Genomic DNA, 57671 nt, shown 5'->3' with positions numbered 1-57671 from the left:
CAGCGTACATTAAAAGTAAGAGAAGCAAAGCAAAAGCCTGAAGGTGAGATGGATCACTCACCCGCTTAATTAATCTTTATTTAAATTAATTATAGAGATTACTTCTTTACTATCCATTACTGGTGCCGTTGCATAGAAACACACTTCCGATGCACTCGGCACCTTTTCTCCTACTACTATTTGACTTCCCAACAATGACACTGCACGGTTGGCTATTGCTTTGCCTGAATCAACCAGCTCAACATGCTTCTGTAAGCAATTCTTGATATCGTGAGCTATCAAAGGAAAATGTGTACACCCCAACACTAGCCTATCAACAGTGGCTGGAATGTTAAGCCGAGCTATTTCCACGCACAGTGCCTCTTTATCCAACTCATTATGCCAATAAAAGTGCTCAGCGATCCTTACAAGCTCCGTTGAATGCAAAGTTTCAACTTTACAACCTGAGGTAAAATCCATGATGAGCTTATGCGTATATGCATTATTTGACGTTGCCGGTGTTGCTAATAGTGCGATGTGCTTGGTCTTTGAACTAGATGCAGCAGGCTTAACAGCAGGAACCACACCTATAATTGGTATCTGGGTATGTTTTCTGGCTTCTTCTAATGCGTATGTTGAAGCGGTATTACATGCAATAACGATAAGATCAACATTGTCCAAGTATTGCTGTTGCCAACGAATAAGTCCCTTGATACGTGATTTGATTAGCTCTTGAGGCTGAAGGCCATATGGGAGAAAAGCATTGTCCATAACATAACTAAATGAAACCCCCTGCAAACATGCCTTTAAGTGCGACAGCACACTGGTGCCACCGATCCCCGAATCGAAAACCAAAATATGCGACAAACTTCATACCTCAAATCAATGAAGTATGAAGTTTGCCATGAGTCCTCGCGAAAATAAACTGGCTTAGCTTGTTTGTTTTTGCTCTACTTGCTCTTTATTTAGTTCATTCAGTTTACTAAAAAAGCTACTAGCATAATCCAAAAACTCATTTAGTCTCGACTGACCTTCATTCATCCAAGCAAGCAGGTTTGGCAACTCCTTATCGGCATTGAGTCCCTTAGCCTGCTCTTGCATATCTGCTAACTGCTTATTGAGTGGCATAAATGCCTTCTCTAACTCTTTCATTGGATTGCCTTGCTGATATTGAGCAATCGCAGCTGACGTTTTACTTTGTCTTAGATCCATCGTGAAGTTAGTGATCTGATCGGAATTTAAACTAAGCGACTTTGCCAAATCGAAAGCTTCATCGTATTCACCACCGAAAAACGAGTCACTGACATTACGGATATCTTCCATCATATCGTTAATTGCTTGCTGCTCCTCTTCGTTCAACTCACCATTAACCTTAATTGAGAAACTGACTTCGTGAGAGGACTTAGTGCCATATGCCATGCCATAATCATTACCTTTTTGCGCGACACTCGCAGCGGCCCCCTGAGCATACGCATCGGAGAATGAAATAACGACTTCATCCCCTTCAGCTGTAGTAAATGCATATTCAGCCTGATTAGAAAGGCTCGCAAACTGTGCGGCACTGATCGCTAATGCCTTTGGTGACTTTTCTTCAAACAATTCTTTTTCAAAATCATCTAAACCTTTAAAAATCCCTTCTCGTGATTTTTCAATACCATCTTCGATGTCGGAATTGAAAGCGCCCATGCCTTTTAACTCTTCGCTGGCTTCATCAATACCCTGTAGCACGCCCTTACGTGCCCCATCTAGCATAGATTTCAATTCGTCATCATTTTTGCCGTCGACTTTGGCTTTCTTCACTGCACCCTGAACAAAATCGAGTACATTTTTGACAATAGATTCAAAATCAAATAGTGGCTTGTCTTTTTTATCTTGTGTCGGCTTCTCAATCCCCAACGCTTCTGCAAGCTTATCATCAAGAATTTTAGCTGCTAGCTTAGATTTATTCCCCGCATAGCTGTCTGAATTAATTTGGATATTTGGTCCTATCCCTTTGCTCTTTCCAGGCTTATGCTGCATCGCTGGATTGAGCAACTGATTTAATTGCCCGATTTTCATGGTATGCCCTCCAATATATTAGTTAGATTATCGGCATATTTGCGCAAAGCTAAAGTATAATGATTAAAAAAACAGCAAACCAGACGCATCAGTGATGCTAGACTGGACAAATTAGCAACGCTCCCTAAAATAGCGCCTCTTAATTCAACATAGATGGTTTTAGCATGGCAGTAATAAAAATTGATGATTCAGCATACGAGCAACAGTTAGCAGATAAAGCTGAGCGTATCACAACACAATTTGCACAGTTTGATGCGCCTGCACTTGAAGTGTATGAATCTGCAACTCGCCATTACCGCCAGCGCTGTGAATTTAGAGTATGGCATGAGGGTGAAGATCTGTTTCACATCATGTTTGACCAGCAAACAAAAGAAAAGATCCGTGTTGATAGCTTTGATCCTGGTGCGCCGCTTGTCAATGAAATGATGCAGGTGATGATACATCAGCTGAAAGGCAACGAGATATTGCGTCGTAAACTGTTTCAGATCGACTATCTCACGACGCTGAGCGGTGAAGTACTGATCAGCTTACTTTATCACAAGCAGTTAGATGAAGCGTGGCAAACTGCCATGCAGACATTAAGAGCCGAATTGCAACAAACCTATAAAGTTGATTTTATCGGTCGTGCTAGAAAACAAAAGGTTGTGTTTGGCAACGACTATGTAACTGAAAAACTAAGCGTTAACGGTAAAGGATATATTTATCAGCAGGTTGAGAACAGCTTTACGCAACCGAATGCGGAAGTGAATCAGAAAATGCTAGCTTGGGCGCAGTCCATTAGTGAACCGCTAAGCAACGACCTACTAGAGCTTTATTGTGGTAACGGCAACTTTTCAATCGCATTGGCAGGCTCATTCAATAAAGTGCTGGCTACTGAGATCTCTAAATCATCAGTAAAGTCTGCACAATTTAATATTGCAGCAAATAAAGTCGATAACTTAGATATTATTCGCATGTCGAGTGAAGAGTTTACACAAGCCATGAAAGGGCAGAAGTTTTCTCGATTAGATGGTATTGATTTACAGTCCTATGATTGCCAAACGATCCTTGTCGACCCGCCTCGTGCTGGCATGGATGAATTGACTTGTCGCTTAGTCAGCAACTACGACAACATTATTTATATCTCATGTAATCCAGACACGTTAGAGCGTGACTTAGCCTTGTTATGTGAAACACATAAAATCGCACGTATGGCGATTTTCGATCAGTTCCCTTATACCCATCATATTGAATCTGGCGTTTACTTAGTGAGAAAGTGATCTCTAACGATTAACGACTGGCTGCCATCGCTGTGATAAGTGCTGGCAGTTGAGTTTCGCTAAATACTTGAATACCGGATTGCTGTAATAAAGACGCCGTCAGCCCCTGCCCTACTATTTTTTTACCTGTATGACTACCATCGTAAATCAGATTGCTGCCGCAAGACGGACTGGACTCTTTTAACAAGGCAAACTTTATATCGTGCTGAAGGCAAGCCGCTAGCGCTTTTTTAGCACCGAGTTCAAACGCGGAGGTAAAATCATCCCCTTGTTTACTCAAAACTTTACCATCTGTTATTTCAGCCGATGGGCGAGGTGTTGGTAAACCACCAGATACTTCGGGGCATAGCGGTAAGACCCAATTTTTTTGCCGCCAATACTGTAATGTATTGTCTTGAAGGCTTTGTGAAGAGGCGTCATACCTCACCGGATAACCTAATAAACAGCTAGAAACTAAAATTTTAAACATAAAAAAGCCCCGCAATAATTGCAGGGCTAGTCTAATACAAATTAGATTTTATTTCTTTGCTAAATAATTCACCAAAGCAGCAATTTGCTCAGGCTTAGTCGTACCAGACTCACGAAGTAATAGCTTGTATTTACCGTTCACCACGAACATTGGTACCCCTGTTAGCGCGCCTTTATCAGAAAGAGTCTTCTGCATACGTTGCATTTTTGAAGCTTTAGTACGAACAGAGAAACTGGCATAAAGTTTATCAAACTTCTCTTCTTCAACACCTTGCGCAATAAAGATATCTTTTACATCAGCAAGTTCATTGATTTTTGCACGCTTGCCATGGATATGATTAAACATGGCTGCAACTATCTTGTCTTTTTGTGGCAGCACTTCAGCAGTTGCAAGTGCTTGTGCTAACACCTGTTGGATCTCAGGCTCTCTTGGACCGACAAAATCTATATGGCTCTTTTTAAACTTAACGCCCTCGTCCAGCTTTGGTTTAACGTCAACGATTAAATTTTCCATTGCGTTACAGGCTGGACAATAAAAAGAAAAATACTCCATTACCTCAGGCTTTTTCGTGCCACGCTCGGCAATAACTTCATAATGCACACCCTCTTCAAATGGCGCAGCCTGAGCAAGAAGAGGAAGCATTAGTGCAACCGCTAAGCCTTTTAATACTTTCAACATACTAACTTTCTCCAGTCCTTATTTTTTTAATAGATATGCAATCAATTCATCAAGCTGCTCTTGACTCTTGATACCTTTCATTTCGATTCTGTATTTGTCGTTTACGATAAAAGTTGGAACGCCTGTAAGCGCCCCCGCTTCAGAAAACTTTTCTTGTGCTTTAAGCATGTTATTTTCCGCACTCACGACTGGCATGCTCGTTACAGCCTGATCAAACTTTTCAGCAGAAATCCCATTTAACTCCATTAGCGTTTTCAAATCTTTAATGTCTAACAGTTTGTTTCTTTCAACATGAATAGTATTGAAAATCTTCTCAGCAATCACATCCGCTTTGCCTTCTTGCTCGGCAATAATATAGGCATAGCTAAGATTACTCTGCGTCTCTGTAGGAATACCTTGTAGGAAGTTTACATGGCTTTTTTCAAAGCGAGCTTCCTTTGGTAAGTTTTTTTCAATCGCTTTTGCAATTGGTTCAAAGCGGAAACAGTGAGGACAGTAAAAAGAGAAAAACTCGGTAACTTTCTCTGATTTACTCTTTTCGGTTGTTAAGGTTGTGTAGTGCTCACCTTCGGTAAAGTCTGAAGCCATCGCAGCAATGGGCAAAAGTAATGCAATAAGTGCGATTTTTAATTTTTTTAGCATGTTACTCTCTCTAATTTTAAGGAAATAGGCTCAAACTTGGTTCATCTAATGCGGCAAATTGCTCTTTTAACGCTAGGATCTGTTGTTCCCAGTATTTGTCTGTCGCAAACCAAGAAAAGTTCCGTTCGAATGCAGGATCCTGCCAGCGCTGTGCCAACCAAGCCATATAATTCACCATTCTCATGGCACGTAGCGGCTCAATTAACGCAAGCTCTTTTGAATCAAACGGCATAAATTCTTCGTAACCCATAAGTAGGGTGTCTAACTGTACCAATTGCTCGTTGCGGTCGCCATTTAACATCATCCACAAGTCTTGTATTGCAGGGCCTTGCTGACAATCGTCAAGATCCACCAACATCAATTGATCTCTAGACCACAATAAATTTCCAGCATGGCAATCCCCATGAAGCCGAAGTGTTTTGGCAACTTGATACTTTGAGGTTGCTTTGTTAATAACTTGCTCAAGAATAGTAACAAATGGAGTATGTAGATGACTAGGCACTAACTGGCTTTTTAGCAGTGTTTGTTGCGCATCAATTAAAAAACGCTGGGTATTGAGCTGTGGTCTATGCTCGAATGCTCGCTCAGCCGACAGACAATGCAAGCGCCCTAGGTAGCGACCTAAAATTTCTAAGTGATCTAGATTATCGAGCTCAAACTGACGTCCACCAACGCTTGGAAACAACGTATAGCGATAACCTTCATAAAAATGCAGACTACGCCCAGTAATAAGTAAAGGCGCTACAACAGGCACTTCAGCTTCTTTCGCTGCCAGTGCGAATTCATGCTCTTCTAGAATTTGTTCATCCGTCCAACGCGCTGGGCGGTAAAACTTCACCACATAACGTTTGCCGTCCTCAGCACCAAATTGATAAACACGGTTTTCATAGCTGTTTAAGGCCAATAATCCCGTTGTCGGATATATCTCAAGTGCCTCAATCGCATCTAAAATAAGATCCGGTGTCAACGCGTTAAAACTAAAATCGTTCATAATGTTTATAAAAAAGCGAGGTTTTATACCTCGCTTTTACCTTGTTATCTTCCTTTGAAGAAATTGGTCGGCTGCGCCAGCCGTTCTTCAGGATCGTCTTGGTTAATAAGCACAAACTCAAATTCAGTGACTGGCTTTTTCAAATCATATGGATCAATCACAACAGAGAGTGGCACATCTAATGTCGTGCCTGCTGCTAAGTGCACCTCTTGCTTACCGATCACCTGATAATTACTTAGACCTGTTATTGCAATAGAAAATTTCTGCTCAACTTGCGCTTTGTTTATCACTTTCAAGGTATAGGTATTTTCTACCAATCCCTCAATATTGACACGATAAAGCTGATTTCTATCCCGAATGATATCAAGATCCATCGGCTTACGCATCGCAATGTTCGCAACTAATGCACCAGTGATAACAACCAGAATCAATAAATAACCGATTAATTTACCACGTACTGGTTTGGTCTTTTCGCTAGATGATTCTAAATTGCGCTCTGTAGTGTAAGCAATCAATCCACGCGGGTAGTTCATCTTATCCATAACACCATCGCAGGCATCAATACACGCACCACAGTTGATGCATTCATATTGCAAGCCATTACGAATATCGATACCGGTAGGACACACCTGAACGCACAGGTTGCAATCGATACAATCTCCAAGCCCAAGCTCTTTTGGATCTTGTTTGCGTCCTCGAGGACCTCGACTTTCACCTCGTTCGCTATCATAGGCGACGGTAAATGTATCTTTATCAAACATGGCTGATTGGAAACGAGAGTAAGGACAGATGTGTAAACACATGATTTCCCTCATCCAGCCGGCATTACCATAAGTACAAATGGTAAACACGATAATGCTAATGACGGAATAAAAGCCTGCAGAGAAAGTAAGTAAATCAGGGATCAACGAGCGGATTGGGGTAAAGTAACCAACAAAAGTGATTGCGGTATACAGTGAAAAGAGTATCCAGCTACCATGTTTTGCCGTTTTTCGCCAAAACTTGTCAAAATCCATCGCTCTCTGATCTAGTTTTTTCCGTTGGTTTGCCGTTCCTTCAAACTTTTCTTCAAACCAAATAAAGATAAACGTCCAAACGGTTTGCGGGCAGGTGTAGCCGCACCATACCCGGCCATAGAAGGTGGTCACCAAGAACAGAGCAAATGCCGCTATCATCAGAATAAAAGCAAAGATAGTCAGATCTTGTGGCCATAATGTCATGCCAAAAATATTAAACTTCTGCTCAAAAATATCGAACAACACCGCTTGATGACCGTGAAAGTTTAACCAAGGTAAAGCCATAAATGCCAACATACCAATAAAGCCGATACGCCTTCTTAGCAGTTGATGTAGGCCTGACACCGCCCGGACATATATGCGATTGCGAGGATTAAAACGATCGGGCGTAGAGCTATTGAGCGATTTCCCTTCAGTGCCACCTATTGGCTTTTGAATTTTTACTTCAGACGGTATGTTTTTAACCTTGATTCTTTCGTTCTCCATGGAAGCTCCTTAGTGCTTTGGAACGAGATGCACTTGCTACAGTGACCTTAAAAAATACAGGCTAAACTATTGCAATGTGCCCCATGACATAGTTTAGCGCTTACTATTATACGCTTTGAAACTCTATGATTAATAGTAAGTTGAGCTAAAACCCACCATAAATGATGAGAGACTTGTTGCGACCTGACAGACAAGTTTATTACACTAGGAACAAGATTTTTGTTAGCTAGATCAAATCAGCGTCAGATTATGAAAAAATTCTTAGTATTAGCCATTATAGTCGTTGCTCTGTTTACTGTGGATCATCCATTGATTAAAGAGCCAAGAGATAGATTACTCGGTCAAGGCGTTGAAGTACTCAGCGAGTCCAGCAAAGTACAACGCAGTACGGCTGCAAGGATCGCCAGAGCCAATGTCGTAAAAACAATTACCATGACAGATGACGAAAAGCGCTATATTGACGAAGCCCTTGCAACAGATGAAAAAGTAAGGCTTTTCCACCTCAAGTATTGTAAAGAAAACGACTATAACTTGTATTTTTACGGCCCCGATCTCGTCAAAATCTGTGAAATTGCAGAGCAAGCCATTCATGAAGCGAAGGGATTATAATGGACTTTAGTCAATTAAATAAAAAGTCGGCAAAATCCTTTAATGATCAAAAAGCACTCATCAAAAAGCTTAGTCAGGGACGTGTTGTCAATTGCCCCAGCTGTCAGCAACCCATTGCACTCAGTTTAAGCCAATCGACATCAAATCGAGCTGTGGCACAATGCCAACAGGGTTGCACATTTATCGAGTTAGATCTCGCGTAAAGCATTTTTGATTAATCAAATAGTCCGCTATTCACTGCGGCAACTTCGACTAACTCAGCATAAGAAGCGGCAAACTCGTCAGCCAATTGCGCTTGAGTTAGTTGAAACTCGGTCAGTGACTGTCCTACTTTGTCACAGTAAATCGTTAACTGTTGCTCACCAAGTGCAAAAAGCCCCAGTTGTTCTGTGCTCACTTGCAAAGCTTGTTTAATATCGTCGGCGAGCGGACTGGACATCAATTGCTCATAAAAGGGCGTCGCCGCCATTAAAAACCCTTCGGCCCAATTAATTTTTTGCTCAAGTGGTGTTTCACCACTCCAAGGCAATTGAAATTCAGTTTCGTATACCTGCTCAGAAATTTCATGATGTAAAGCCATCAATGCAAATGCAATACTCTCATCTAGTTCGGGATCTGCGTTGGTTAAAGTCTTAAGCCACTTATCTACCTCGATACCGTTTGGGTCTATACAGGTAGCAAATAAATATCCTTGTAAAAAAGCAATATCAATAGAAAGTTTGCGCGCAGAAAAGTAGTTTTCTAAATTCAGCTGATCAGCTGCAGTAAAAGAGAAGTCGTGCATAGTGTTGCCTTGAACTTAGGCGCCGTATCAGCGCCTACAAAAATGCTTTTATATTAATAACTAACCTGAGATTAGATTAATACCAATTAGTCTTAATACTTGCTCAATTTGAAGGAGCAAATCTGACGCTAACTGCGTTAAAAATTTCTCATTTAGAACAACTAAATAGCAAAATTTTCGCCTTGCCTACATGGATGTAGGTACCTTGGCGATAGCAGGACGCGTAAGCGGTGTTATCGACAAGATTTTCTCGCCTCAAAATAGGTCACTTAATTAAGCAAATTGGTATAACTAAAGTCTGATATGACAGAAGTATATTATAAATTTACTGGGTAGCGACCTTCGCCATCCGGTCTCCCCAAAAACTTAACCGCATCGTGTACTTCTTTTGGTAGACTTGCATCTGGCTTGATATTACCAGACACGCGAAACTGGAAATTGGCAGCTAGTGTCGCATCAGCCTGTAAGCCCAGACGATTTTCAGGGTCTACAACCACGGCAATATCTCCTGATTTACAATCGAGCTGACCACTAAGGTCTCCGATACTAAACCAGCCATTCATGCCTTTAACATCAATATTTGGACTACTTATCTCACCATTTAGTCCTTCGCAATACGGTGCACCACTTTGATACTCCTTCACATTGACGATAACGCGCCCTTTGGCATCAACCGGCAATGGCAGAGTTACTTGATCCATAGCCTGCTCAACACTGAAACGAAGTGAGGCATTATTTACCATCACGGATTTACTTACTAAATTCGATGAGAAATTAGCTTTTCCTGAGATCTCATTTTTATCTCTCGCATTACCAAACTGTACATTGCCTGCCAACTCACCGAGTAGTAATGACGACGGTTCAAGCTCCCACTTAACCTGATTCAATTGAATGTTATTGAATCTCACACCGCTCACTTGACCATGCCAAACAGAACCATTTACTGCGCCTAGCTGCAAATTAGCTGGCAATTGGCCTTTAAAAACTTGCAGCAACACCGCAGCTGGCATAGTAAAAGCACTAAAAATAATAAATGCGAGTAAAAATATAATGAGTAGAGATAGTGTTTTTTTCATAATTATTTCTCTAAAACCAAGCGACTAACACGCACAAAGCCAGGTAAATTCCCTTGTGTAAGGTCTAGGTTTTCTACTTTTACTCCATGCTTATTTGTCAGTTCATCTATCCAAGCAACAAGTTTATTAAATTCCACATCATCGATGGTTAAACGCAAGCTTTCGCCACTAGGTTGCATTTTGCTGATATCAATTTGAAAACGGCCACGGGTGTTATTGACTATCTGGCTGATATTACCGCCGCTGATCACCTGTGCGGGACTGCTAGATTTCAGCTTACTCACGCTTTGACCAACCCAATTTACGAGTTCGTGATTACGTTTTAGCTTAGCTTCGGCATCGCTGACAGCCTGATTCAAAGGTTTGAATATACCCATTATTAGAACAAAAACGATAAAAATAACGCTAGCAACAATCAACAGTTTTTGTTCTTGCTCTTTTAAACCACGCCAATAGTTCACTACTTGCTGCTTCATGCTGCACCTCGAATGCGAATTTCACCCACCACAAAGTCACCATCATTGTTCAGGGCGCCCTGTTCAACACTTACACCGCGTTGCTCTAAAATTGCTTTGACCTGACCAAATACCTGAAACTCTTTTGCGCGTGCTCGAATTCTAAGCTCATTCCTACGTTTATCATAACGCAGCGTTTCAGGAGCGAAAGCATCGATCTCTTCATAAATGGCCACAAAGTGATTAGTTAATTCGAGCAAACCACCTTGTTCCGTGCCAGATAACGCATCAAGCTCATTTTGGATCTGTTTTTTCAATAAGTGCGGACGCACTACTTTATTTGGAAATGCCTGTTGATACATAGCGACCGCTTGGGTTTCTAGCTGATTAGCTTGATGACTTATCACATACAGTTGAGTGCCTTTAATTGCGATAAAGCTCACTACTGCCACGCTCGCCGCTATTAGGCCACTGCGCCAGTCACGCCACCATTGCGGCTGCTTTTTCTTCGCAGCAAATCGACCTTGACGCAAATTAAAATCAATATTTGATAGTGATTTCGCGAAGATGGCTAAAGGTAAATCGTAATCTTGTTGTTGCGCAGTAAGCGTTATCGTTTCTGAGAAATCGCTTGCCGGGCTAAAATGCGCCAGCTGCTTAACACCCGCAATGGTGAGGTACTCGTTAACCCAGCTAAGTTCAGCAGTGCCAACTTGCCAAGCATTGTGTTTGAATAGCCATTGCTGACCTAACTGCACGGCACTAGTCATCTCTTCATGAAGCGGCAAACATAAGGCGTCCGGTAGCGCTTTACTTACACTGATCCCAGCATCATCGAAGGCACTAAACCAGCTTTGTAGCCAACTGCTATCACAAATCGCAACATCGATAGTATGTGTGTCGGCTTTCATGCCCGGTTTACCAATTGCGATAAATAGCGCATCGATGTCGGTTGCAACATGTTCCTCAAGCATAAACGGTAAGGCTTGCTCTAGTTTCCTATTCCATTTTGCTGGTAATTCTAGCGTGCGTAACTGCACCGCAGTCGCTGGTAGTAACAAAACAACCGGTCTCGTTTGCGCTTTTTCGGCAAGGCTACCAAGCTGTTCACTCCCTTCTAGTTCACCACTGGCAATAATTTGTTGTTGTTCTGTTGACCACACTAACCAGTGTATTGTCGCCTGGTGTGACTGATCCACACGGATCAATAATTGTTCTGTCACTCTACGCCTCCAAATTTACGAGCAAGCACGTACGCTTTACCATCTTTTGTTTCTATAATTGATGTGAGAGAAAAGCGTCGCTCATCAAACACAGCTGTTGCTCGCAACTGAAAATAATTGCTGTTAATCGTAAAAGTTTTGGAAGTCTTGTTAGGGTCTTTGACCCCTTGATTCGCGACTTCCGTGTAAAATTCATTAATATCGGTAAAACCTTTTTTTGGTCTTGCAGAAATAATAGCTTCAGCACCTGACTTCGATAAACCAGGTATAAGCGCACTGAGTAGAAGCGCTTGTTCTGGCAATATCGTATTGACGTTTACCGCAAGCTCCTCACTTCCGGGGATCACGCAAACATAAGGCTTAATCTTTTCCATCACCAGCGGATTAAAGCCCTTAATCACGCGTAGCTCACTGACAGACGCCATCAAATTATTAGCCGTTAAATAAGGCGTCTGATTAGACATATACTCGTCTTCTTCTGCCCCTGAGCGGTAAGTAATGCTATCTTCATCAAGCCAATCGTAGACACTATCAGCAAGGGCTTCCTCGCTTTCGTTACTCGGCAAATCCTCAATATTCTTCAAAAGTTCCAATAGCGCAGCATGGGCTAGGTTTGTATTCTTTCCACCAATCTGCTGACCACCTTGGTCATTTCCATTTGTTTGTGACTTTGCTCTCAAGGCATTCAGGTTTAGGCATGCCTGTAAGTCTGTAACTTTACCACTCAACGTACCATGGTCAACGGGGTAAGGCACTTCTTCACGAGCCCAAGGCTGGTCTAGATTAACGGTATCAGGATCATCTTTTTTCGCTTGTATCAACGCTCTTTTGACTAATTCCTCAGCACCATAGCTATACCACTTGGCTTGTTGCTGAGTTTGAATATTCGAAGCCTTTTGTACCTGCACCATTAAACTACTCGCCATTTCAGCGGCAATTGTCGCTGCCAATGCAACGATGAAAAGTACGATAACAAGCGCCGCACCTTGCTGCTTCATGGCTGTTGCCCCTTATCATCTGCGACACCACTGCCTGGCGTCAAAAATAAACGGCTTATTGGATCCGAGTCTTTTCTTTGCAACGTCACTTTAATCGCTTTAGGTAACGATTTCGACTTCCAATCAGCTTGCCATTTTAGTTTGTCGTCCAAAAACTCAAACTTTAATTCTTCGACATCTTCCAAGATGACCTGCGCGCGGGGTTCTGTTCCATCAAGCTGGTCAACATATACTCGATAAATACGCTCCAGTTTGTCATCGATAACACGATAACCGACAGCCTGCAGTTCAGAACGTGGCAATAAACTAATAGGGTTAGTCCAACCATCACGAACAAAAGCGATACCATCATATTGGCTCTCGAGTTCATAACGGCCATGGATGATATAAGTTGGGCTAAAATCCCCTGCTTCATTTCTGACTTCTCGCTTAGTGATCTGATTAAAATCCTGATCCATCAAGCGGAAAGTCGTTTGTAGACCTTCAATTTCGGCAATTTTTTCCGCTGAAGCCGCTTGGGCCTTCAACGTTGAATCTAAAATTTGATGAGTCGCCGTCACCACCACCGCTAAAATAGCCAGTGCCAACAATACTTCTATTAGCGTGAAACCACGCTGAGGTGTATGCACTGTCACTACTTACTCCGGTACATAAAAGTGGTGATGTCATACACTGAGTTTTTGAGTTCAGGTTCGCGGAAAACGTGCACGGTGAGCTTTACAAAGCTAGGATCTGCGGTTTGTTGGATATGCTGTTGCCAATACCAAGTGACCCCAGCCATTTCCTCTTCGCCTTTGTTACCATTCTTCCCATGCCAGTCATCGCCTTGCGCACGCAAAAATACCAAACGATTTTCTGCCACCCACGACGCATAGGTCTGCTCTTCAAGCGAGCTGATATGATTTATATGTTCGCTTGTCGCTTGCATTGCAGCAATACCAGCGACAGCACAAATACTTAGCGCAACCATGACTTCAAGTAAGGTAAAGCCTAAGCCTTTTCTAGCGTTCATTCTTCAGGTTCCCGCTTCAGCCCTACCGGCGCCATAAATTCGCCTTCGACAAAATATATTGGCTCTTGCAGTTCTTTATTTTCCACACTTAATCTAAATGCGCTGACTTCACCGGAAGATAAAATAAGTACTTCCGGGATCTTGAGCTTTTTAAGTTCAAGTAAATTGTCGTCGTCGCCGCCACTCATCAACTCTCGCCAATTTGCTTGCTCAAGTAAGTTATCTTGAGACCACGGCAGATCTTCTAAGATCAATTCCACTTTGTACTGCTCAGGCAGCTCAATAGGTTTGTAGATATCGTCGGCTTCGAAAGTTCGCCACTTCTCACCGTCAAAAACCAAAAACTCAATCACACCTTTATCTAAGTGAAAACCAAGTTCAACCTGATTTAGTACTGCAAATTCTGACGCAAGATTAATCGTCCCCTGCACACGCATAGCCATGGTTTCGAGCTCTTCCTCATCACTATCACTGACGGTATAAGTAATGAGGTTTACTGAAAAAGCAATGATCACCAAGACAATAAGGACTTCAAGTAAACTGAAGCCCTTTACCTTAGCTAATGCCGGTTTGTGCAGAGGTGCTAACATAGATTAACGTTCGTCTTCCGTATCCCAGTTACCGATATCATCATCAGTGCCAACTTCGCCATCCGGACCCATTGAAAAGATATCGATTTGGCTCATTTCGCCAGGACTTACTAATTGGTAAGGATTACCCCATGGATCTTCTGGAAGCTTAGAAATAAAGCCACCTTCAGGGAAACGTTTTGGTACCGGGTCAATATTGGTTTGCGTCACCAAAGCTTCCAAACCTTGCTCTGTGGTTGGATAGCGTTTGTTTTTTAGTTTGTACATCTTCATTGCGTCTTCAATCTGACGAATATCTAGACGTGCCTTTTCTTTTGCTGCTTCTTCTTGTTGACCCATCACGTTAGGCGCAACGATAGATAAGATCATACCGATGATAACAAGTACCACCATCACTTCTAGTAGTGAGAAACCTGATTGTTTTTTCACAATGTTTACCTCAATGCTGTTATTGATGACCATGCAAAAACATGCGATGGCCTTTCCTTTTTGACTACAATCCTACGGCTTTGTTCATCGCCATAATAGGCTGAAGAATCGCCATAACTATAAACAGTACAATAATTGCCATCGTCGCTATCATCGCAGGTTCTAGCAACTTCAGCGAGACATTTACCATACTTTCAAATTCTCTTTCTTGGTTATTCGCTGCACGTTCAAGCATCTGTTCTAATTCACCCGACTTTTCACCGCTGGCAATCATGTGCAGCATCATAGGTGGGAACATTTTAGTCTGCTGCAACGACGCTCTAAGGCTTGCACCTTCACTCACCCGAGTCGCGGCTTCTGCAACGGAGGCTTTGATTTTTTCGTTCTCAAGTACTTGACCTGAGATTTTCATGCCCTCAAGTAGCGGAACCGAACTCGATGAGAGAATACTTAAGGTACGCGCAAATCGTGCAGTATTGACGCTGCGAGTTACCTTTCCAAGACCCGGTAAACTCAGCAGCTTGCTATCATACCAAAAACGGATCTTAGGTTTTTGTAATGCTTTTTTAATCGCGTAGGTGCCAATGACAACCACTGCCAACGTGATCATCCAGTAGTTTTGTACAAAATTACTGGCAGCCATAACCCACTCGGTTGTCCAAGGCAGTGCTTGCTTAGACTTCTCAAAGGTCTTCAAGATCTTTGGTACTACCGTTCCCAATAGAATGGAAACAATCGCGATAGCAAAGATAACCAAAATAATGGGATACACCATCGCTTGCGTAATTTGGCTACGCATATGTTGGCGCTGTTCAGTGTAATCGGCCAAGCGATTTAGTACTTCATCTAAGTGCCCTGACTTTTCTCCAGCGGCAACCATTGAGCGGTACAAGTGATCAAATACGTGAGGAAACTCCGACATACCATCTGCAAGTGTATAACCTTCAACGACTTTTGATCTTACCGCCATCAGCATACGCTTTAATCTTGGCTTTTCACATTGCTCAGCCACAGCCATCACCGCAGCCTCAACAGGTAAAGAAGATTGGATCAAGGTCGCCAACTGGCGCGTGATCAAGGCAAGGTCTGATACCGAGGGACGGTAGCCTTTAAAAAGCGTAAAACCACCACTACTTTGGTTTTTATCTTTCTCAGCAGCAGGCAAAACTTCAAGTGGCATCATGGCTTTTTCTCTCAGCATTTGCCTAACTTGCTTCGCCGTATCCGCCTCTAAAATTCCTTTCTTCTCTTTGCCTTTACCATCTAAGGCGCGGTATTCAAACGCTGCCATTAGCCTTCCTCACGCGTTACACGCATTACTTCTTCTAAGGTTGTTTGGCCAGCAAGTACTCGCGAACAGCCATCTTGTCGGATGCTTGGCGTACGCTTACGAATATACTTTTCTACCGCTTGCTCACCTTTACCGTTATGAATAAGTTCACGGATAGGCTCATCAACGATGAGAAGCTCATGAATACCTGTACGGCCTTTGTAACCATTGAAGTTACACTCTTCACAGCCGACTGCACGGAATATTTGCGTGCCACTGTCTTTAGCCACACCCAATAGTTCACATTCTCGTTCATCCGCCAAATGCGCTTCTTTACAGTTAGGGCAAAGCGTTCTTACCAATCGCTGTGACAACACGCCTAGCAGTGATGAACTCAAAAGAAACGGCTCAACCCCCATGTCTTCCATACGCGTGATAGCACCGGCGGCCGTATTCGTGTGTAGTGTGGATAATACCAAGTGGCCGGTCAAAGATGCTTGAACACCAATTTGCGCGGTTTCTAAATCTCGGATCTCACCAACCATCACTACATCGGGATCTTGACGTAGGATCGCACGTAAACCTCGAGCGAATGTCATATCCACTTTTGGATTTACTTGTGTTTGGCCAATGCCTGGGATCTCATATTCAATCGGATCTTCAACCGTTAAAATATTACGATCCCTAGAATTGATTTGTGTCATGCCGGCGTACAAGGTCGTACTCTTACCTGAGCCCGTTGGACCGGTAACCAGTATGATGCCGTGAGGCTTGGCAATGATCTCTGCAAACGCATCGCGGTTTGCTTGGGTCATGCCCAAATCTTCAAGATCTAATCGCGCATTATTTTTGTCTAGTAGACGCAGTACCACGCGCTCACCAAAGCTTGATGGCATCGTTGATACACGTACATCTACAGCACGTCCCGCGATCCGCAAACTGATACGGCCATCTTGCGGTACACGTTTTTCTGCGATGTCGAGCTTAGCCATTACTTTGATACGAGACACTAACAATGAAGACAGTTTCCGGTTTGGCTTCAATACTTCTTTCAGTACACCATCAACCCTAAAGCGAATAACCAGTTCTTGCTCGAAGGTTTCGATATGGATATCTGATGCGCCTTCTTTTATCGCTTCACTCAACATGGCGTTAATGAGCTTGATGATAGGCGCATCATCATCCGCAGCAAGCAGATCTTCTGTTTGTGGCAATTCTTCAGCAAGCGAGAACAAATCCATCTCATTGCCGATGTCTTCCATCATCTGTTGTGTTTCAGAGCTGTCTCTTTGATAAGACGCTTCAAGCATATGCTCAAAGCGGTCTTCATCTAATGCTTCAAGATGTAATGTTTTACCTGCAACGCGGCGTACTTCCATCAGCGTTTCAAGATCAAGCGTGCCTTTGTGAAAAAGCTTAGCCTGATCGCCATCTGGGCTGAGTAACACCCCCTTTCGACGTGCAAACGAAAACGGTAAACGCAATGAAATCGTTGGTACGACAGGCATGTCAGCCACTTCACCTACTATTGGCTCAGCGCTTTGCAGCTGCGCAGCCATCTCTTCAGCCTCAGCTCCTAGATCTGGCGTGACTTTCTCATCAATCATTTTCACGCTCTTTTCTATTTTGCTCTTTCAAGAACTCTTCATACGTCGGAGGTAGAGTCAGTTTGTCATCCCACTTAGGTAGGATTGGCGTATCTTCAAATGGCATCAACTCGATACCGTCTTCTCTTTGTTTATGCTGCTCACCACGGATAAAGTTATATTTTGAATGGCTAATCTCGTTCATACTGCGGCTATCACGTACAATAGTCGGACGGATAAAGACGAGTAAGTTACGCTTTTCCTTCTTAGTTCCTGTTGATCTAAATAGGTGACCTAACACTGGAATATCACCTAATAGTGGTACTTTAGAAACACTTTCTTGAACGGTTTCGTCAATCAGACCACCTAAGATAACCATGCCGCCATCATCAGCGATAACCGTGGTATTGATAGCACGTTTAGCCACTCGAATATCCACCGACGTCGCACCTTTCACGCTTGATACTTCTTGTTCTATCGTCAGTTGAACTGCTGTACCATCGTTAATCTGAGGGGTTACTTTTAATTTAATACCTACTTCTTGGCGGTCTACCGTTTGGAATGGGTTTGAGTTATTGTCGTTTGCAGTAGAACCAGTCACGATCGGAACTTCTTCACCGACGATCATGGACGCTTCTTCGTTATCCATAGTGGTAACAGACGGTGTAGCTAGAATATTTGAGTTGGTATCCGTGGTTACCGCTTGAATGATTGCACCCCAATCATTCTTCACAATACCAGCCGCCAGACCATTGATATTTTTCAGTAAGCCTGCCAAACCGCTATAATCTCCGCGCTCGGTAGTGGTGGTATTAGATACATCATTATCGTCTGTTCCAACGATAGTTCCTTTAATCTCTCTATCACGTGCTTGTTCAGCAGCAACAGCTAGTGAACCGATCGGAACAGTGTTGCCATCATTAAACTGCAGCATCCCGCCTTTTTCAGAGATCCATTGTAAGCCAAGGTTAATACCATCGGCTTCAGAAACCTCAACAACGATCGCTTCAACCAGTACTTGAGCTCGACGAATATCTAACTTTTTAATCACCTGAGTTAATGAGCGCATTGTATCTGGCTGTGCGGTAATCACCAGCGAGTTTGAGTCTTCGTGCGCCTCAATACTGGTTTCATTTTTGCTACTACTGCGAGTTCTTGCTTGCTGACCTGCAGCTTGTTCTTCTTCAATCGATTTACTCACGCCTTGAAGAACCTTAACCAGATCTTCCGCTTTTGCGTAATTCAGGTAGAAAACCTGAGTATTGCCTTGAGATTGTAATTCATCATCTAAACGCTTGATGAGTTCGGCCGCGCGGCTACGTGCCTGTGATTCGCCACTAACAATGACGCTGTTGGTACGGGTATCTGATACAATTTTCGGGATAAGGAAGTCTGGCACACCGCCTTTCCCTGAGTCTTGGAAAATCTTTTCAACGACTTTAACAACGTCTTCAGCAGTGGCATGCTTTAGCTTAACGATATCAACACGCTTATCGCCCGCTTGGTCAACCGTTTTGATAATATCAACAAGGCGATTCACTGAGGACGCATGACCGGTTAACATCATCACGTTTGCCGAATTTAGATTGGTTACGTGACCACCATCTTTTTGGTCACTGAATTGACGAATAAGTGGACCAAGCTCTTGCACGCTGACATTCTTCACGCGAACAACGCGTGTTACCATTACGTCACCGTTACCTAGCTCTTCACCAGATACCAAAGGCACGTTCGACTTTTTACCATCAGAACTACGAACTACCTTAAGCACACCGCTATCCATTTCAATAACTGAATAACCATATACTTCAAGCACGTTTAAAAAGAACTGATAATAAAGTTTTTCATCCATCAGCTCATAACTGCGAACATTGATATTACCGCGCACGTTAGGGTCTATGATGATAGTCTTATTCAGCTTATCACTAACGATATTAATGAATTCATTAATATCAGTACCTTTGAAGTTCGCGGCATATTCAACCGCAGAAACAGAAAGTGAAATACCAGCAGCAATCAAGAGCGTTGCATACTTAGCTAACCCTTTTTTGGTTTTTGTGAGGTGTAGCTTTTTACCCATTTTTCTAAAACTCCAAAATTAGTAACTTTACAGGCTAAACTGCACATCTATCACCTGACCGTCTCGTTCGATGGTGATGTTTGCGTCTGTGCTGTTTCTTAGTTCATTCATTGCTGACATAGCCTGTTTCATATCCGTGAGTTGAAACCCATTAATCGCAATTGCTAGATCATTTGCTTGTAAACCGACTTGATTAAATAGCTCAGGATCTTTACCAGGTGTGAGGCGATAACCAATTAGCTCTCCATTGCGGCGCTCTGGTGAAATTTTAATATAATCAAATAACTTACCTGGCTCATTAATCAGCTCTTTGCGACGATTCGCCAACTCAGAGTGATTTGCGTTTAAAGAAGGTGAAGTACTGTCTTTTACGATTTGTTTGGACTGTGTTGGCATCGCTACAGTGCGGCTAAACTCTATGCCATCTAACATAAGCGTTTCAAAACGCCCACTAACATCTAAAATCACACGATCAGGTAATACCCGAGCAAGCTTTGCGCGAGTACCTGAAATTGGCGCGTCAACTGAATAGGTTTCTTGACGCCCCTGAGATTCAATAATAGCAAGGCCTGCACCATCATCTTGGCTTACCGCCACGATACCAGTTAGCCTAACGTTAAGCGTTGTTTCTGGTGCATCAGAAACCACTGGCTGTGGTTTGGTATCAGGCTTAGCATTTGCCTCACCAAACAAATTTTGAGCGACAATTCCTCGGCTTGTGATACCGCTACTTGATTGACTATACAGTTGTGATGCTGGGAGCAAAGGTTGTGTTTGTGGCACAGGCCATAACAACCAAAATAATTGCGAAAAGAGAAACGCAACGTAAACAACCGACAGGACAACAATGATACGACTCAATTTTGCATGAGGCAAACCAAGCCAAAACTTCTGAAGCTGTTGTAACTGTAATTCCATATAATACTTTTCTTATTCTCTTGAACGCCCCAGTGTACCGCCTCGAAATTTTTTCAACAAGCGTGCATTTGTTAAACTTTTAATTAAATAGGTACACCGTAGGCCAATTAACTGAATCTAAACTTAACCTTTGGAACATAGACACACATATTAGTTCATTTTTTAGGTAAAGTGCGATTAACTCACAAGTTTAGTGCCTGTCATCTACTTTGTTTGCATAACGAAATATGCTAAATTTGTTAGGTTAAATTTCACACTAGCAAATAGTTAACGAATTGTGACAAAACTCCAACAGGAAAACAACCAATCTGAACAGAAAGTTCGTATTGATAAGTGGTTATGGGCTGCTCGCTTCTACAAAACACGAGCGCTTGCTCGCGACATGGTCCAAGGTGGCAAAGTACATTACAACGGTCAACGCTGCAAACCAAGTAAAACGGTTGAAGTCGGCGCGGTAGTGAAATTGGCCCAAGGATATGAAGAGAAAGAAGTAACCATACTCAAAATCATGGAGAAGCGACAAGCGGCTCCTATCGCTCAAACTCTTTATGAAGAGTCTGAAGCGAGTATTGAAAAACGAACTCAAAACGCGTTGGCGCGCCAAAACAATAGCTTGTTTGCGCCTCGTCCTGCCACTAAGCCGGACAAGAAACAACGCCGTGAATTACTTAAATTGAAATCAAACTAGGATTTTCATTGATGCAGACTGATTTACTTCATCGTTATATTTTCGACAAGCTAGACGTACGTGGTGAGCTTGTACAAATAGAACAGACTTTTACTGACATCATTAGCGGTCACAACTACCCAGAGCCTGTGCAACAGCTATTAGGCGAGTTATTGGTTGCAACGAGTTTGCTGACCGCTACGTTAAAATTTGAAGGTGACATTGCGGTTCAGCTTCAAGGTGATGGTCCAGTAAAATATGCGGTGATCAATGGTAATCACAAACAACAGATGCGCGGAGTGGCAAGGCTGCAATCTGAGGTTTTGGGATCATCTATACCTGAGCTAATGGGCAAAGGGTATATGGTTATCACCATTACACCGACAAAAGGCGAACGCTATCAAGGCATAGTTCCACTTTCTAAAGCATCACTTGCCGAATGTTTAGAAGAATACTTCGAACAATCTGAGCAATTGAAAACCCGTTTATGGTTCGCAACAAGCCTAGTTGGCGATAAAGTGAAAGCGGCAGGTCTGTTTTTACAAGTACTGCCCGTCAATAAAGAAAAGTCTGTTGCCGATTTCCAACATCTTGAAGCACTAAGCGACACGATTAAAGATGAAGAGCTACTAGATTTAGACGCCAATACCGTACTAACAAGACTGTATCACGAAGACAATCCTCAACTTTTTGAACCACAAGCTATCTCGTTTGTATGTGGATGTAGCCGTGAAAAAACCGAGAATGCGCTGGCCAATGTCGGACTAGAAGCCTTGATGGAAGACTTGCAAAAACACGGCGAAGTCAATATTAGCTGTCATTACTGCTTGAAAAACTACGTTTTTAACGAGCAAGATATTAAATCGTTATTTAATTAAGTTGCGCTTTAGCCCTTAATTACAAAATGAAACCGCCATTTTTGGCGGTTTTTTTATGGCTATTGGGTGATACCGGTGTCATAAAACATACAAAAGTTATGACACCGGTATCATTGAAATTATTCAAGTTTTTTGACGTTTTTATGTAATTTTAAGCACTCTAAAGGCTCGAATATCTCAATTTCATCTGTTACTATAAATTTAGCTAAGGGCAAGAGTACCCCAGAGCTATCCCGTTCAACTCTCACTTTTTAGGTATAAACATGACTTCAAGCGCTACTCGTTTTGTCGATTTAACCGCAGCTGAACTTGTCGAACACGCTATCCGTCGTGGCGAGGGCACTTTAGCCGCAAATGGAGCTTTTGTTGCAAAAACTGGTCGTCGTACTGGACGTTCACCAAACGACCGTTTCATCGTAAAAGAATCAAGCACAGAAAATGACATCCAATGGGGTAACGTAAACCGCCCATTCGAAGGTGCTAAGTTTGATGCTTTATGGGCTCGCGTAGAAGCGCACGTTCTTGAAAATGACCACTTCGTCTCTCACTTAGAAGTCGGTGCGGATCCAGAGCACTATTTACCAGTCGTTGTAACGACTGAAACTGCTTGGCACCACATTTTCGCTAAAAACATGTTTATCGAACCTAACTCTTATAACAAAACTGATTTACCTGAATGGCAGGTGATGAACGTTCCTTCTTTTGTTTGTGATCCTGAGCGTGATGGCACAAACAGCGATGGTACCGTTATCATCAACTTTGCACAGCGCAAAGTGCTTATCGCAGGTATGCATTACGCCGGTGAAATGAAGAAGTCGATGTTCTCTGTACAGAACTTCTTACTACCAGCAAAAGGTGTGTTACCTATGCACTGTAGTGCAAACGTTGGCGAAGCTGGTGACACAACATTATTCTTTGGTCTATCAGGAACAGGTAAAACTACGCTTTCTGCGGATCCTAAGCGTTTTCTTATCGGTGATGATGAGCACGGTTGGGCACCTGGTAGCGTATTCAACATTGAAGGCGGTTGTTATGCGAAATGTATCGACCTATCACAAAAGAACGAGCCAGTTATTTGGGATGCAATCCGTTTCGGTACTATTTTAGAAAACGTCGTGCTAGATGAAACGCGTACTCCTGATTATACTGATTCAAGCTTAACGCAAAATACGCGTGCAGCTTACCCTCTTGAGCATGTTGAAAAGCGTAAAGTTGAAAACCGCGCGGGCGAGCCTCGAGCAGTTGTATTCTTAACTTGTGACGTAAGTGGCGTATTACCTCCAGTTTCAATCCTAAGCGAAGAAGCTGCGGCTTATCACTTCCTTAGTGGCTACACAGCGAAAGTAGGCTCAACTGAGATTGGTTCAACCTCTGATATCGAATCAACTTTCTCAACTTGTTTTGGTGCTCCTTTCTTCCCGCGTCCAGCAGGCGTGTACGCTGAGCTACTAATGAAACGCGTGCGTGAGTTTGGCGCTAAAGTTTACCTAGTAAACACAGGTTGGACTGGTGGCCCTTATGGCATTGGTAAGCGTTTTGACATTCCAACAACTCGCGCCGTGATTGATGCAATCGTAAACGATACATTAGAGGGCGTTGAGACACAGCACATTGAGGCACTAAATTTAGATGTACCAGTGGCAGTGGAAGGTGTTGATAGCAAGCTACTTAATCCGGTAAATACATGGCAAGATCAAGCTAAGTATGCTGAATATGCAGCTAAGCTTGCGGCTGATTTCAAAGAAAACTTCGCTAAATACGATGTTTCTGAAGCGATCAAAGCAGCAGGTCCTCGCGGCTAAACTTAAGAAAGATTCCTTTATCAAAAGCGCCCCTTGTTTGGGCGTTTTTTTGATCCAAAAACCCACTTCAAGTGGGTTTATTGTTTTATGCTAAAGCTTTTTAATCAATTACATAGCCTTTGCTCAGAAGGAAAGCGTCCTCTTTGGCCTTTATAGGTTTTATAAAGCTTAGTCTTTGAGTATGCCTCAATTCGAAACTCGACAGGGTATATATAATTAAAATCAATATCATGGTATACGTAAGTCAAGATACGGCATTGTGAAGTGATATTAGCGACTTCGTCTGTGTCCATAATATATCGAAAGTACTGCTTAAACTCTGGAATAGACATAGATGCAGTGCCAATATCTCCATTAGCACTAATTTCGCCAAACTCACCAACTGTCACATTTTTTTCATTGGCATGAGCTTGATTGCTCATAGTTAAAGTTGTCACAAGTAAAGCAACTGCGGGTAATAGCTTATTCATACAATTTTCCTTTTATATTAAGTTAACTATCACCCAAAAGACTTACACAAATAAAACATTAAATCAACACATTGAAAACAATAAAACTTTGCTTGGGAAATCGAACTTACTCTTCAGCAGTGCACAATAGGAACTGAATTCAGCTTAGTAAACATCAAGAAAAAAGGATATATATCACAAAGTTAAACCAGATCAATCGGCTAAAACCTTTTGACAGACTTAGAAGCAATAACAAATATCTAGTGACGGAACTTATCCTTGTCCTAACACACTAGGTACTCTACTCAATAATATTTTCTTTAGTGTTAATATAAATTGTGTAAGCGAAATAGGAATGATAACAACGAGCGCAGTCCCTTTATCAAAGTCAGGATTAACACTGCAGTAAAGTGCAATCTCAGTTTTGCTGCTTTCTCTAAAGCGCTTAATTTCAGCCTCGCTGTAATTGGTTTTGCGCCCAACAACCTTCAAACATCTTAGACCATTATAAGAACTGACCAAACCGCTCGAATTGATGGTGTTATAGAGCGTTGCTATCGCGCTATTTGGAGACAAGCTATTCGGATAAACTTCGGCGATATTTTTTGCCATGGCCCTGAACATTGCGGGGCTGAGCATAGTATCTGCATATAACAGTTTTCTACGTGGGTTACGTATATAACGTTTTAATACTTCTATAAGAGAAAACCTAAAGGTACTGTTTTTCCCTCTAAAGTCAGGTAAAAAAGCAGCTGAAGCGCCAACAATGCAAACATCCTTGTTGCTATCATCAAAGGTCAATAAGCAATAGCCGACAATGTCACCGCCTGATAAAAACAACCGAAGTCTGCGCTTTGTACTTTCACCTTTTTCAAAGTACAGTGCAAAGTAATGCTCTACCTCTACATTGGAAAAGCTTGTCGCTATCACTCGCTTCAATTGGTTTAAATACGGTGTATCTAATATTCCCTTTTGATAGCTTAAATCCCTATGCTTTATTGTGCTCAACTTGCTCGCCTACTCTTTTGAAAATCATGCTTCCTCAAGCTTTCCCCGATAAGCAGGCAAAGAAACCTCCGCGATCAGACCACCACCATCTCGATTTCGTAGTCTTACTTTACCGCCGTGTGTGGTCACGATACGTTTGATAATGGCAAGCCCTAAGCCACTTCCCTCACTCCCTCTAGCCTGATCTCCCTGTTTAAATGGTTCAAATACAGACTCTAACTCTGACTCAGGGATACCGGGCCCTCTGTCCATTACTTTTACGATAACAGCACGGTGCTTGGGGCTGTACTCTGTCGTCACCTCAATATCTTGTTCAGAGTAACGGATCGCATTTTCAATCATGTTAGTGAACACCCGCTTTAACGCAACAGCATTCATCATCACCGCAGGTAAGTATTCCTCTGCTTGCAAGTGAATTGGTCGCTGATGCTGCTGCTCTGCATGAACGACTTCTTCAATAACCGTGTTAACGTCGTCAGCCGACATTTCTGCACCGTTGTGATGACGGAGATATTCGATGAATTGGTCAATAATCGCATTCATATCTTCAATATCGTCGATTATTCCCTCGCGCAGGTAGTCTTCTTCATCCGACATCATTTCAGTTGCTAGACGAATTCGGGTTAAGGGTGTACGTAAATCGTGCGACACACCAGCCATTAACAGTCGCCTATCACTTTCTAGGTCTGCGATCCCCTTAGACATTTTGTTAAACGCCCGAGTCACCTCTATGACTTCCGTGGACCCTTCTTCGACAAGACGTGTTGAAAAATCTCCGACGCCTACTCGACTAGCTGCAATTTGTAGCGATTTTAGCGGTTTGTTGAGATGCCTAGCAAAAAGCCACCCCCCTAACACACTTAAAAAACCAATACTGGAGAGGTAAAAAACTAAAAACTCCATTTTTGTTTCACTGAGTCCGCTAAGCGGTACTCTTACCCAATACCCTGGCGCTTGCGGTGCTTCGACCCAATAAACAACCGGATCTCCTTGGCTTATCCTGACTCGCGCGGAACCATTAAGTTGATCCGACATACTACGAGACAGCAATGTATATTCTTTGGCCTGCCCCAGCCCATTTACATAGGCCTCTCTTTGTGTCATCACCTCAATACCCGTTATCTCGAAGAATTTGCGAGATACACTGTTATCAACTTCAACACCATTCTCCCAATCAATGAAAACCGTTTTAACCTGCTTAGCAAGCATCAGGTTCACTTGTTCAAAAGTTGGTTTGAAGACGTATAAGGTAACGGTAATGTAAGACACGACTTGATTTATCAATAGTAACGCGCCGACAAAGAAGACGGTTTGCCCGAATGCACTGCGAGGTAACATGCTGGCTACTTCACGCCGTCAGGCACAAATACGTACCCAAGACCCCACACCGTTTGTATATAGCGAGGATTAGAGGCGTCATCTTCAATCATACGACGTAAGCGCGAAACCTGAACGTCAATGCTGCGCTCCAGTGCGCTATAATCACGCCCTCTAGCAAGGTTCATTAACTTATCTCGACTAAGCGGCTCTCGAGGGTGACTCACCAGTGCTTTAAGTACCGCAAACTCACCTGAGGTAAGTGAAATCGTCGCTTCCCCATGTTGCATCTCTCGCGTCGCTAAATTAAGGGTAAAGTTACCAAAGCTCACTTCGTTTTCTTCTGCCGCAGGTGCACCTGGTACTTCTTTGGCACGACGACGGAGAATGGCTTTTATTCGCGCCAACAGTTCTCTTGGGTTGAAGGGTTTTGGAATATAATCATCAGCGCCAAGTTCAAGGCCAATAATACGGTCAACTTCATCACCTTTCGCCGTCAGCATGACAATTGGGATCTCATTCTCTTTTTGTCTTAAACGACGACAGATGGAAAGGCCATCTTCTCCAGGAAGCATCAAGTCTAACACCATCAAGTGAAAGTTTTCGCGTTCAAGTAGTCTATCCATTTGTTCAGAATTGGCTGCGCTGCGGACGATAAATCCCTGCTCTACGAGATAACGCTCTAAAAGACTGCGCAAACGCATATCGTCGTCAACTACGAGCACTTTGGTGGTTTCATTTCCCATTTATATTTCTTCTATTTATTAATTTACTAAAGCTTGCTGATCTGCGGCATTTCGTGCACAAATCATCATCCTGTTCATTTAACGCTCATGGCGATAATGGACCATGATATTATTATGCTTAAATATAATTGAATTTGGTGCTTTTCGACACCATACATTGATACTAGATTGTTACCGAACATTACAAGGGTTTAACCCAAAATACCTGAGAAACATGAAAACGAATTTGATCACGCCCGAAGGATACCGCCAACTGCAGCAAGAACATGATCATTTGTGGTTTGAAAAGCGCCCAGAGATCACCAAAATTGTAAATTGGGCAGCGAGTTTAGGCGATCGCTCCGAAAATGCCGACTACACCTTCAATAAACGTTTATTAAGGCAAATAGATAGACGGGTGCGCTTTTTACGAAAGCGTATGCCCGAACTAAAAGTCGTGGAATATAGTCCCGAACAAGAAGGTAAAGTATTTTTTGGCGCTTGGGTAGAAGTGGAAAGCGAAGAAGGCGAGGTTCGTGCATTTCGGATTGTTGGACCTGATGAAATATACGAACGCAATGACTACATCTCCATCGATGCGCCAATGGCTAGGGCCTTACTAAGCAAACAAGTCGATGATGAAATTACGGTCACCACACCGCACGGCCGAAGACTTTGGTATATCAACCAAATCGAATATCGCAGAAACACCGAACAATGATAACATTGAGCTAAATTTTGTTTGCCAAAGATGAGTATTGTCTAGGCAACACAGACCGATTAAGAAGAGTATAAGGATTTTGCATGAGCAATATCACACAACGTTTAGCAACGGAGCTTAACGCCAGAGAACAGCAAGTTACTGCTGCTATTAGTTTGCTAGACGAAGGGGCAACCGTTCCATTTATTGCACGTTACCGTAAAGAGGTAACGGGTGGCTTAGATGACACTCAACTGCGTTTGCTTGAGCAAAGGTTAGGTTACTTACGAGAGCTTGATGAACGTCGCGAGTTTATTTTAAAAACCATCGATGAACAGGGTAAACTCACTGCCGAGTTAAATGCAGAAATACAAGCCGCTGACAGCAAAACCGTACTCGAAGATTTATATCTCCCATACAAACCAAAGCGCAGAACAAAAGGCCAAATCGCGATAGAAGCAGGTTTGGAACCCCTAGCGGACGCTTTATTTGCAGATCCAACGTTAGACCCAGAACAACAAGCGACTCCTTTCATTGATGAGAGCAAAGGCGTTGCAGACAGCAAAGCGGCTTTAGATGGCGCTAAGTTCATTCTCATGGAGCGTTTTGCAGAAGACGCAAAGCTACTTGCTAAACTCCGTGCACACCTTAAAGACAACGCGCAAATCGAAGCAAGAGTCATTGCAGGTAAAGAAGAGGCCGGAAGTAAATACCGTGACTACTTTGAACATAATGAGCTGCTAAATAAAATTCCATCACACCGCGCGCTGGCGATGCTAAGAGCACGTAACGAAGGCTTTTTGCAACTATCTATCAACCCGGAACCAAGCGCAGAAGACGCCGCTCAATTTTGTGCACAGATTATTGCTGATCATTACCGCCTAGCCGTCTCTGGTAAAGCTGCCAGTGATTGGTTAATGGGTGTGGTCCAGTGGGCATGGAAGATTAAAATCGCCCTGCACTTGGAAAACGAATTCTTAGGGTCAATGCGTGAAAAGTCAGAGCTAGACGCTATCGAAGTTTTCGCGAAAAACCTAAAAGATCTACTGATGGCTGCGCCTGCTGGTGCTAAAGTGACAATGGGTATCGATCCGGGATTACGTACCGGGTGTAAAGTCGCCATTGTCGATGCCACAGGCAAACTGATTGCAACCAGTACTATCCACCCTCATGCCCCTCAAAACCAGTGGGATAAGTCGCTGAAGACACTAGAGCAAATGTGCCGCCAATACAAAGTTGAGCTTATTGCTATCGGTAACGGAACCGCGTCTCGCGAAACCGACAAACTGGCCGCAGAACTGCTAAAAGGCGCTACCGAATTAAAGCTCAACAAAATCATGGTGAGTGAAGCTGGCGCATCGGTGTACTCAGCCTCTGAATTTGCCGCAAACGAATTTCCAGATCTTGATGTATCTCTACGTGGTGCAGTTTCTATCGCAAGAAGATTACAAGATCCGCTAGCAGAGCTTGTGAAAATCGAACCAAAATCAATCGGTGTTGGCCAATATCAGCACGATGTTTCTCAAAGCCAGCTAGGGCAAACGCTAACTGCTGTGGTCGAAGACTGCGTAAACTCAGTAGGTGTCGATGTGAACACGGCATCGATACCATTATTAACGCGCGTCTCGGGTTTGAATAAAACATTAGCCAGCAACATCGTAAAATACCGCGACGAAAATGGCTCTTTCACGGATCGCAAAGCGCTTAAAAAAGTTGAGCGATTAGGACCTAAAGCATTTGAACAAGCAGCTGGTTTCTTACGTATCGCCAATGGCGACGATCCACTGGATGCATCGGCAGTGCACCCAGAAGCTTACCCTGTTGTCAAAGCGATTTGTAAAAAACAAAATCTAGAAGTGAATACCCTTATCGGTAATCGCGAAGTCTTGAATGGCCTTGTGGCAAACGACTATGTAGATGATAAGTTTGGGGTACCAACGGTCACTGATATTATCAAAGAGTTAGATAAGCCAGGCCGAGATCCTCGCCCAGAATTTAAAACGGCGCAGTTTAAAGCTGGTGTTGAAACAATCACAGATCTTAAAGTCGGTATGATTTTAGAAGGTGTGGTCTCTAATGTTGCCAATTTTGGGGCTTTTGTGGATGTAGGTGTACATCAAGATGGACTTGTTCACATTTCAGCACTCACGGATAAGTTTATTTCCGATCCGCGTGAAGTCGTTAAAGCGGGAGATATCGTTAAGGTCAAAGTGATTGAGGTTGATGTGCCTCGTAAACGCATTAGCTTTACCATGCGTCTAAACGATGAAATATCTCAAGCTCCAGCGCAAAAACAAAACGCTAAGCCGCACAAAGGGAAACCAGCGTCTAAGTCTTCAAAGCCAAAGTCACGAGATGCAGGTAACGCCGCGATGGGTAATGCGTTTGCTGAAGCCTTCGCAAAGCTGAAGAAGTAACTTCAACAGTGCAACTAACAAAGAAAAGCGCGGCCTTGGTCGCGCTTTTCGTTTGTCGGGGGTTTTAACTCGTTTTCACTGCAATGACCCGCGGAGGAGAAGGCCAATACCTACGGTTAAATTTGCACTGATAGCGATGCGGGTTGATTAGGCATCGCTACATGTTGATAAAAATTTGAGATCCTGAGCGATCTTGCTTGGATTTCAGGATCAGCTTCAATTGGCATCGCAACAGCGTAAGGATCTGCACCCTGCTTAAGCTTGGCTTGCTCTTCTTCACTCTCTGCTTTTGCCTGCTCACCACTCAAGCGGCGAGTTTGAATGTTTTGCACCCGCTTGCTATCACTTTGCTCTTCACCACTGATAGAAGCTTTTGCCAACTCAGCCTGCGCCGCCGAGAGTTTTTGAGTCGCATCTGCTGCGATGGCCCTGTCAGCGCCAGATGGTTCTGCTGGTGCTAACGCTGCCGCTCTCACCGTTTGCATTTTTTCAATCGTGCCCTGCGGGTCACCTTCAAGCGGCGCAACGTCGATCATCACCTCGCCACCAATAGCGTAGTTATTGCCATCAGGACCGCGCTGATATTCATAACTCGGTGATCCGGCATATTGCCCGCCTACTCTGGCATGAGCCTGCTCATGTAATCTTACTTCTCTATCTCGAGATTTTAATTCTTGAACGACCTGCTCATCTTGCTCGGTTTGTTGCTGCTCTTGTTCATTCTTTTCTTTTTCTTGGCCTTCGCCTTTTTCACCTTGCTCTTTGCCTTGAATGGCTTTGCTTTGCTCTGTTTTACCATCAGAACCGTAAACTTTTGCATCGTCTACATTAGAAGAGCGGCCTTTTTCAGAATCTGAAAGGTTGCGGTTTTCAGTAAATGAGGGATTAGTTGGTGCAGGTTTTGGGATCGCTTCACGCAGCTGATTATCGCGTACAACCGTTTCGGTGTACACGTTGGCAGTGTTTAAATTCATCGCCGGTGGTGGCGTTACTATGTTCATTACACTTTAATATCAATCAACGTACCTAGCACTTCATCTGCAGTGCGAATAGTTTGCACATTGGCTTTCGCGTTAAACTCTTCAACTTTTAAGGCTACCACGGATTCGGTCAAGCTTGGGGTTTCGCTCACAGGAGCCGTCACAGCTTCACCGGCGCTGGCACCCTGCAACTGCCGCCCAGATGCACGTTCAGAATCACTTTGTTGATCGATGGCAGCGCGGTTAATATCAGCACTTGCTTGGGCAATCCCCTGAGCAGCGCGGTTATAACCGTCGATTCCATTATTTAACACATCACCTATTGGCATATTCGCACCTAGATAAACCTTTTCTTACTGACTAATTATTGCGCAAAATATCAACAAAGAAAAGTAAAAGCGGCAATTTTTTGCCGTTTTATTATTCCAAATATCTAAACAATTGATTTAAGGAGTGATAAAAAGGCTTCTTTATGAGAGGTAAAAGGCGCATGAGAGGCCTTTGCAAGCGTATGAGCCTTAAAATTTGGATTGAGTACCTGCATTTTCTCTACAGCCGCTTGTGGAACAAGAGAATCTAAACGGCCGAATATGCCTATTATGGGGAGTTGCAGCCGTGAAAATTCATCACGTAAGTCCTGCGATTTCAATATCTCCAGTCCACCAGCTAGTGCTTTCGCCTCCGCTTCCGGCAGTGTGCCTAGTAGCGCTTTGAGTTGTTTGATGTCTTCTCTGGCATGTTCACTGCCCATCGCTTGAATAGCTAAAAACCTTTCTATCGTTTTTGCGCTATTGGTTTGCAGTTGAGTCTCAAAGTTGTTTAGCACTTTAGGGGCTATTCCGGGCCAATCAGTTTGCTCACAAAAAAATGGCGTTGAAGCGACCAAAATAACCTTGCTAACTTTGTCTGGAAAATGAGCAGCTAAATACAATGCAAATAACCCCCCCAAAGACCAGCCTATCAGCACGCTTTGTGGCATCAGCTGCTCAGCAATAAGTAAAGCGTTACACTCAAGAGAATAATCACCCTCGGCGCTTGGTGTACCACCAAATCCAGGAAGATTGACCGCTTTAATTGCTGTTGTAGGTGCTAAGGCTTCCTCGCATAACTGCCACACCGCTTTGTTCATCCCCCAACCATGGAGCAGCACAACTTCATTTTGCATTTATCTGTTCTCTATACCAAACTTGACGCCATGATAGCTAACCCGGTATGGAAAGCAATGATCCAACTTAATCGGTTATTACCTAAAAAGTGGTGTCAGCCTTGTGTATGTTGTGAACAACGCACAACAGAAGCCTTGCTTTGTCCACACTGCTTACACGCCTGCTTAGACTTTATGGATCAAGAGATTAATCTACTTAATTACCCCAATATTCAACGCATGGTTAGCCTTGAAGACTGCGATGGGTTAACCGTAGCGAGTTGGTACCGCACGCCTATAAACACATGGTTGCAAGGAGTAAAGTTTAACCACAGCAAAGCCTATCAATGTGCCTTGAACCTGCTGGCTCAAACACTATGGCAGCGCTTCAGTGAAGAGGATACTTTCCCCGTAGACCTTGTTTGTTGTATGCCACTACACCGAAGACGGTTAATCCGACGAGGTTACAATCAAGTTGAGCAAATTTGGCAAGGGCTACCACTCACCCAGACAATACTGAAAAGAACAAAGCACACCAAGCCGCAATCTGAGCTGACCAAGGCTAAACGAAAACGTAATTTAAACAATGCCTTTGCGCTCAACCAATCTGTTGAGGGGAAAAATATCGTATTACTTGAAGATGTGATCACAACGGGCGCGACCATGAATGCAGCGGCAAAAGTGTGTAAACAAAACGGGGCGAAAATGGTGTGGGCGATGGCTATCAGCCTCACACCATTCGACGCTTAAAAGCGTATTATTTGCTTGATATTACGACAATAGATATCAATCAAATCGCTAAAAATCTTACAGCACAGATAAGCTGTTCTGGACCTTATATGCCGTGTGCAAAGAACAACGCGTTATTTAGCAGTCGGCTAGAACCGAACCAAAAGCCACGAAATACCGGGTTGTCAGTCATTCCTACAGCCACTCCACGTCCAGACTTTGACGCAATCAAGACAGAAGAACCTGCGATCTGTTCAACGTTAATATTATCAGCATACCCTGCCAATAAAGGCTTTTTAGTATACGTCAACGACTCGATAAATGGCTTGTTACTACGATGCATCACCCAAGTGCTATTTTTAAAGACGGACAATTCCCGGTTCTCAAAGCCAAAAGACAAAGGATGGCTTAAATCCAAACGCGCATCAAAAATTGCGCCGGCAATCCGCTGTTTTGCCGAAAGGCTATCTCGATCTGCAAAGGTAAGATTTTTGCTGTCAAACTGGGCTCGCATTTCTTTGCTTGAAACCATTTCAGCGTCTAGTAGCTGCTGTTCGATTAGCCACTGCGCACCACGCTTTTGCCCCCAAATCACACCGCCTTTAGCAACCCAACTCAAGAGCTTGGCTTTGCTCTTGTCACTTAAATCTCCATATTTACCATCAGCCAATAAAATGTGGGTATAGCGTGTAAGATCGAGTTTCTCGATATGCTGCTTTTCCACAATCGACGGGGCTAGTTTTAAATGCCTATCCAAATGATACCAAAGCTCACCCGCTTCATATTGACTTACACCCGCACCACCTATGATGAGGACTTCTGGCTTTTGCAGCTGCAGCATTTGTCTTGACCCAAAATCGACGCCACTTTGGGTCATGCCTGTAGTCACACTATATACTGGAAGTGAAAGCTCTCTGGCGATTGTTTCAAGCTGAGTAAACCAGTCCGCTTGCTGCTGAATACCACTTGCTATCACCAGTGTCCCGGCCTGAAAGTCATGAGAGCCTGAGGTGGTTGATGCTGAAAATGGTGACATTGCAGCTGCTACTTTCACTCCAGCCTGTAAGAGGCGATTTGCTAATTGTGGCGCCAGGTAATGATGCCACTCTATGGTGTAGGCATAACTTCCTGTAACGGGAGCCAATAGATTTGAGTCAGTGCTCGATTCACTTTGAAGCTTTAAACCCCAGCCACTTTTTACTGCGGCAAAATCTAAATCATAAGCATACGGCATCGTCCAACCTGAAACATCATAGAACGTGTTGTCCTTAAAATGTGTCTGTGTGCTAAATAGTGCTTTTATCAAGCGATATTGCGGCTGGGCTAGTGGAATGTATAAATCCCCTTGCTGATATTCGGTGTTATCAACCTCTTTGGCTTTTGAGAGGTATTTCACCTCAATCTGATGCTGCTTCAATAAATCCACAAACGCTTGAAAACGGTAGTTATCTTTGCCGCGAGCAACAACGTAACCGTTGATTTCATCTTTACTCGCAAGCTCGTTCACTTGTTGATAAAACTGCTGCTGATAATCAAGTAAAGCGCGTCGATGCGTCGTGCTGGCTTGAAATGTCGAGAGACTCGTCGTGACCTGATTTTTAATCGTTTCAGGAAAACTCAACACGCCATACTGAGTTTCTTGTGCATGCCCTCTACTACTCGCTTGTTCGAATAAAATGCCAACCGCACCATTTACGTCGGGGTACGTAGAACCTTTGCCATAATAAAAGTCATCAAAACTCTCTTGAGTAAAATATAACTCCCCTTGCGCATCAAGAGCTTTGGCATGAAACTTACCAATCTCGTTGGTTAGCGCTACGTTTTGTAATGGGGTAATTGGGTGAGTCCTTGATGGGATCCCTGGTTGGAAAAAATACGTACTATTTGGTCCCATTTCATGAAAATCGGTCAGTACGTTAGGTTTCCAACGGTGGAACGCTTTGATCCGTGCTTTTGACTCAGGATGCTGTAGTAGTAACCAATCACGATTGAGGTCAAACCAATAATGGTTAGTGCGGCTAGAAGGCCAAGATTCATTATGCTCACGATGTGCAGGATCGGTTGATAGAGACATGCTCTTATTGGCGTTTGCCCATGTAGCAAAACGTGATAAGCCATCAGGGTTCAAAGCTGGATCTAACAATATCACCGCATTATCAAGGAGCTGCGTAACAGACTCGCCCTGCGCCGCAGCTAAATAATATGCCATGAGTACCGCAGCATTGCTTCCTGAAGACTCATTACCGTGCACGCTATAGCCCATCCACATCACAACAGGCTGGTCTGAACGGTTTTGGCTACTGCTCAATGAAGCAATATGATCTTGCTGAATACGTGCCAAGTTTTGTTGGTTTTGTGGCGAGCTCGCCTTTAGGAGTAACAAAGGACGTCGCTCATGGCTAAATCCTATTGTTTCGACACTCAGTCTTGGACTCTCACTTGCAAGGGTATGTAGATAATTAACGATTTGATCGTGGCGCAAATGCCACTGCCCAACTTCATATCCAAATGCTTGTTTTGGCGTAGTTATTGTGGGATCAAATTTTACTTCATCGCCAAAATAATAGGCAATGGGCTTGGCCTGCAAGCTAAAGCTCAACAGCACGATAATACAGCTTATTAACCGCATGATAATGTCCTTTAATTCCGATTACTTTTCAAGCTAACAAGCGTACCGCCGATTGCCAAATTTTTACGCCGAACACTAGCGACAACACGACGAGGAGAGTATGATACGTATTAACCGAGTAATTTAGTCAAGTATAGAGCGAATTATGATCCATATTTCAGATTCTGCCCAAAGCCATTTCGCGAAACTATTAGCCGATCAGGCTGAAGGCACTAATATTAGAGTTTTCGTGGTTAATCCAGGCACCTCTCAAGCTGAGTGTGGCGTGTCATATTGCCCAGCAGATGCCGTTGAACAAAGCGATATCCGCTTACCGTTTAATGGTTTTGAAGCCATCGTTGATGAAGAAAGCGCACCATTTTTAGAAGAAGCCGATATCGACTTCGTTACCGATAAAATGGGGAGTCAGTTGACGCTTAAGGCACCAAATGCCAAAGCTAAACGATTACGTGACGATGCGAGCCTTGCTGAGCGCGTAGAGCACATGCTTGTGACAGAAGTAAATCCACAACTGGCCAATCACGGTGGTCAAGTTAGCCTAGTAGAAATTACCGCAGATGGTATTGCTGTACTTCAATTCGGCGGTGGTTGTAACGGCTGCTCAATGATTGATGTCACATTAAAAGAAGGCATCGAAAAAGAGATGATCGCTAAGTTTGAAGAAATCAACGGCGTACGTGACATCACGGAACACGCGCGTGGCGAACATTCTTACTATTAATGAGCAAAACCCTCATTTATCGCTTAGGGTCTCACCCTAAGCGAAGTCTCAAATTCTTCCTTTCTGGCCTTGTTATTGTGTTACTAGCGGGCGCTTTTATCGCACTGGGTTACTATCAAGATCATCGCTTTCAAATCGCTGGTTTAGTGCTTTTGCTTCCTGGTTTATGCTGTGCCTTTTACGGTTATATTGGTATTTTTGCTAATCGCTTTTCTCAAGTTATCGAAGCTAGAGAAAAACGCCGCCAAACTCTAAAAGATAACGACCCATTTGCTTAACGCAGCCCCATTATTCGAGTAAAGCGACCTCTCGAGTGAGCTGGTGATATTTATATGCCAAGGTCAATCCACGCAACCCCATAAAACAACTCATCGCAAGCCAGAGCGCATGATTACCGAGTGGCAAGGCAATCAAAAATGGCAAGAAGAAACCGAATACCGCAGAAACTAGCATGCTATTTCGCATTTCTTTAGCACGAGTAAGCCCAACAAAGATACCGTCAAACAAAAAGCAACTCATGGCAATCAAAGGTAATAGCACCAACCAAGGTAAGTAAGTACCTGCCAATGTTATCACTTCGGGGATATTGGTTAATAAGCTAATGATCCAGCCACCAGCTAGATAAAAAATAGCGCTGTATAAAAGCGCAAATGCAGCCCCCCAAAACAGGCTTACTTTTACCCATAATTGCAATTGCCCCAACGAGCCTTGTCCTTTTGCTCTGCCGACTTTTGCCTCCGCAGCATAAGCAATACCGTCCATCGCAAAGCTGACTAACATCAAAAAATTCAGCAATACGGCGTTAGCCGCTAGCGTGATTTCACCAAGCCTTGCGCCATAGAAAGTCATGAAACTAAAGCAGAGTTGTAAAATCAAGGAACGAATAAAAATATCACGATTCAAGGTGAGTAAACTGAGCCACTCGGCGCGCTTTGGTAGAGTGAACTTCAATGCAATACCGTGACGCCTTGCGACCAATGCGCTCAAAAACAAGGATAAGCCTAATGCCGAATAGTCTGCAATCAGTGAAGCCCAAGCTGCGCCTGCGACTCCCCACTCAAATCCGACAACAAATAAAATGTCCAAAGCTATATTCACTATGTTTGTGAACAACACCAGATAGAATGGTCCTCGTCCGTAATGCATCCCAAGCATAAAGCCCAGCAACACAAGATCTAACATTGCTGCAGGCGCACTAAATACACGGATCTGAAAATATAATTTTGCTTGCTCAAATACTTCACTAGAAGCATTTGAAAGCTGAGCAATAACTTGGATCAGCATAGGAGATAACACAATCAAACTCATGGCGAAGAGCAACGCAATGAGCATACTGGTATATAGTGAACGTGTTAGCTTGTCATGGTCTTGCTGGCCGCTTGATTGAGCGATCACTCCTGTTGTACTCATTCGCAGAAAACTTGCAAGCCAAAATAGTACCGAGATAGCGCTAGAGCCAAGCGCAATCCCAGCCAAAAAATGCGCATCCCCCATATGACCAATTACTGCCGTATCGACTAATCCTAACAGTGGCACCGTAATATTTGATAGTATCATCGGACCTGCAAGTAGTAAGAGGCTCAGATGTTGCGCTTTATGGCATTTAAGAAATTGATACAACATATTATTTTTGGTTTGGCCCTATTCTCAGCAAATAGTTGGAGTGCGGTTATCTTACAGTATCATCACGTGAGTGAGAAACTCCCAGCGGTCACCAGCGTGAGTGAAGAAACCTTTAAATCTCATCTTAACCACATTAAAGAACATGGTTTTTCGGTGATACCTTTACCACATTTGTTAGATAGCCTGAAGTCCGGTAAGTCTCTACCAGAAAAAACGTTAGCTATCACCTTTGATGATGGCTATGAAAACAATATCACTGCGGCGGCCCCGATCCTGGAATCTTTTGGCTTTCCCTATACTATTTTCGTCAACCCTCAACTTATTGACGAAAAGAAAAGCTATGTCATGACGTGGGATGAACTGAGAGCATTAGCAAAACGTGGAGCTATTATCGCAAATCATAGTGCTAAGCACGATTACCTCCACCTCAAACTAAAAGATGAAACAGCGGCGCAGTGGCGTGCGCGTGTTGAGCACGATATCAGATGGTCACAGCAGCGAATTAAAGAAGAGATTGGCCACGATTACCCCTACCTCGCATACCCGTATGGCGAATTTAATCATGAATTACAAAAGCTAGTAGCAGAGCTTGGACTTATTGGTATTGGGCAACACTCTGGTGCGGTTGGTATTTCTTCAGATTTTACACGTATCGCTCGCTTTCCCGCATCGGGAAACTACAGCAACTTAGAAACATTAAAAACTAAGCTCGAGACCAAAGCGTTCTCTCTACAAAAATTAGAGTACCTTGATAGCGTCACGAACAATAAAACCCCAGCAATCACGTTGCATTTTAACAATAAGGATTTTCATCAGAGTCAATTTGCATGCTACGTTTCAGGTGTTGGGCAAGCTGAGCTGACGTGGCTATCAGAAACCAGCGTACGTATCCAAACCCCGAAAGCACTATCCATAGGACGGTCACGATATAACTGTACTGCACCTTCAATCAAAGACACAGGACGATATTATTGGTTTTCACAACCTTGGGTTATTGAAAAATAACAGCTTTGGGTAGGAGCAAATTAGCTCCTATCCTTACTTTTTAACCGCGCTCAGCATGGTTTCAGTCACTTTACTCAAAGGTACTAGGCTTTGCACTGCACCAAGCTCGTACGCAGCTCTAGGCATTCCCCATACCACACAGCTAAGTTCATCTTGTGCAAATGTTTTAGCACCTGCAGCTTTCAAAGCTAGCATTGCTTTTGCTCCATCACTGCCCATTCCCGTGAGCATAGCAGCACAAACATGCTTACCCATTGGCACAAGGGAGTTAAATAACACTTCAACGGAAGGTTTATGACGATTAACAGGCTCAGTATCATCTAATCGGCAGACATATCCGGTTGCTGTGTGTGCCACCTTAAGATGTTTGTCTCCCGGTGCTATGAATACATGACCTGGTAATAAAACATCTCCCTCTTCCGCTTCTTTGACTGATACCGCACAGGTGCGATCCATTCTTTGTGCGAATGAGGTACTGAAAACTGGTGGGATATGTTGTGTGATAACAACAGGAGGCGCGTGTGTTGGTAATCGCATAAGCACCTCTCTGATAGCTTCAGTTCCTCCAGTTGAGGCGCCTATGGCTAAAATAGTATTACGCGAAAATGTATAATTACGGCCAATTTCTAATTCGCTTTCCTGTTTTGGTGCTTTAAAAGCCCTCACTCTTGCACCGGCCGCTACTCTAATCTTCTTAACCAGTAAATCGGAATAAGACATTAAGGTATCAGCAACATTGCTGGTGGGCTTAGAAATAAAATCAACGGCACCTAACTCTAGTGCTTCTATCGTGGCGGGAGATCCCTCTTGGGTCAACGTAGAGATCATCACAACAGGCATAGGCCTTAAGCGCATTAAATTTTTAAGAAAATTAATGCCATTCATTTTTGGCATTTCTATATCCAAAGTTAATACGTCTGGTGAAGTAGACTTAATAAGCTCTCTAGCTTCATAAGGGTCTTCCGCGGTGCCAACGACTTTAATACCATCCGCCTGACCTAAAATTTCTTTTAACAACCCACGAATTAACGGCGAGTCGTCAACAATCAGAACTTTGATCATATTTCACACCTAAAATAGCTCAATATCCGTTTTATTGTCTTGAGCCTCAATGTCATGTAAGTAACGCACTTCACGTTGTTCAATTGTGTTATTGTGCATGGTTCGTAACTTTTTCACTTGCGCTTTGCCACTTTGAGGATGAAAGATAACTTTTCTTGGCCAGGGGCCGCCTACATCTTGTGAAATTAAATTCAAACTTTCCTCTTCCACATAGGCTTGAGCAAACCTGATGTTCCCTTCCCCAATATCTGTCATTGCGCTAATAATTTTTCCACCGCCAAAAAGTTTGATTTTTAAATTGCTTCTAGACGCCCCATTTTTGAGTACTTCATTTATCAGATACTCCATCGCCCAGTTACCATAACGACAATTTAGGTCATCCGCATGTACTTCTTTTAGTGCCTTCGCTCCGGGTAACATAAAGTGATTCATGCCACCAATCCCCAGCTTCTCGTCATATACACAGGCGGCAATACAGGAACCTAGTACAGTCGAAATCAATTCGTCCTGCTTGGATACATAAAATTCCCCCGGAAGTACTTTTGCGACGACTTTGGCACGCCCTGAATCCCAAAAGCGTTTTACATGCTCGAAGCCTCTGAGAACGGGTCTAAACTCTCTCATTCAACTGGCCTTTTTGATAAATGGTTTTACCTAGATTTTTAAATTCTAGGTGCTCTTTTCCCATCGTTTCGGAGTGCCCGATAAGTAAGTAACCATTGGGAACTAACATGTCATGATATTGCTCAAATAGTTTATCTTTGGTTTCTTTATCAAAATAAATCAAAACATTACGACAGAAAATAACATCAAAGGGTCCTTTCATTGGCCATGGTTCTAGAAGATTAAGTCGTTTAAAATGGATGAAAGATTGCAATTTAGGCTTCACTTTATACATTGCTCCATCAGCACTTCTAAGAAACCATTTTTTGAGCTTATCTTCATCTAAACCCGTGACGTTGTTTGCCGTATATTCTCCGAGACTCGCTTTGCCCAAAACGTTGGAATCTAAATCTGTTGCCAGCACTTTGACATCCCAACCATTTGGGAAAGCATTCGCAATGGTCATCGCAATACTATAAGGTTCTTCACCTGTCGAGCATCCAGCAGACCAGATCCGAACTCTTCTGTCGTGTTTGTGTCGGGCAATAATTTCAGGAACTATTCTTTTCGTTAAGAACTCGAAGTGATGATTTTCTCGAAAGAAAGAAGTTAAGTTAGTTGTTATTGCATTAATAAAATGACTAAACTCAACATCTTGATTTTCTTCCAAAAAAGATAAATACGCCTCAAATGAATTTAGCCCGTTGGCTCTTATGCGTCTTGCCAACCTGGAATAAACCATTTCCCTTTTATGCGGCCCGAGTACTATGCCGCATGTGTCATAGACCCGAGCCGAAATTTCGGAAAAATCCTTATCGGTCAACAGAAACTCTCGCATCGTCGTATTCCTTCAGCCAACCCCCACTAAGGAATTGATCTATTACCTAACCCTAAAACTCTTCCCACTCTTCCGAGTCATCTGCAAACTGATTACTTCTCGTGTTTTGCTGGGGAGGCTTATTGGAGTTCATTGTCCGTTTTGGTAATTGTTTTTCTGGCGCCTTATAGTTCTTCGGTGACTCAGATATTTCTAAACTACGATGTGAAGATTCATCAAGTGTGAAGAAGTTTAATAATCTTCTCATATCATTTGCTTGCTCAGCCATCGACTCCCCAGCGGCCGATGCTTCTTCAACTAAGGCAGCATTTTGCTGCGTCATTTCATCCATTTGTGACACTGCTTTATTAACCTGCTCAATACCTGAACTCTGCTCAATAGAAGCTTCGGCAATGTCGGAAATCATGTTCGTTACTCGCTTAACTGACTCAACTATTTCTTTTAGTGTTTCACCAGATTCATTAACCAGTAACGTGCCATCTTCGACTTTACTTACACTATCTCTGATTAGATCTTTAATCTCTTTCGCTGCTGCTGCAGAACGCTGAGCGAGATTGCGCACTTCACCAGCAACCACAGCAAAGCCTCGACCTTGCTCTCCGGCCCGAGCAGCTTCAACGGCTGCGTTTAATGCCAAAAGGTTTGTCTGGAAAGCGATTTCATCAATAACACCTATAATGTCAGCAATTTTCTTACTTGAATCATTAATTTCAGACATGCTTTCAACTGCGCGTGTGACTACTTCGCCGCCTTTGGTCGCCTTGTCACAAGTATCTTCGGCCAACTCATTAGCTACTTTCGCGTTATCTGCATTTTGTCTAACTGTGCTCGTCATTTCTTCCATGCTAGAAGCAGTTTCTTCTAGTGAGGAGGCTTGCTCTTCGGTTCGCTGACTCAAATCCGCGTTACCCTGGGAAATTTCATCAGCACCACTGGCAACTAAATTTGCAGAAGTACGGATCCGACCTAACACCTCAGTTAACTTCTCAGCTGTAGTATTTGCGTCTTTTTTCAGCTTTTCATAAGCCCCACGATAATCGCCTTCAATACGTCTGGTTAAATTACCAGTTGCTAAGGCGTCTAACATGTCCCCCATATCTGTAACCGTTTCATCAACTGTAGACACTAAACTATTTAACCCTTTGGTTAGTCGTAAGTAGAAGCCATCTTTCCCATCTTCTGATAAACGAACACTAAGATTACCGGCATTAGCCGACTGAACTAGGCCATTCACCTCTTTCTCGATCGTGACTTCTTTGGTTCTATCTTCCCATTCGACAACGGTGCCCACGCGTTCGTTATTACCATCAAATATCGGATTCGCGACTAGGCCAAAGGTTCTTCCGCCGACAACAATTTCCGTTTTATACTCGGTTTCAAGCCGAGAGAGCATACTGCGTTGGTGACTTGGGTTACGGTGGAATACATCAATATTCGCCCCCAAAAGATGGTTACTATCAAAATTAGGCAGGTCACGCCTTAAATCACTCTCAGCATTTCTCATCATATCTTTCACTGCACGATTCAAGTAAACGATCTCAAACTGCTCATTTGCTATCATCGTATTCGTTGAAACGTTGTCTAATGCTCTTCGGACGCGCAAGTTTTCAGCTGCGGCAGTTTTTTCTTCCTCTTCACGAACTAAACGCTCTGTTTTGTCGTCCCACTCAACGACAGTACCAATCCGCTTTTTCTCATCATCAAACACAGGGGTCGCAATTAAACCAAAGGTGAAGCCAGCGACTTTGATATCTGTGCTGTATACATCGCTCAGTTTCTCAAGCAGGTTTCTTTGATGGCTGGGGTTTGCATGAAATACATCAATACATTGCCCTACAAGTGTATCCACATCAAAGTTCGGTAATGATTTTCTAAGCTGCGTTTGATTGTCTCTCAGCATTCGCACAACCGAATCATTAACATAAATAATATTCAACCCTTCGTCCGCTAGCATTACGTTTGCCTGACAAACGTCCAGCGCGCTCGATATACGAGCATTGTGGCTCGCCAAATCCGCCTGCTTTTTCTCTAACGCTAATTCTCTTGTAAGGTCTTTCCACTCAACTAAAGTCGCGATCCTTTGTCCTTCATCATCGAAAACAGGCGTGGCAATAAGATCAAAGGTCAAACCTGCCACTTTGATTTGTGTGACATATGGACGGGTCAAATTAGCGAGTATGCCTCTCTGATGGCTAGGGTTTTTATGGAACGTATCAATGTTGGCACCAATCAAGCTATCAACATTAAAACCAGGTAACTCTTGCTGTAACTTAGCCTGATTTTTACGCAGCATACTGGTTACTGAATCGTTCAAATACACAATGTTGAGAGAGGCATCTGCAAGCATAACATTGGCCTGACAGACCTTTAAAGCTAGCAACAAACTATGGCTATGGTCTTGACCATCTACTGCGTCACCATTTAATAAATTAGCAACCGCTTTGTATAAAGATGATTGGCGTGATGCATTACTCGCATTGAGTAAGCTAACATCTTTACTCTCTATCGCGGGAACAATTTCCTCAACATCCTGTAACTTAGAAAGCAGAATGTTTGCGCTTTGCTTAAGTAGTAAAATTGCCAGCACCACACTGACAGCTGCTATAACCATCGCCACATAGGCTTGTGTAGACATATTAATATTCAACATTTGAACACTAATTGCCAAGCCCACAAATATTATGGCACCCGCAATCAGAACTCTATTGTTGAGTTGACTTGCTAATGCTTGATCGCTCATGTTATCCCCCGACAACCAATTGCTCATTCTGCTTTACTTCAAGATCTAATATCTTCTTCAAATTTAAAAGTACGACCATTTTTTCACCAACATTTACAAGTCCTTGTACAAATTGACTATTTTCCGAGTCTTGAAAATCTGGAACATCCTTCGCTGTTTCTTCGTTGATGCTGTATACGTCAGACACCGCATCAACAACTAACCCCATAATTTTTGTTGCCTCTTTTATTACAACGGAGACAACGATAACCACGGTTAGCGCTCCATATTCGATTTGTGGTAAGCCGAATCGAACCCTTAAATCTATGATTGGCACTATCGTGCCACGTAAATTAATCGCACCGTTTACATACATAGGAGCATTTGGAATTGCAGTGACTTCTTCCCACCCTCTTATTTCCTGTACGGCCAGAATATCCATGCCATACTCTTCGCCCGCCATCATAAAGGTGAGAAATTGTGTATCGTCATCTCTGTCTGCAAGCATGACTTGTTCATTAATCGAGGCTTTTTCAGTGATCATGACACCACCTCATCTAACTCTTGTTCTACTAATAACTCTTGAGTTCCTGGACGCTTTAAGCCACTCAGTTTGATAAGACCACTAATATCGACAATTAAAGAGACTCTGCCATCACCTAAAATTGTCGCCCCTGAGATCCCATTTACTTTCTGATAATTCGCTTCGAGACTTTTAATAACGACCTGTTGTTGCGCCAGTAAATCATCCACCAACAATCCCACTTTGTGATTATCACTCTCTACAACTACTAACAGTGTTTTATCCAACTCTTCTATTGCACCACCATGGTTAAATAGTTGATATAGCCTTAGTATTGGTATGTATTCATCTCGTAACCGAAGCACCTCTAAGCCATTACCTACTTTGCTCACTTTTTTAATATCTATTTGTAAAGACTCAACAATAGAAATAAGTGGAATGATGTAGGTATGCTTTGCAACTTTAACCAGTTGACCATCAAGAATGGCCAGCGTTAATGGCAACCTAATTGTAAACGTTGAGCCAACCCCTTTTGCAGAAGTCACTTCAACGCTGCCGTTTAATGCTTGAATATTTCGTCGAACAACATCCATACCCACGCCGCGACCAGAGATATCACTCACTTCATCGGCTGTTGAAAACCCAGGCCTAAAAATAAGTTCATTAACCTCTTCAATAGTCAGCTCATCAGTTGCTTGAATAAGGCCATTGGCAATCGCTTTACTTTTTATTTTTTCGGTATTCAAGCCTCTGCCATCATCCATGATTTCAATCACAATATTTCCACCTTGGTGGAAAGCATTCAGTGTCACCGTACCCACGGGATCTTTTCCGGCTTTAATTCTGTCTTCCGGTGTTTCTAAGCCGTGATCCAAAGAGTTTCTTACTAAATGAACCATAGGATCGGAAATCTTTTCCATCACGGTTTTATCTAATTCTGTTTGCTCTCCTAGCAGCTTTAGTTCAACCTGTTTATTCAACTTCTGTGACGTATCTCTTACTAAGCGAGGAAATCGGCTGAAGACAAAACTAATAGGTAACATCCTGATTCGCATTACATTTTCTTGCAAATCTCGCGTATTATGGGCTAATTGAGCAAGGCCTTCTTGCATCGCAGCAAGCGTGTTTTCGGTCGGTTCTTGCTCGCCTAATTGAGTCAACATAGCTTGGGTAATAACCAACTCCCCTACCATATTGATAAGCGAATCTACTTTATCAATCCCAACACGGATCGAAGTCGACTCTGCTGATTTCTTGCTAGCCTCAGGCTTAGCCTTTGTCGCTGTCGCTGAGGGTGTTTTTGGTACATCAATATTTTGAGTGTCGTTGCTCGACGTTTCTTTCTTCTCACTCTCTGGTTCTGGCGTTGTGGAGACACTCACATCATCTTCAAATAAACCACCACATAAGGTAATAGAAATTTCAGCATCATCCTCAACCCACTCAAATACTTCTTTAATCGCCGACTCTGGATGACTGGTTGTTAAGTATAACCGCCAACTGAGGTAGCAATCCTCTGGATTAAAGTCATCAATTTCAGGTATTGCATCACAAAACGCATGAGTTTCTAAATCCCCCAATTCCGATAGCTCACTTAACATATAGAGCGGTTCGTTACCGGTTTTAAACAAGTGGGGGAGCGGTTTAAAGTCTATTTGATAGGTTTGAGATTCTTGCCCTTGAGGTATGCTATCGGCAGTATCTGAGCTAACACTCTCTTTACCACCTAAAATCTCTTCAAATTTAACTTTCAACTCATTCGCATTGGAAAGATCTGGCTCTTCTTCGGCTTGTAATGCGGTTAGTAAGGCCCTTAAACAATCAACAGATTGGAGCAGCAAATTGACATGTTCAGCGGTCAACTGTCGACGCCCATCCCTGATCTGATCGAGTAAGGTTTCCAACACATGTGTGAAGTTAGCGACAGAAGTAAAACCAAATGTTCCACTGCCACCTTTGATGCTGTGTGCTGCGCGAAATATAGTATTGATCGTTTCTGAGTCTTCATGGCCTGGCTGTAAATTCAGCAGCTCAGCTTCCATTATGTCTAGACCTTCAAAGCTCTCTTCAAAAAAGACATCAAAAAATTGGCTTAAATCAATACTCATATCGACGCCTCTCTGTATCTATCTTATGACTTTTTTCAATACCGCTAGTAGTTGTTCAGGGTTGAATGGCTTCACTATCCAACCTGTTGCTCCCGCCGCTTTACCTTCTGTTTTTTTATCCAATCCAGACTCGGTGGTCAGCATTAGTAAAGGGGTGAACTTATAGTTGGGTAGGCTACGCAGCTCTTTAATAAGTGTGATCCCATCCATTACAGGCATGTTTACATCAGAGATCACGGCATCGAACCCTTGTTGCTTGGCAATAGATAACGCTTCACTGCCATCTTTGGCTTCCGTGACATCAAAACCTGCTTTTTTCAAAGTAAAGCCAACCATTTGGCGCATTGACGCCGAATCATCCACAGCTAAAATCTTTTTCATATTCACCTCTTAATTTTCAATACTATGGAATAAATAATGGGTTAATCCCAACTCATTTACCGCCTGCGCTAAAGCGTCACTTTCACCATGCCATACAATTTTATGTTCTAACGAGAGCAAGTGTTTCTGTACGGCACAGAGCAGTTGTATAGATGCTGTGTCGGCTCTTTGCACTTCACTAATATCAATCGTGATGTCTGATGTTTCCATAGAGTCCTGGAAAATCTGATGGTACAGGCTTTCCACATGGTTAATCGCCATTTCAGGTGGAAGTTTCAACATGAGCTGAAGACTATCCTTGTAAAAATGAGTAATAAAATTAGCTTAGACCGTGATGGTAAAAATGCCACAAAGATTGATTAAAAATCCGCAAATAATTAAAGCGTTAGAGGTAAGATAGTACAACGACACTGGGGTCGACCAGTGTCGATATAAGACTAATTGATGATCTTCTCTAGGTCAGCGAGAAGTAGTTTGTCATCGATTGTAGGGACAGCTCCAGCTGTATGTGTAGGTTTGAAAATAGCCTCAAGCTGACCTTTTGGGTTAATTAATGCTACAGACGCACTATGATCAACATAATACTCTTCTGTCTGTTCCTGATTTATTGCGTAGATTAAACCGAGATCTCTCACAAAAGGAAATAAAGCCGAATGTTCGGCAGATACCGCTTTAAAATCAGGATCAAAGTGCTTGATGTAGGCCAAACGCTTCTCTTCAGTATCTCGGTTAGGATCGACCGATACAAACCATACTTGTAAGTCACCTTTGCTTTTTACGGATTGATATACATGAGTTAATTTCAACAGCGTCATTGGACACACGTCGGGACAGCTGGTGTAACCCAAAAACAGCAAATTCCATTTACCGGTAAAGTCTTGGTTTGAGACAACCTCACCGTATTGATCCCTTAATTCAAACGCATTCACGTCCTTAGGCTTAGGGTACCAAACCACTTTTTCAGAGACATCTGGTGAGGGCCCACAACCAAACAGAATTAACATAGAGATAGTTAAGATAAATTTTTTCATATAAATGCTTTATCCACAAAGAGTGCAATGAACACTATCAAAAGATGCCAGATAGAGAAATAAAATACCCTCATAGCATACTCTAAACTATTTGTTCTCATAAGCTTTGTGGCTTTGTAAATAAAAGCGACATTTGCCATGCCAGAGACCAACAAGTAGATCCAACCAGACATTCCCACTAGGTAAGGTAGCAAACAGACTAAAGTTAAAATGATGGTATAAAATAGCACACAGAGTTTTGTAAATTCGTTTCCATGCGTTACTGGTAACATGGGGACTTCGGCTTTTTCGTAGTCTCGTTTACGAGCAATAGCTAATGCCCAAAAGTGGGGAGGTGTCCAAGCAAAAATGATCATTACTAACAACCAAGGTTCTGCACCAAGCTGACCAGTCTCACTGACCCAACCTAACAGGGGTGGCATCGCTCCTGCTAACCCCCCAATTACTATGTTTTGAGGTGTTGCGCGCTTTAACAATAACGTATAAACCACGGCATAACCGAATAGCGCGGCTAAGGTAAGTAGCGCACATAACTGATTGGCGAAAATAGTTAATAGAACATACCCAGAAATAGCGAGGCCTGTCGCAAAGATTAAAGCTGATGATACAGAAACAGAGTCTGTCGCTAACGGTCGGTTTCGTGTTCGCGCCATCTTTTTATCTATTTCTCTATCCACGATATGATTTACAGCTGCTGCACTACTTGAAAGTAAACCAATGCCAAACAAACTCATTAATTGTGCCAATAATGTTTTATCACTTTGTGGTGCTAACATCATCCCGACCCAAGCAGTAATAACCAACATACATACTACTTTGAACTTACACATGCCAAAGTAGGCTTTGAATAAAGTAGTTGCTTTTTGAAGCTCTGAAAAACTAGTTAATTGAAGCATATTTTACTCCTACTTTTTGCGCCAGGCTAATAAATAAACACAATTTCACCATTGCTAATAACACCATTGCTGCCATGAAGTTATGGAATAAGGTTAACAACAGAGGAAATTGGAAGTGTACGATTGCCCCCCCCACCAAAACCTGTATCGCAACCAAAGTTAACACAACAAGTGCTGAGCGTCGGAGTAAGCGGTTTTGACCAGCTCTAAGGAGTGGCCAACATGCAGCAAGTAGCGTTAAAACGGTAATAACTGCCCATATCCGATGGATAAAGTGAATAGATACTCTAGATTCGAATGGCAAAACACCAAACTCATAAGTCGCTGAAGCTTCAGGAAGTGTAAATAAACTCTGCCAAGAGAAAAGTTGCAGATTGTCACATAGCGGCAACCCTGTACAATGTGGAGCAGCATAATTGGCAGCAAGCCACCCACCAAGCGCAATTTGTATAATCAACACACCAAGAGCCACATAACATAAACGACAGGTAAGGCTAGTTACACTAGCAGTAATAGTGGTGTATTTCAGCCTTAAAACCAATAACACCAGCAATGCAAGAATACTAAACCCACCTAGTAAATGACCCATCACAATGACTGGCTGTAAATTCATTGTCACGGTCCACATCCCAAGTGCCCCTTGAAATAACACAAGCAATAGCAGTAAGTAGTAGTGACGATTAGGGCTTTTTGTTTTTTGCTTCTTGAACAGCCTTATGCATGCAAGTGCCAAAATAAGTAACCCGAGGAAACTGGCAAAATAGCGATGGATCATTTCAATCCATGCTTTTTCTGCTTCTATTTCTAAATGTGGAAAACTGTCTTTAGCCGCAGATAGTTCATGAGTCTCATTTGGTACTGTTAAAAAGCCGTAACACCCAGGCCAGTCTGGACAGCCAAGTCCCGCATCACTTAAACGTGTGAAGGCGCCAAGTGTCACTACCGTTATTGCGACGAAACAGGCAAATATTGCGATTTTTATTCTTACCTTGGACATATTTACCTCCTAACTTGAACGAGAGTAGTTCAATAATTTCTTCAGATCACTCAGTAGCCCTTTTTGTACACTTCGCATTTCTTCTAAGCTTGCTACTGGTGCATACTTAAGTACAAATAACCCTGTTTTATCAACTAGGTAGAGATAGTTGTCATCTAACTGGTTGAGGTATATCGGCAAAGAAGTAGCGTACTCTATACCTTTTTCATTTCGCTCTTGTAATACCACAAGCGATACTTTCTGCTGGTTTTTCCCTAGCGCTAAATACAAATTAGGTAAGCTATCTAGTAGTAAAGAACATTGCTTATTACACTGCTTTGGTCGCTGATAAACGATACTCCACTCAGTATCTAAAACCAGCTCTGATTGGCGAACCTCCTGACTTAAAAATTCACCGTGATTAGTCGTGCTATGTGGTATCCAGCCGATCTTCAAGGCAACAAATGCCAATAGTAAGGGGAATATAAACAGCCCTATAAACCATGCCGCGCTTTTAGACATCTTTATTCTCCTTTTTTGAAAGTTTCCAGCCAATTACTACCGCGGCCAAGGCAATAAGCAACCACTGTAAAGCATAAGCTTCATGTTTTTGCGGTGACATTACGACCGGTTGATAATGGGGCTCAGTCCCTGCAAATCTGTTTTTAGTCATGTAGGCAATTAGAGGTAAAAGAGGTTTACCTGACTCCGCAGATAAGTAATCAACATCAATATACTGAATCACAGATTGTTTTGTTGCCTCCTCAGCCGCAGACTTAGCTAAGGTGAACCGCTTACTAGCACTAGATTTGATATAGACAGGTAGAGAAACGGTGCCACTTGGAAGAGAGAAAACGGTAGGCACGCGACTAGCCTGCTGTGGCACAAAACCTAAATTAACAGCTAAATACTCATCAGTTTCGGAAATTTTTATAATGCCAATTACATCAAAACCGACTCTACTTTTCACGACTTGATTATCTAAATACCAAACCGCATCGCCTACAAAATTCCCTGTAATCGACACTTCAGCATTAACATATTGCGTGAGCGGCTGGGATGTTACTTGCTGCTCATTAGCTACGCCTAGCGATTTTTCAATCTCAACTTTATGCTGCAACACATGTTTTTGCTGTGCTCTTTGCCACTGCCAATAAGAGAGCGAGCCACATAAAAGAACAACGATTAATGCTGCCAATATGGGGGGTTTTGATCTACCTTTAAAAAGTGCACCTAAATCCATCGGACACCCCTTATGATTAAAATTATTATTGTTGTACTGCTACTACTCGTTTTTCTAAATCTATTTAGAGCTATGCTAGTCATGCTCAAGTCAGAGCAACAAGAGTCGATGGCGAGGCTATTGCAACAAAGAGTTTATGCATCAATAGCTGTCGTACTTCTAATCTGTCTTGCTGCTCAATTTGGCTTTATAAAACTACACTCTTCACCCGTTGTTACAACACATAAACAAATACAAACAGGCACAACCAAACAACATCAACAAAATGCCAATACCAAGCCCCAGCTTGAAAAGCAAAGTGGTTCTTAGCGGTAAAGTGACCCTTCAACACCCTGATCCATATAACGAAAAGAATAATCGCACCAAGTGTGACATGGAAGCCATGAAATCCTGTCAGTAAAAAGAATGTATTACCGTAAACCCCCGACTGGAGAGTTAGCCCCAGATCTTGATAAGCGTGAATATACTCTTCCACTTGCAAGGTTAAGAATGCGACGCCAAGTAGTACTGTTAATCCTAAGAATGCCTTCACTTTCGCCCTTTGCTCTTTTTCTAAAGCTACGTGAGCAAAGCTTAGGGTTACTGATGATGCTAATAGAATAATCGTATTGATCAGCGGAAGTCCCTGCCAACCCATAGCTTGAGTGACAGTTCCATCTGGAGTTGTGAGCAATGGCCATACAGCTTCAAATTGAGGCCATAAAACCTCGTTGGTGCTGGCGTTATTACTTGCACCGCCTAACCACGGCACAGCTATCATTCGTGCATAAAAAAGTGCACCAAAAAAAGCAGCAAAAAACATAACTTCGGAAAAGATAAACCATCCCATTCCTTGCTTGAACGAACGATCCATTTGGGCAGAATATAATCCAGTTTGAGATTCTTGGATCACATTCCTGAACCAACCAAAAATCATATAGATCAGCACAGCAATACCCACGAGCAGTAGCATTACTCCACTATTACTGGTTGATTTAAGTTGAATAATCGTTAGGCCAGCGCCAACAGCGATAAAGAAAAGTGCAAAAGCCCCGACGATTGGCCATGGACTTTGCTCAGGCACGTAATATTTTTCTTGTTCATGGTTCATATTTGAACTCCTCTCGAGAAGCTAGCATACTCAGTCCATCACTGTCTTGTTTGCTAACTCGCTCTGTAATATCAAACAACGTATATGAAAGTGTGAGTTCCTCAACATCACTTGGGAGCTCCGTATCTACATAAAACCTCAAGACAAACTCAACTTCTTCTTTGCCTTTCATTGGTTGCTGATCAAAACAAAAGCAGGCCATTTTGTGTAAATACTTTGCCGCTTTCCCTGGAGACACTGAAGGGATCGCTTGCAACACACGCTCACTATCACTCAAGTTTTTTGCAATGAATTTGACATCGGTTAGCTTACCGGGTTGAACTCTAACCGAATGCTCGACTGCATCGACCTTAAATGGCGCCTGGCTTTGACTATGCGTTGTGAAGCTCACATCTACTTGTCGACTTTGTGCAATTGACTCGCTCTGCTTTGCGATTTCCATGGATGGCTTACCATTTAGGCCTGTGACATCACAAAAAACGTCATATAGAGGAACCAGTGCAAAGGCAAAAGCAAACATACCTAGCGTCAACAAAATAAGCTTCTTAAGCAGGCGACCATGTTGCATTACTTAATCTCCGGTGGCGTTGAAAAGGTATGATAAGGAGCCGGAGATGGTACTTGCCACTCTAATCCCTCAGCCCCATCCCATACTTTCCCAGAAGCCTGCTCTCCACCTTTTATACATTTATAAACCACTGCAACAAACAACAGTTGAGAAAGACCGAATGCAAACCCTCCGATACTAATGATCGCGTTAAAATCAGCGAACTGTAGAGCATAATCAGGGATCCGCCTTGGCATGCCAGCAAGACCAACAAAGTGCATTGGGAAAAACAATACGTTCACACTAACCAAGGAGAGCCAAAAGTGAAATTTAGCCAATTTGATATCAAACATGTGCCCTGTCCACTTTGGTAACCAATAATATGCGGCGGCCATTATTGAGAATATAGCTCCCGTAACTAACACGTAATGGAAATGCGCGACAACGAAGTAGGTATCGTGATATTGGAAATCTGCAGGCGTAATTGCTAACATCAAACCGGAAAATCCGCCAATTGTGAAAAGTACGATAAACGCAATGGCAAAAAGCATGGGTACCTCAAAACTAATAGCACCTCGCCACATTGTAGCTACCCAATTAAAAACCTTAACGCCAGTAGGCACTGATATGAGCATAGTTGCATACATAAAAAACAACTCACCAGCTAAAGGCATGCCCGTAGTAAACATATGATGAGCCCAAACGACGAACGACAACAGAGCAATTGAAGCGGTTGCATAAACCATTGATGCATAGCCAAACAGTTTCTTTCTTGAAAATGTCGGTACTATCGTAGAGATTATGCCGAAGGCAGGTAATATCATGATATACACTTCAGGGTGACCAAAGAACCAGAATATATGCTGGAACATAACAGGATCACCACCACCTGCTGCATCAAAAAAGCTCGTTCCAAAGAACTTATCAGTCAATACCATAGTCACAGCGCCAGCGAGTACGGGCATAACAGCAATCAGAAGAAATGCAGTTATCAGCCAAGTCCAGACAAATAAAGGCAACTTCATCCATGTCATACCTGGAGCTCTAAGATTGACGATGGTCACGATAACGTTGATAGCACCCATAATAGAGCTAATGCCCATTATATGGACCGCAAAAACAAAAAATGCAGTATTGTCATTGCTATATGTTGTAGATAGTGGCGCATAAAAAGTCCAACCGAAAGCAGGCCCGCCACCTTCCAAAAATAACGACATCAGTAAAATTGCAAACGCAAAAGGGAGTATCCAAAAACTCCAGTTATTCATTCTCGGTAGCGCCATATCAGGAGCACCAATCATCATTGGGATCATCCAGTTGGCAAGGCCTGTAAATGCGGGCATTACTGCGCCAAATACCATTATTAGTCCATGCACTGTCGTCATTTGATTAAAAAAGTGTGGATCTACAAGCTGTAACCCGGGTTGGAAAAGCTCGGCGCGGATCACCATCGCCATAGCACCACCAATCAAAAACATGGTTAGTGAGAACAATAAATACAGTGTTCCAATGTCTTTATGATTGGTAGTAAACAGCCAGCGCTTTAAGCCTTTTGGAGCTGTATGGTGTGAATGTTCTTCTACGATGGCACTCATTACTTACCCTCCTCTAATGCATCTATCTCACGCTGTATTTCGCTTGGCTGAATAACATCGCCGGTGTCATTACCCCAACTATTTCTTTTATAGGTGATAACCCCCGCTATCTGCTTGATTGTTAATTGCTTTGCGAAAGATTGCATCGCAGTTCCTGGGCGACCTAAAAGTAGAATATCTATATGAGCTTTAATATCTCCAGTGACGACTTTACTCCCTTTCATTGCAGGGAAGACACCTGGTAGCCCAAGCCCGGTTGGTTGATGGCAAGCTGCGCAATAAGCCATGTAAGTTTGTTCACCAACCTCCATTAACTCTTCTTTCGAAAGGGTTTGTTGGGCAACTGCTTGTGACTCAGCCTCTGCTTTTGCTTTTTCAGCTTTAGCATCGTTGAGCCAACTATCAAATTTATCGGGACTTACGGCCTCGACAACGACAGGCATAAAGCCATGATCTTTGCCACATAATTCAGCACATTGGCCTCTGTAAATTCCTTCATCGTTTACCTTTGTCCATGCCTCATTTATAAAGCCCGGATTGGCATCCTTCTTCACCGCAAAATCGGGCACCCACCAAGAATGGATGACATCATCTGAGGTCATCAAAAAGCGAACTTTCCTATCGGTGGGAATAACTAAATGCTTATCAACTTCAAGCAGGTAATTTTCATTTTTTTCTTTGAGATCACTAATTTCATCTTTCGGAGTAGAGAGCAAAGAATAGAACTCAACATCATGCCCCATATACTCATAGTGCCATTTCCACTGAGAGCCTGTGACCTTAATGGTCAGATCAGCTTTACTCGTGTCTTCCATAGCAATAAGCGTTTTTGTGGCTGGTATTGCCATACCAATGAGTATCAGGAAAGGAATTGCTGTCCAAAGTATTTCCACTTTGGTGCTTTCATGAAATTGCGCTGCAACAACGCCTTTTGACTTTCTGTGTTTTATAAGCGCCCAAAACATAACCCCAAATACAATAACCCCAATGACGCAACATATTAGAAATATGGTCATGTGAAGCTCATACACTTGATGACTAATGTCTGTAACACCTTGCCTCATATTGTAAGCGCTGTTAGCAAGTGAGGGCATGGCGATTAGCACTGCGATGAATGCTACAACTAATCGACAAATTTTCATTTGACGTCTCCTTCAAGACAACTCGCGGTTGTCTTTTGTTATTATTGGATGACTGTCATATTGTCTATTTGTACATAGACTTACTGCACGACTATTAACCAATTAGTCAAAAAACAAACAAATTGCAAGATTTTTGAGAAGACCGACTTTAGAATCAAAACTGGGGACTATAGGGGGTAAAACAAAGAATGATGAAAAATAGTGTATAAATATCAGAAAACTAAAAATATTACTAAATGATTAAAGTCACTATAATCATCCTACTTTCACATAGTTAGAAAAGTTAATTATCACTTTTTAAACAAAATATAGTTAAAGCAAGCGCAACTTTATATTTAACGCTACACTCGCTCTCATAAACTACATCCAGTCAGCACTTCGGATAACGCCGACAGCTAACCCTTCAATGGAGAAATTTTGATGCTCTAGATCCACTTCAATCGCTTTAAATTCTTCATTCTCAGCATGTAATAAGACTTTCTTTCCTTTCTTTTCAAAGCGTTTAACTGTCACGTCCTCTTCTACACGAGCTACTATCACTTGGCCATTTTCAGCCACTTTAGTGCTGTGAACGGCTAGTAGATCACCATCCATAATGCCAATATCCTTCATGCTCATACCATTAACTCTCAAAAGATAATCAGCATTAGGTTTAAAAAAACTCGCATCTACATTACAGTGGCTCTCTACATGTTGCTCTGCCAGAATAGGCTCACCAGCAGCAACACGGCCAATAATAGGTAAACCAAGTTGTTCGGATTCATCCTCTACAAGTCGAATCCCTCGGCTTGCGCCAGGGACCATTTCGATAACTCCCTTTTTCGCAAGCGCCTTAAGATGCTCTTCCGCTGCATTTGCACTCTTAAAACCCAAAGCATCAGCTATTTCAGCACGAGTTGGAGGCATGCCAGTATCTTTTATGAATACTTTTATTAATTCAAAGATTTGTTCTTGTCGTTTTGTTAGAGGACGCATTAACTGGTGTTCCATACAGTGGTTTATTTACTGTAAGTATATACAGCTCAAAAAAAATCGCAAATGTTTCTTTATTCGACATATTTTAAGTGTGTTTGCTAATAGCATTAATTAGAGCACCATTAAACAAGAAGTGAAGTCTGTGCCTCAGAGCATAACCTACGACTCTACGCAATAAGAAATAGATTATTAAGATTTAGGGCTGACTAACCACCACCTACCATGTTGCACTATGCTGATACTGTGGTGGGAGCGAGTTCATCTCGCGAGGTTTTCTATATCCCAAATAGCAAAAAACCCGTTGCATTACTGCAACGGGTTTTGATGTACATGGTTTTTTCCGGAACTTCATTGCAAGCCATCGGTGGGTAAACCACCTACCATGTTGCACTGTGCTGATACTGTGATAGGAGTGAGTTCACCTCGCGATGTGTTGATTGGCTTGCGAGGTTTTATATCTCAAATCTCTATACCCCAAACAGCAAAAAACCCGCTGCATTACTGTAACGGGTTTTTATGTACATGGTTTTTGCCGGAACT

At 42.8% G+C, this 57671-nt stretch carries 61 protein-coding genes (1 of these 61 running past the window's edge); 14 read left to right on the top strand and 47 right to left on the bottom strand.

What is annotated here, in order from left to right:
- Positions 1–69, top strand: partial view of an RNA-binding protein gene (locus tag EXT48_RS01725; protein ID WP_045988290.1) — the end only. The gene continues 399 nt to the left of window position 1, outside the view; the window shows 69 of its 468 coding nt (coding positions 400–468); its start codon lies beyond the left edge, outside the window; the stop codon is at positions 67–69.
- Here EXT48_RS01725 and murI read toward each other — a convergent pair whose 3' ends face one another.
- Positions 70–846: a glutamate racemase gene (gene murI / locus EXT48_RS01720; protein WP_130163417.1), complete on the bottom strand. Its 777-nt coding sequence runs from the start codon at positions 844–846 to the stop codon at positions 70–72. It lies immediately after the preceding gene.
- A gap of 63 nt (positions 847–909) precedes the next feature.
- A complete protein-coding gene (locus EXT48_RS01715) occupies positions 910–2037 on the bottom strand; it encodes a DUF5610 domain-containing protein (protein WP_010378547.1) in 1128 nt (375 codons plus the stop codon).
- A gap of 164 nt (positions 2038–2201) precedes the next feature.
- Here EXT48_RS01715 and trmA point away from each other — a divergent pair, with 164 nt between their 5' ends.
- Entirely contained in the window at positions 2202–3296 is a 1095-nt protein-coding gene (gene trmA / locus EXT48_RS01710) for a tRNA (uridine(54)-C5)-methyltransferase TrmA (RefSeq protein ID WP_130163416.1), read from the top strand.
- 10 nt (positions 3297–3306) lie between these two features.
- Here the strand turns inward: trmA and EXT48_RS01705 are convergent, their stop codons facing one another.
- From EXT48_RS01705 to ccoG, 5 genes are read right to left on the bottom strand one after another with little or no spacing between them, the layout of a single operon-like run.
- Positions 3307–3765: a DUF523 domain-containing protein gene (locus EXT48_RS01705; protein WP_130163415.1), complete on the bottom strand. Its 459-nt coding sequence runs from the start codon at positions 3763–3765 to the stop codon at positions 3307–3309.
- Positions 3766–3813: 48 nt separating this feature from the next.
- Positions 3814–4443 (bottom strand): thiol:disulfide interchange protein DsbA/DsbL, encoded by a 630-nt coding sequence (locus EXT48_RS01700; protein WP_010604382.1) that lies wholly within the window; start codon positions 4441–4443, stop codon positions 3814–3816.
- An 18-nt stretch (positions 4444–4461) separates the two neighbouring features.
- On the bottom strand, positions 4462–5085 hold the full coding sequence (locus EXT48_RS01695; RefSeq protein ID WP_130163414.1) for a thiol:disulfide interchange protein DsbA/DsbL: 624 nt from the start codon (positions 5083–5085) through the stop codon (positions 4462–4464).
- A gap of 16 nt (positions 5086–5101) precedes the next feature.
- Positions 5102–6076: a serine/threonine protein kinase gene (locus EXT48_RS01690; protein ID WP_130163413.1), complete on the bottom strand. Its 975-nt coding sequence runs from the start codon at positions 6074–6076 to the stop codon at positions 5102–5104.
- A gap of 44 nt (positions 6077–6120) precedes the next feature.
- Positions 6121–7578, bottom strand: coding sequence for a cytochrome c oxidase accessory protein CcoG (gene ccoG / locus EXT48_RS01685; RefSeq protein WP_130163412.1), 1458 nt, complete (start codon positions 7576–7578; stop codon positions 6121–6123).
- A 249-nt stretch (positions 7579–7827) separates the two neighbouring features.
- Between ccoG and EXT48_RS01680 the strand changes: the two genes are divergently transcribed.
- Together EXT48_RS01680 and EXT48_RS01675 are read left to right on the top strand one after the other, a co-directional pair.
- Positions 7828–8187 carry a hypothetical protein gene (locus EXT48_RS01680; protein ID WP_223193819.1) on the top strand — a complete coding sequence of 120 codons (360 nt, stop codon included), beginning with the start codon at positions 7828–7830 and terminating at the stop codon, positions 8185–8187.
- Positions 8187–8390 carry a hypothetical protein gene (locus tag EXT48_RS01675; protein WP_010604378.1) on the top strand — a complete coding sequence of 68 codons (204 nt, stop codon included), beginning with the start codon at positions 8187–8189 and terminating at the stop codon, positions 8388–8390. Before EXT48_RS01680 ends, EXT48_RS01675 begins: the two co-directional genes overlap by 1 nt.
- A gap of 11 nt (positions 8391–8401) precedes the next feature.
- Here EXT48_RS01675 and EXT48_RS01670 read toward each other — a convergent pair whose 3' ends face one another.
- The 13 genes from EXT48_RS01670 to gspC all read right to left on the bottom strand — a co-directional run bounded on the left by EXT48_RS01670 (position 8402) and on the right by gspC (position 20608).
- Positions 8402–8971, bottom strand: a complete 570-nt coding sequence (locus EXT48_RS01670; RefSeq protein WP_039490920.1) for a UPF0149 family protein — start codon at positions 8969–8971, stop codon at positions 8402–8404.
- Positions 8972–9288: 317 nt separating this feature from the next.
- Complete coding sequence (locus EXT48_RS01665) at positions 9289–10047, bottom strand: type II secretion system protein N (protein WP_045988281.1); 759 nt, start codon at positions 10045–10047, stop codon at positions 9289–9291.
- A gap of 2 nt (positions 10048–10049) precedes the next feature.
- Entirely contained in the window at positions 10050–10523 is a 474-nt protein-coding gene (gene gspM, locus EXT48_RS01660) for a type II secretion system protein GspM (protein WP_130163411.1), read from the bottom strand.
- The gene (gene gspL, locus EXT48_RS01655) at positions 10520–11725 is read right to left on the bottom strand and encodes a type II secretion system protein GspL (RefSeq protein WP_130163410.1); all 1206 of its coding nucleotides are present in this window, start codon (positions 11723–11725) and stop codon (positions 10520–10522) included. The genes gspM and gspL overlap by 4 nt, the downstream gene beginning before the upstream one ends.
- Entirely contained in the window at positions 11722–12723 is a 1002-nt protein-coding gene (gspK, locus tag EXT48_RS01650; RefSeq protein ID WP_130163409.1) for a type II secretion system minor pseudopilin GspK, read from the bottom strand. Before gspK ends, gspL begins: the two co-directional genes overlap by 4 nt.
- Positions 12720–13358 carry a type II secretion system minor pseudopilin GspJ gene (gene gspJ, locus EXT48_RS01645; protein WP_039490911.1) on the bottom strand — a complete coding sequence of 213 codons (639 nt, stop codon included), beginning with the start codon at positions 13356–13358 and terminating at the stop codon, positions 12720–12722. The genes gspK and gspJ overlap by 4 nt, the downstream gene beginning before the upstream one ends.
- On the bottom strand, positions 13358–13735 hold the full coding sequence (gene gspI, locus EXT48_RS01640) for a type II secretion system minor pseudopilin GspI (RefSeq protein WP_130163408.1): 378 nt from the start codon (positions 13733–13735) through the stop codon (positions 13358–13360). The genes gspJ and gspI overlap by 1 nt, the downstream gene beginning before the upstream one ends.
- The gene (locus EXT48_RS01635) at positions 13732–14325 is read right to left on the bottom strand and encodes a prepilin-type N-terminal cleavage/methylation domain-containing protein (RefSeq protein ID WP_130163407.1); all 594 of its coding nucleotides are present in this window, start codon (positions 14323–14325) and stop codon (positions 13732–13734) included. The genes gspI and EXT48_RS01635 overlap by 4 nt, the downstream gene beginning before the upstream one ends.
- 3 nt (positions 14326–14328) lie before the next feature.
- Positions 14329–14754, bottom strand: a complete 426-nt coding sequence (gene gspG, locus EXT48_RS01630) for a type II secretion system major pseudopilin GspG (RefSeq protein ID WP_026001105.1) — start codon at positions 14752–14754, stop codon at positions 14329–14331.
- A 64-nt stretch (positions 14755–14818) separates the two neighbouring features.
- Positions 14819–16045: a type II secretion system inner membrane protein GspF gene (gspF, locus tag EXT48_RS01625; RefSeq protein ID WP_010378505.1), complete on the bottom strand. Its 1227-nt coding sequence runs from the start codon at positions 16043–16045 to the stop codon at positions 14819–14821.
- Positions 16045–17583 (bottom strand): type II secretion system ATPase GspE, encoded by a 1539-nt coding sequence (gene gspE / locus EXT48_RS01620; RefSeq protein WP_275446694.1) that lies wholly within the window; start codon positions 17581–17583, stop codon positions 16045–16047. Before gspE ends, gspF begins: the two co-directional genes overlap by 1 nt.
- A 40-nt stretch (positions 17584–17623) precedes the next feature.
- Entirely contained in the window at positions 17624–19690 is a 2067-nt protein-coding gene (gene gspD, locus EXT48_RS01615) for a type II secretion system secretin GspD (RefSeq protein ID WP_039490902.1), read from the bottom strand.
- 27 nt (positions 19691–19717) lie between these two features.
- The gene (gene gspC, locus EXT48_RS01610; RefSeq protein ID WP_130163405.1) at positions 19718–20608 is read right to left on the bottom strand and encodes a type II secretion system protein GspC; all 891 of its coding nucleotides are present in this window, start codon (positions 20606–20608) and stop codon (positions 19718–19720) included.
- 277 nt (positions 20609–20885) lie between these two features.
- Here gspC and hslR point away from each other — a divergent pair, with 277 nt between their 5' ends.
- The 3 genes from hslR (at position 20886) to EXT48_RS01595 (ending at position 23955) form a co-directional block, all read left to right on the top strand.
- Positions 20886–21296: a ribosome-associated heat shock protein Hsp15 gene (hslR, locus tag EXT48_RS01605; RefSeq protein WP_010378496.1), complete on the top strand. Its 411-nt coding sequence runs from the start codon at positions 20886–20888 to the stop codon at positions 21294–21296.
- Between the two features lie 11 nt (positions 21297–21307).
- Positions 21308–22153: an Hsp33 family molecular chaperone HslO gene (gene hslO / locus EXT48_RS01600; RefSeq protein ID WP_130163404.1), complete on the top strand. Its 846-nt coding sequence runs from the start codon at positions 21308–21310 to the stop codon at positions 22151–22153.
- A gap of 263 nt (positions 22154–22416) precedes the next feature.
- Entirely contained in the window at positions 22417–23955 is a 1539-nt protein-coding gene (locus EXT48_RS01595; protein ID WP_010378491.1) for a phosphoenolpyruvate carboxykinase, read from the top strand.
- Between the two features lie 104 nt (positions 23956–24059).
- Here EXT48_RS01595 and EXT48_RS01590 read toward each other — a convergent pair whose 3' ends face one another.
- The 4 genes from EXT48_RS01590 to ompR all read right to left on the bottom strand — a co-directional run bounded on the left by EXT48_RS01590 (position 24060) and on the right by ompR (position 27475).
- Positions 24060–24425 carry a hypothetical protein gene (locus tag EXT48_RS01590; RefSeq protein ID WP_130163403.1) on the bottom strand — a complete coding sequence of 122 codons (366 nt, stop codon included), beginning with the start codon at positions 24423–24425 and terminating at the stop codon, positions 24060–24062.
- Between the two features lie 252 nt (positions 24426–24677).
- Positions 24678–25412, bottom strand: a complete 735-nt coding sequence (locus EXT48_RS01585; RefSeq protein ID WP_239361172.1) for a hypothetical protein — start codon at positions 25410–25412, stop codon at positions 24678–24680.
- A gap of 24 nt (positions 25413–25436) precedes the next feature.
- A complete protein-coding gene (gene envZ, locus EXT48_RS01580) occupies positions 25437–26750 on the bottom strand; it encodes a two-component system sensor histidine kinase EnvZ (protein ID WP_130163402.1) in 1314 nt (437 codons plus the stop codon).
- A 5-nt stretch (positions 26751–26755) separates the two neighbouring features.
- A complete protein-coding gene (gene ompR / locus EXT48_RS01575) occupies positions 26756–27475 on the bottom strand; it encodes a two-component system response regulator OmpR (protein ID WP_010378483.1) in 720 nt (239 codons plus the stop codon).
- A gap of 214 nt (positions 27476–27689) precedes the next feature.
- On the opposite strand from ompR, the gene greB reads away from it, so the two are divergent.
- Both greB and EXT48_RS01565 read left to right on the top strand, forming a co-directional pair.
- A complete protein-coding gene (gene greB / locus EXT48_RS01570) occupies positions 27690–28175 on the top strand; it encodes a transcription elongation factor GreB (RefSeq protein ID WP_010378480.1) in 486 nt (161 codons plus the stop codon).
- Positions 28176–28258: 83 nt separating this feature from the next.
- On the top strand, positions 28259–30571 hold the full coding sequence (locus EXT48_RS01565; protein WP_130163401.1) for a Tex family protein: 2313 nt from the start codon (positions 28259–28261) through the stop codon (positions 30569–30571).
- A 116-nt stretch (positions 30572–30687) separates the two neighbouring features.
- Here the strand turns inward: EXT48_RS01565 and EXT48_RS01560 are convergent, their stop codons facing one another.
- The 3 genes from EXT48_RS01560 to bioH form a co-directional block, all read right to left on the bottom strand.
- The gene (locus tag EXT48_RS01560; protein ID WP_130163400.1) at positions 30688–31572 is read right to left on the bottom strand and encodes a putative metalloprotease CJM1_0395 family protein; all 885 of its coding nucleotides are present in this window, start codon (positions 31570–31572) and stop codon (positions 30688–30690) included.
- Positions 31572–31880, bottom strand: coding sequence for a hypothetical protein (locus tag EXT48_RS01555; RefSeq protein WP_010378475.1), 309 nt, complete (start codon positions 31878–31880; stop codon positions 31572–31574). The genes EXT48_RS01560 and EXT48_RS01555 overlap by 1 nt, the downstream gene beginning before the upstream one ends.
- 104 nt (positions 31881–31984) lie before the next feature.
- Complete coding sequence (gene bioH, locus EXT48_RS01550) at positions 31985–32716, bottom strand: pimeloyl-ACP methyl ester esterase BioH (protein ID WP_130163399.1); 732 nt, start codon at positions 32714–32716, stop codon at positions 31985–31987.
- A 57-nt stretch (positions 32717–32773) separates the two neighbouring features.
- On the opposite strand from bioH, the gene EXT48_RS01545 reads away from it, so the two are divergent.
- Positions 32774–33445 (top strand): ComF family protein, encoded by a 672-nt coding sequence (locus EXT48_RS01545; RefSeq protein ID WP_130163398.1) that lies wholly within the window; start codon positions 32774–32776, stop codon positions 33443–33445.
- Positions 33446–33530: 85 nt separating this feature from the next.
- Here the strand turns inward: EXT48_RS01545 and EXT48_RS01540 are convergent, their stop codons facing one another.
- The gene (locus EXT48_RS01540) at positions 33531–36053 is read right to left on the bottom strand and encodes a M14 metallopeptidase family protein (protein ID WP_130163397.1); all 2523 of its coding nucleotides are present in this window, start codon (positions 36051–36053) and stop codon (positions 33531–33533) included.
- A 145-nt stretch (positions 36054–36198) separates the two neighbouring features.
- Here EXT48_RS01540 and nfuA point away from each other — a divergent pair, with 145 nt between their 5' ends.
- Both nfuA and EXT48_RS01530 read left to right on the top strand, forming a co-directional pair.
- Positions 36199–36774 carry a Fe-S biogenesis protein NfuA gene (gene nfuA, locus EXT48_RS01535; protein ID WP_010378467.1) on the top strand — a complete coding sequence of 192 codons (576 nt, stop codon included), beginning with the start codon at positions 36199–36201 and terminating at the stop codon, positions 36772–36774.
- Positions 36774–37052, top strand: a complete 279-nt coding sequence (locus EXT48_RS01530) for a hypothetical protein (RefSeq protein WP_130163396.1) — start codon at positions 36774–36776, stop codon at positions 37050–37052. The genes nfuA and EXT48_RS01530 overlap by 1 nt, the downstream gene beginning before the upstream one ends.
- Positions 37053–37062: 10 nt before the next feature.
- On the opposite strand, the gene EXT48_RS01525 is transcribed toward EXT48_RS01530, so the two are convergent.
- Positions 37063–38331, bottom strand: coding sequence for an MATE family efflux transporter (locus EXT48_RS01525; RefSeq protein WP_130163395.1), 1269 nt, complete (start codon positions 38329–38331; stop codon positions 37063–37065).
- Positions 38332–38358: 27 nt separating this feature from the next.
- On the opposite strand from EXT48_RS01525, the gene EXT48_RS01520 reads away from it, so the two are divergent.
- Entirely contained in the window at positions 38359–39402 is a 1044-nt protein-coding gene (locus EXT48_RS01520; RefSeq protein WP_130163394.1) for a polysaccharide deacetylase family protein, read from the top strand.
- Between the two features lie 33 nt (positions 39403–39435).
- Here EXT48_RS01520 and EXT48_RS01515 read toward each other — a convergent pair whose 3' ends face one another.
- From EXT48_RS01515 to EXT48_RS01455, 13 genes are all read right to left on the bottom strand, one after another.
- The gene (locus tag EXT48_RS01515) at positions 39436–40464 is read right to left on the bottom strand and encodes a chemotaxis response regulator protein-glutamate methylesterase (RefSeq protein WP_039490870.1); all 1029 of its coding nucleotides are present in this window, start codon (positions 40462–40464) and stop codon (positions 39436–39438) included.
- 9 nt (positions 40465–40473) lie between these two features.
- Positions 40474–41088, bottom strand: a complete 615-nt coding sequence (gene cheD / locus EXT48_RS01510) for a chemoreceptor glutamine deamidase CheD (RefSeq protein WP_039490868.1) — start codon at positions 41086–41088, stop codon at positions 40474–40476.
- Positions 41075–41905, bottom strand: a complete 831-nt coding sequence (locus tag EXT48_RS01505; protein WP_017219455.1) for a protein-glutamate O-methyltransferase CheR — start codon at positions 41903–41905, stop codon at positions 41075–41077. Before EXT48_RS01505 ends, cheD begins: the two co-directional genes overlap by 14 nt.
- Before the next feature lie 52 nt (positions 41906–41957).
- A complete protein-coding gene (locus EXT48_RS01500; protein ID WP_039490864.1) occupies positions 41958–44645 on the bottom strand; it encodes a methyl-accepting chemotaxis protein in 2688 nt (895 codons plus the stop codon).
- 1 nt (position 44646) lies between these two features.
- Positions 44647–45168, bottom strand: coding sequence for a chemotaxis protein CheW (locus tag EXT48_RS01495; protein WP_039490862.1), 522 nt, complete (start codon positions 45166–45168; stop codon positions 44647–44649).
- Positions 45165–47255 carry a chemotaxis protein CheA gene (locus EXT48_RS01490; protein ID WP_039490860.1) on the bottom strand — a complete coding sequence of 697 codons (2091 nt, stop codon included), beginning with the start codon at positions 47253–47255 and terminating at the stop codon, positions 45165–45167. The genes EXT48_RS01495 and EXT48_RS01490 overlap by 4 nt, the downstream gene beginning before the upstream one ends.
- A gap of 18 nt (positions 47256–47273) precedes the next feature.
- A complete protein-coding gene (locus EXT48_RS01485) occupies positions 47274–47636 on the bottom strand; it encodes a response regulator (protein ID WP_010378447.1) in 363 nt (120 codons plus the stop codon).
- 9 nt (positions 47637–47645) lie between these two features.
- Positions 47646–47918 carry an STAS domain-containing protein gene (locus tag EXT48_RS01480; protein ID WP_010604348.1) on the bottom strand — a complete coding sequence of 91 codons (273 nt, stop codon included), beginning with the start codon at positions 47916–47918 and terminating at the stop codon, positions 47646–47648.
- Positions 47919–48073: 155 nt separating this feature from the next.
- Entirely contained in the window at positions 48074–48667 is a 594-nt protein-coding gene (locus EXT48_RS01475) for an SCO family protein (protein ID WP_130163393.1), read from the bottom strand.
- Positions 48664–49563 (bottom strand): heme o synthase, encoded by a 900-nt coding sequence (cyoE, locus tag EXT48_RS01470; RefSeq protein WP_130163392.1) that lies wholly within the window; start codon positions 49561–49563, stop codon positions 48664–48666. Before cyoE ends, EXT48_RS01475 begins: the two co-directional genes overlap by 4 nt.
- Positions 49547–50560: a heme A synthase gene (locus EXT48_RS01465; protein ID WP_130163391.1), complete on the bottom strand. Its 1014-nt coding sequence runs from the start codon at positions 50558–50560 to the stop codon at positions 49547–49549. Before EXT48_RS01465 ends, cyoE begins: the two co-directional genes overlap by 17 nt.
- Positions 50561–50569: 9 nt before the next feature.
- The gene (locus tag EXT48_RS01460) at positions 50570–51061 is read right to left on the bottom strand and encodes a transmembrane cytochrome oxidase associated protein (protein WP_130163390.1); all 492 of its coding nucleotides are present in this window, start codon (positions 51059–51061) and stop codon (positions 50570–50572) included.
- On the bottom strand, positions 51054–51782 hold the full coding sequence (locus EXT48_RS01455; RefSeq protein WP_130163389.1) for an SURF1 family protein: 729 nt from the start codon (positions 51780–51782) through the stop codon (positions 51054–51056). The genes EXT48_RS01460 and EXT48_RS01455 overlap by 8 nt, the downstream gene beginning before the upstream one ends.
- A gap of 12 nt (positions 51783–51794) precedes the next feature.
- On the opposite strand from EXT48_RS01455, the gene EXT48_RS24070 reads away from it, so the two are divergent.
- Positions 51795–52091 carry a DUF2909 family protein gene (locus EXT48_RS24070; RefSeq protein ID WP_081489941.1) on the top strand — a complete coding sequence of 99 codons (297 nt, stop codon included), beginning with the start codon at positions 51795–51797 and terminating at the stop codon, positions 52089–52091.
- On the opposite strand, the gene EXT48_RS01445 is transcribed toward EXT48_RS24070, so the two are convergent.
- From EXT48_RS01445 to lexA, 5 genes are all read right to left on the bottom strand, one after another.
- Complete coding sequence (locus EXT48_RS01445) at positions 51997–52872, bottom strand: cytochrome c oxidase subunit 3 (protein ID WP_010378438.1); 876 nt, start codon at positions 52870–52872, stop codon at positions 51997–51999. The two genes, EXT48_RS24070 and EXT48_RS01445, sit on opposite strands and share 95 nt — an antisense overlap.
- Entirely contained in the window at positions 52862–53440 is a 579-nt protein-coding gene (locus tag EXT48_RS01440; protein WP_045988253.1) for a cytochrome c oxidase assembly protein, read from the bottom strand. The genes EXT48_RS01445 and EXT48_RS01440 overlap by 11 nt, the downstream gene beginning before the upstream one ends.
- On the bottom strand, positions 53440–55014 hold the full coding sequence (ctaD, locus tag EXT48_RS01435; RefSeq protein ID WP_130163388.1) for a cytochrome c oxidase subunit I: 1575 nt from the start codon (positions 55012–55014) through the stop codon (positions 53440–53442). The genes EXT48_RS01440 and ctaD overlap by 1 nt, the downstream gene beginning before the upstream one ends.
- On the bottom strand, positions 55014–56156 hold the full coding sequence (coxB, locus tag EXT48_RS01430; RefSeq protein WP_130163387.1) for a cytochrome c oxidase subunit II: 1143 nt from the start codon (positions 56154–56156) through the stop codon (positions 55014–55016). Before coxB ends, ctaD begins: the two co-directional genes overlap by 1 nt.
- 360 nt (positions 56157–56516) lie before the next feature.
- Positions 56517–57131 carry a transcriptional repressor LexA gene (lexA, locus tag EXT48_RS01425; protein ID WP_130163418.1) on the bottom strand — a complete coding sequence of 205 codons (615 nt, stop codon included), beginning with the start codon at positions 57129–57131 and terminating at the stop codon, positions 56517–56519.
- Positions 57132–57671 lie beyond the last annotated feature (540 nt).

The organism is Pseudoalteromonas sp. CO348 (assembly GCF_004208845.1).
Lineage (GTDB): Bacteria > Pseudomonadota > Gammaproteobacteria > Enterobacterales > Alteromonadaceae > Pseudoalteromonas > Pseudoalteromonas maricaloris.
The sequence above is the reverse complement of the archived record's forward strand: the minus strand, read 5'-3'. Positions and strand labels throughout refer to the sequence as shown.

Excerpts from the sequence above, each read along its gene's own strand:
- EXT48_RS01715 (WP_010378547.1), bottom strand. The coding sequence starts at position 2,037 with ATGAAAATCGGGCAATTAAATCAGTTGCTCAATCCAGCGATGCAGCAT.
- trmA (WP_130163416.1), top strand. The coding sequence starts at position 2,202 with ATGGCAGTAATAAAAATTGATGATTCAGCATACGAGCAACAGTTAGCA.
- EXT48_RS01705 (WP_130163415.1), bottom strand. The coding sequence starts at position 3,765 with ATGTTTAAAATTTTAGTTTCTAGCTGTTTATTAGGTTATCCGGTGAGG.
- EXT48_RS01700 (WP_010604382.1), bottom strand. The coding sequence starts at position 4,443 with ATGTTGAAAGTATTAAAAGGCTTAGCGGTTGCACTAATGCTTCCTCTT.
- EXT48_RS01695 (WP_130163414.1), bottom strand. The coding sequence starts at position 5,085 with ATGCTAAAAAAATTAAAAATCGCACTTATTGCATTACTTTTGCCCATT.
- EXT48_RS01690 (WP_130163413.1), bottom strand. The coding sequence starts at position 6,076 with ATGAACGATTTTAGTTTTAACGCGTTGACACCGGATCTTATTTTAGAT.
- ccoG (WP_130163412.1), bottom strand. The coding sequence starts at position 7,578 with ATGGAGAACGAAAGAATCAAGGTTAAAAACATACCGTCTGAAGTAAAA.
- EXT48_RS01680 (WP_223193819.1), top strand. The coding sequence starts at position 7,828 with ATGAAAAAATTCTTAGTATTAGCCATTATAGTCGTTGCTCTGTTTACT.
- EXT48_RS01675 (WP_010604378.1), top strand. The coding sequence starts at position 8,187 with ATGGACTTTAGTCAATTAAATAAAAAGTCGGCAAAATCCTTTAATGAT.
- EXT48_RS01670 (WP_039490920.1), bottom strand. The coding sequence starts at position 8,971 with ATGCACGACTTCTCTTTTACTGCAGCTGATCAGCTGAATTTAGAAAAC.
- EXT48_RS01665 (WP_045988281.1), bottom strand. The coding sequence starts at position 10,047 with ATGAAAAAAACACTATCTCTACTCATTATATTTTTACTCGCATTTATT.
- gspM (WP_130163411.1), bottom strand. The coding sequence starts at position 10,523 with ATGAAGCAGCAAGTAGTGAACTATTGGCGTGGTTTAAAAGAGCAAGAA.
- gspK (WP_130163409.1), bottom strand. The coding sequence starts at position 12,723 with ATGAAGCAGCAAGGTGCGGCGCTTGTTATCGTACTTTTCATCGTTGCA.
- gspI (WP_130163408.1), bottom strand. The coding sequence starts at position 13,735 with ATGAACGCTAGAAAAGGCTTAGGCTTTACCTTACTTGAAGTCATGGTT.
- EXT48_RS01635 (WP_130163407.1), bottom strand. The coding sequence starts at position 14,325 with ATGTTAGCACCTCTGCACAAACCGGCATTAGCTAAGGTAAAGGGCTTC.
- gspF (WP_010378505.1), bottom strand. The coding sequence starts at position 16,045 with ATGGCAGCGTTTGAATACCGCGCCTTAGATGGTAAAGGCAAAGAGAAG.
- gspE (WP_275446694.1), bottom strand. The coding sequence starts at position 17,583 with ATGGCTGCGCAGCTGCAAAGCGCTGAGCCAATAGTAGGTGAAGTGGCT.
- gspD (WP_039490902.1), bottom strand. The coding sequence starts at position 19,690 with ATGGGTAAAAAGCTACACCTCACAAAAACCAAAAAAGGGTTAGCTAAG.
- gspC (WP_130163405.1), bottom strand. The coding sequence starts at position 20,608 with ATGGAATTACAGTTACAACAGCTTCAGAAGTTTTGGCTTGGTTTGCCT.
- hslO (WP_130163404.1), top strand. The coding sequence starts at position 21,308 with ATGCAGACTGATTTACTTCATCGTTATATTTTCGACAAGCTAGACGTA.
- EXT48_RS01595 (WP_010378491.1), top strand. The coding sequence starts at position 22,417 with ATGACTTCAAGCGCTACTCGTTTTGTCGATTTAACCGCAGCTGAACTT.
- EXT48_RS01590 (WP_130163403.1), bottom strand. The coding sequence starts at position 24,425 with ATGAATAAGCTATTACCCGCAGTTGCTTTACTTGTGACAACTTTAACT.
- envZ (WP_130163402.1), bottom strand. The coding sequence starts at position 26,750 with ATGTTACCTCGCAGTGCATTCGGGCAAACCGTCTTCTTTGTCGGCGCG.
- ompR (WP_010378483.1), bottom strand. The coding sequence starts at position 27,475 with ATGGGAAATGAAACCACCAAAGTGCTCGTAGTTGACGACGATATGCGT.
- greB (WP_010378480.1), top strand. The coding sequence starts at position 27,690 with ATGAAAACGAATTTGATCACGCCCGAAGGATACCGCCAACTGCAGCAA.
- EXT48_RS01565 (WP_130163401.1), top strand. The coding sequence starts at position 28,259 with ATGAGCAATATCACACAACGTTTAGCAACGGAGCTTAACGCCAGAGAA.
- EXT48_RS01560 (WP_130163400.1), bottom strand. The coding sequence starts at position 31,572 with ATGAACATAGTAACGCCACCACCGGCGATGAATTTAAACACTGCCAAC.
- EXT48_RS01555 (WP_010378475.1), bottom strand. The coding sequence starts at position 31,880 with ATGCCAATAGGTGATGTGTTAAATAATGGAATCGACGGTTATAACCGC.
- bioH (WP_130163399.1), bottom strand. The coding sequence starts at position 32,716 with ATGCAAAATGAAGTTGTGCTGCTCCATGGTTGGGGGATGAACAAAGCG.
- EXT48_RS01545 (WP_130163398.1), top strand. The coding sequence starts at position 32,774 with ATGATCCAACTTAATCGGTTATTACCTAAAAAGTGGTGTCAGCCTTGT.
- EXT48_RS01540 (WP_130163397.1), bottom strand. The coding sequence starts at position 36,053 with ATGCGGTTAATAAGCTGTATTATCGTGCTGTTGAGCTTTAGCTTGCAG.
- nfuA (WP_010378467.1), top strand. The coding sequence starts at position 36,199 with ATGATCCATATTTCAGATTCTGCCCAAAGCCATTTCGCGAAACTATTA.
- EXT48_RS01530 (WP_130163396.1), top strand. The coding sequence starts at position 36,774 with ATGAGCAAAACCCTCATTTATCGCTTAGGGTCTCACCCTAAGCGAAGT.
- EXT48_RS01525 (WP_130163395.1), bottom strand. The coding sequence starts at position 38,331 with ATGATACTATCAAATATTACGGTGCCACTGTTAGGATTAGTCGATACG.
- EXT48_RS01520 (WP_130163394.1), top strand. The coding sequence starts at position 38,359 with ATGTTGCGCTTTATGGCATTTAAGAAATTGATACAACATATTATTTTT.
- EXT48_RS01515 (WP_039490870.1), bottom strand. The coding sequence starts at position 40,464 with ATGATCAAAGTTCTGATTGTTGACGACTCGCCGTTAATTCGTGGGTTG.
- cheD (WP_039490868.1), bottom strand. The coding sequence starts at position 41,088 with ATGAGAGAGTTTAGACCCGTTCTCAGAGGCTTCGAGCATGTAAAACGC.
- EXT48_RS01505 (WP_017219455.1), bottom strand. The coding sequence starts at position 41,905 with ATGCGAGAGTTTCTGTTGACCGATAAGGATTTTTCCGAAATTTCGGCT.
- EXT48_RS01500 (WP_039490864.1), bottom strand. The coding sequence starts at position 44,645 with ATGAGCGATCAAGCATTAGCAAGTCAACTCAACAATAGAGTTCTGATT.
- EXT48_RS01495 (WP_039490862.1), bottom strand. The coding sequence starts at position 45,168 with ATGATCACTGAAAAAGCCTCGATTAATGAACAAGTCATGCTTGCAGAC.
- EXT48_RS01490 (WP_039490860.1), bottom strand. The coding sequence starts at position 47,255 with ATGAGTATTGATTTAAGCCAATTTTTTGATGTCTTTTTTGAAGAGAGC.
- EXT48_RS01485 (WP_010378447.1), bottom strand. The coding sequence starts at position 47,636 with ATGAAAAAGATTTTAGCTGTGGATGATTCGGCGTCAATGCGCCAAATG.
- EXT48_RS01480 (WP_010604348.1), bottom strand. The coding sequence starts at position 47,918 with ATGTTGAAACTTCCACCTGAAATGGCGATTAACCATGTGGAAAGCCTG.
- EXT48_RS01475 (WP_130163393.1), bottom strand. The coding sequence starts at position 48,667 with ATGAAAAAATTTATCTTAACTATCTCTATGTTAATTCTGTTTGGTTGT.
- cyoE (WP_130163392.1), bottom strand. The coding sequence starts at position 49,563 with ATGCTTCAATTAACTAGTTTTTCAGAGCTTCAAAAAGCAACTACTTTA.
- EXT48_RS01465 (WP_130163391.1), bottom strand. The coding sequence starts at position 50,560 with ATGTCCAAGGTAAGAATAAAAATCGCAATATTTGCCTGTTTCGTCGCA.
- EXT48_RS01460 (WP_130163390.1), bottom strand. The coding sequence starts at position 51,061 with ATGTCTAAAAGCGCGGCATGGTTTATAGGGCTGTTTATATTCCCCTTA.
- EXT48_RS01455 (WP_130163389.1), bottom strand. The coding sequence starts at position 51,782 with ATGGATTTAGGTGCACTTTTTAAAGGTAGATCAAAACCCCCCATATTG.
- EXT48_RS24070 (WP_081489941.1), top strand. The coding sequence starts at position 51,795 with ATGATTAAAATTATTATTGTTGTACTGCTACTACTCGTTTTTCTAAAT.
- EXT48_RS01445 (WP_010378438.1), bottom strand. The coding sequence starts at position 52,872 with ATGAACCATGAACAAGAAAAATATTACGTGCCTGAGCAAAGTCCATGG.
- EXT48_RS01440 (WP_045988253.1), bottom strand. The coding sequence starts at position 53,440 with ATGCAACATGGTCGCCTGCTTAAGAAGCTTATTTTGTTGACGCTAGGT.
- ctaD (WP_130163388.1), bottom strand. The coding sequence starts at position 55,014 with ATGAGTGCCATCGTAGAAGAACATTCACACCATACAGCTCCAAAAGGC.
- coxB (WP_130163387.1), bottom strand. The coding sequence starts at position 56,156 with ATGAAAATTTGTCGATTAGTTGTAGCATTCATCGCAGTGCTAATCGCC.
- lexA (WP_130163418.1), bottom strand. The coding sequence starts at position 57,131 with ATGCGTCCTCTAACAAAACGACAAGAACAAATCTTTGAATTAATAAAA.